The organism is Nocardioides sp. (assembly GCF_014360585.1).
Lineage (GTDB): Bacteria > Actinomycetota > Actinomycetes > Propionibacteriales > Nocardioidaceae > Nocardioides.
In genome coordinates this window covers 1-42,161 of sequence record NZ_JACIXG010000044.1, presented here as the reverse complement: position 1 = coordinate 42,161, position 42,161 = coordinate 1, and the positions used below count along the sequence as shown (strand labels likewise).

Sequence of the window (42,161 nt, the reverse complement as noted above, 5' to 3'; positions counted from 1 at the left end):
GCCAGCTGCTCAACTGGATCAACCCGCGCTGACCCGTCGAGTCGGCTCATCCTGACGGCGTCAGGATGAGCCGACCGACCTGTGCTCAGGAGTTGACGGTGATCGGCTCGCCATCGGAGACCAGGCGCCAGTCGACCGAGGCGAACGTCGCGGGATCGATGACCTGGTTGGCGGTGACCCAGTCGATGAGCAGCTGCCGGATCTCGACCTGCTGGTTGTAGACCACGGTGGCGTCGGTGACGTGCGGGAAACCACCGCCGCCGGACTGGCGGTAGTTGTTGACCGCGAGCACGAACTCCTGGGCGTCGGTGACGGCGACACCGTCGTAGGCGAGATCGGTGATCCGCGAGCCGACCGGCATCGAGATGTCGATGTCGTAGGTCAGCGCCGCGTCCAGCCCGGCGATCGTGTCGAAGTTGTAGTCGGGCGTGCCGTTGGGGGCGGTGTCGGTGGGCGCGTTGGTCACATCCGCGATCGGGAACGGGCCGGTGCCACTGACCCGCTTGAAGTAGCGCGCGGTGAACTCGAGATAGTCCTTGAGCTGAGCGCCCGTGATGCGCACCGCCATCAGGGTGTTGTCGTAGATGTAGAGACCGGCCACGTCGCGTACGGTCACCTCGCCGGCAGGGAAGGCCGCGGCGCGGCTGAACGGGGCTGCGATCGAGAGCACCGGCAGAGCCGCGTCGTCCCCGGTCAGCGCGGCCTTGACCGCGTCCGCCTGGACGAAGCTCACGAAGTCGATGATGGGTACGTCCTCGACGACCGCCCGGGCCGCCAGCATCTCCACGGCCGAGTTGCCGACGACGGAGTTGACGTAGGAGACCACGACGTCGTGCTGCTCCTGCACCGCGGCCGAGACGTCCGGGTCGGCGTCGACGGTGTTGGAGTTGAGCGTCTGCGACGTCGCCGACTGCAGGACCCAGCGCGGCCGGCCGCGGCCCTTCTCGCGGCGTACGACCAGGTCCATGACGGAGACACGCATGCCCCAGTAGAGCGGCTCGGTGAGCAGCACCTGCTTGCCGGTCTCGGCGTTGGAGACGAAGCGCTCGGTGATCTCCCGGTGGGCGTGGCCGACCAGGATCGCGTCGACGTCCGGCACCTGCTCGGCGACCAGGGTGGCTGCGTTCTCCGGGGGCAGCTCGTCGCCGTAGGAGCTGGAGGTGTCGGCGCCGGAGTGGGCGCTGATGATGACCAGGTCGCAGCCGGCCTTCTTGAGCTCCGGGACGTAGATCTTGGCCTGCTCGACCAGGCCCGGGAACTCCATCTTGCCCTCGACGATGGCCTTGTCCCAGATCGCGATGCCCGGGTTGGTCAGACCGAGCACACCGACCCGCAGGCGCCGGCCGCGGCCGAGGTCGTAGTCCTTGATGATGTAGGGCGGGAACACCGGCAGCTTGGTCGACGGGTCGACGGCGTTGGCGCCGAGCATCGGGAAGTTCACCTGCTCCTCGAACTTCCGGATCGTGTCGATGCCGTAGTTGAACTCGTGGTTTCCGAGCGCCGCGGCGTCGTAGCCGACCAGGTTCATCGCCCGCGCCATCGGGTGGACCGCGCCCTTGGTGATCGGGTCGATCCGCGCGTAGTAGTAGGCCAGCGGGGTGCCCTGGATGGTGTCGCCGGCGTCGATCGTCAGGATCGGCTCGCCGCGACGCTCCTCACGGACGGCGTCGATCAGCGTCTTGACCTTGGCGACGCCGATCTCGTCGCCGGCGCTGTTGGAGAACGCGGCGTTCTTGAAGTAGTCCCAGTTGAAGACGTTGCCGTGCAGGTCGGTGGTGCCGAGCACGGTCAGCCTGACGGTGTCGGACTTGCCCGCACCATGGGCAGGGGTGGCGGCATAGCCGGCGGCACTCAGCGCCGCGGCGCCTGTGACGGCACCGGACAGGACAGAGCGACGGGTGGCGAGAGGCATCGGTAACGTCCTTGCATGAGTAGGTAAACGGCTGCAAGGCAATTCCTACCACCTCGGGTGCTACTTGGCGGTGGCTTTTCCCGGTAAAGGGATTCAGCGGTCCCTAGGCCGCGAGATGCTTCTTCTTGACGGGCTTGCCGTCGAGGGTCACCAGGCGTCGCTTCTTGACCGTCATCCCCTCGGGCAGGGTGCCCTCCTGGAGCATGCGGATCGGGCACCGCTTGCAGCGCGGCTTCGACACGCAGCACTCCGTCTTGGGAGGCTTCCTCTTCTTGCCCACGCTCGAAGGGTAACAGCGTGTTAGGCGAGCCTTACTACCGGCGGACGTCGAGGCGCACCCCGGCTCGGCCGGCGTGCGCCTCAGCAGTCGGAGCGTACGAGCGGGGTTCTCACCGCTCCTCGGCGAGGCGACGAGCCAGCACCGGGATGACGATGACGGCCGCGACGACGTGCAGGAGCATCAGCACGATCGCGCTGGCGGCGTCGAAGCCGAAGGTGACGTCGGGGACGAGCGAGACGACGGTGAGCACGACGGTGGTGACCACGAACGTACGCCGCGGCCGGCGGGCCACGCGGGCCATCACCGCAGCCATCGCGACCCCGATGAGCGAGAAGAGGGCGGTCAGCTGGGCGTAGCCGGCGAGCGGAATCGTGCCGCTGGCAGTCTCGAAGCTCACCCCCGCCGCCGAGGAGGCCGCCGCGAGAACGGTGACGACTGCGCTCGCGGCAACCGTGGCACCGAGGCCATGGAGCCAGAGAGACTTGCGAGCGACGCGGACGGTGGGGGCGGTGACCTGCTGGGCGGTGGTGATGGTGGACATCTCGATCTCCCGTTACGTGGCGGGAGGCGCTGTTCGCCTCCCTCTGCCCATTCCACGAACGGGAGCGCGCCGGATCGACACGTCCCCCGAGAATTTTCGGGAGACGTGTCGATCCTCGGCTCAGGTGAGGTCGTTGGCCTTGCGGATGACCTCGACGATGTCGGCCATGATCTCGGTGAGGCTGAAGTCCTTGGGCGTGTAGACCGCCGCGACTCCCGAGCTGATCAGGGTGCGGGCGTCGGACTCGGGGACGATGCCGCCGACGATGACCGGGACGTCACCGAGGCCCGCATCGCGCAGACCCTCGACCACCGACGGCACCAGGGACATGTGCGACCCGGAGAGGATGGAGAGGCCGACCACGTGTACGTCCTCGGCGACCGCCGCGGCGACGATCTGCTCCGGGGTGAGCCGGATGCCCTGGTAGATGACCTCGAAGCCGGCATCGCGGGCGCGGACCGCGACCTGCTCGGCCCCGTTGGAGTGACCGTCCAGGCCGGGTTTGCCGACGAGCATGCGCAGCTTGACGCCCAGCTCGTCGCCGGTGGCCTTCACCCGGTCGCGTACGACCGAGAGCTCGGCGCCGGCCTCCGCAGCGCCGACCGCACCGGAGACACCGGTGGGGGCCCGGAACTCGCCGAACACCTCGCGCAGGGTGCCGGCCCACTCCCCCGTGGTCGCGCCAGCACGGGCGGCGGCCAAGGTGGCCTCCATCAGGTTGGCGTCGGTCTTCGCGGCGGCGGCCAGCGCAGCCAGCGCCTCGGTCACGGCAGTCTCGTCACGCTCGGCCTTCCACGCCTCGAGGGAGGCCTTGGCGGCCTCCTCTGCACGCGGGTCCGCGACCATGATCGCGGCGTCCAGATCGGCTGTCAGCGGGGACGGCTCGGTGGTGGTGAACTTGTTGACCCCGACGATGATCTCCTCGCCGGACTCGATGGCGCCTCGACGGCGCGCGTGCGAGGAGACCAGCTCGGACTTCATGTAGCCGGTGTCGACCGCGGCGATCGCGCCGCCCATGGCCTGGACCCGGTCGATCTCCTCCTTGGCCCCGGCGACGAGCTCGGCGACCTTGGCCTCGACGACCGGCGAGCCGTCGAAGAGGTCGCCGTACTCCAGCAGGTCGGACTCGTAGGCCAGCACCTGCTGCAGGCGCAGGGACCACTGCTGGTCCCACGGCCGCGGCAGACCGAGCGCCTCGTTCCAGGCCGGCAGCTGCACCGCGCGAGCCCGGGCGTTCTTGGACAGCGTCACGGCGAGCATCTCCAGCACGATGCGCTGGACGTTGTTCTCCGGCTGGGCCTCGGTCAGGCCGAGCGAGTTGACCTGGACGCCGTAGCGGAACCGACGCATCTTCGGGTCCTCGACGCCGTAGCGCTCCCGGGTGATGTCGTCCCACAGCTCGACGAAGGCGCGCATCTTGCACATCTCCTCGACGAACCGCACACCGGCGTTGACGAAGAACGAGATCCGGCCGACGACCTTGCCGAAGTCCTCCTCCGACACCTGCCCGGAGGCCTTGACCGAATCGAGCACCGAGATCGCGGTGCACATGGCGTAGGCGATCTCCTGCACCGGCGTCGCGCCGGCCTCCTGCAGGTGGTAGCTGCAGATGTTGATCGGGTTCCACTTCGGGATCTGGTGGACCGTGTAGGCGATCATGTCGCTGATCAGCCGCAGGGAGTGCTCCGGCGGAAAGACGTACGTCCCCCGGGAGAGATACTCCTTGATGATGTCGTTCTGGGTGGTGCCGGCCAGCTTGGCAGCGACCTCGGCAGGGTCCATCCCGGGGTTCTGCTCCTCGGCGGCGACCTGGTACATCGCGAGCAGCCACATGGCGGTCGCGTTGATCGTCATCGAGGTGTTCATCTCGGTGAGCGGGATCTGGTCGAAGAGCTTGCGCATCTCTCCCATGTGCATGATCGGCACGCCCACCTTGCCGACCTCGCCGCGAGCGAGGACGCTGTCGGGGTCGTAGCCGGTCTGCGTCGGCAGGTCGAAGGCCACCGAGAGGCCCGTCTGACCCTTGGCGAGATTGTTGCGATAGAGCTCGTTGGACGCCTCGGCGGTCGAGTGGCCGGCGTACGTGCGCATCAGCCAGGAGCGATCCTTCGCCGGGCGGCGCTGCTCGGAGGGCGTGGTGTCCGTCATAAGAGGCATGCTAGCCCTTCGGTTACCGATCAGTAACTGACTCCGGTGTGGAAGATGTCACTCACCGGCATTCCTTTACCCGCCTAGGCGATGAGCGGGGAGTTCTCCACCTCGAGGACGCGGTAGAGCCTGGAGAGATGGAGCATCCGCCGCACCGCGGGGGTGCAGCCGTGAAGAATGAGACGACGACCGTCGGCATGGGCCTGCCGGGTCGCGACGGCGAGCAGCTTCAGGGCCGTCACATCGGCACTCGTCACGCCGGAGACATCGAGCACGACGTCACCCTCCACCGCGTCGAGATGGTCGTAGATGACGCTGCGCGCCATCCAGGTGCTGCGTACGTCGAAATCTCCGCTCAACACCAGCGTCGGCCCGTCGATCACGATCTCCATGCCTGCCTCCATCCCCCGGGAAGTGGTTGCCCCTACACAGAAGCTCTACGCATCACACGGCGCTCCCTCTCGCCACTATGACGTCTGGCCGCAGCCGTTGGTTGCACCTCACCAGCCTCATTCGTCACTTCCGTACCTATTTTCTGTCAATTGACCTTGTTCGCCGAGATATGGCCCCTGCGAATAGGCTCAGCGCATGGTCAACCTGACGCGCATCTACACCCGCACCGGCGACGCCGGTGAGACCCGGCTCGGCGACATGAGCCTGACCGCCAAGACCGACCTGCGGCTGGAGGCGTACGCGACCACCGACGAGGCCGGAGCGGCGATCGGCGTCGCCCTCGCCCACGGCGGGATCGACGAGGACGTCGTGAAGGTGCTGACGACCATCCAGAACGATCTCTTCGACGTCGGCGCCGACCTCTCGACCCCGGTGGTGGCCGACCCCGAGTATCCCCCGCTCCGCGTCGAGCAGGCCTACGTCGACCGGCTCGAGGCCTGGTGCGACGAGTACAACGAGCCCCTCGAGAAGCTCCGCTCCTTCATCCTCTCCGGCGGCACCGTGGCCGCGGCCCACCTGCACGTGGCCCGCACCGTCGTACGCCGCGCGGAACGAGCCGCCTGGGCCGCGTACGAGGTCCACGGCGAGATCATGAACAAGCTCGCCCTCACCTACCTGAACCGGCTCAGCGACCTGCTCTTCATCCTCGCCCGGCACGCGAACCGCGAGCAGGGCGACGTCCTGTGGGTGCCGGGCGGCGAGCGCTAGGCGCGCTCACAGCCAGCCGCTCACAGCCAGCCGCTCACAGCCGGCCGGTCACAACCAGCCGCGGCGCCCCGCCTCGTAGCCGAGCTGGAGGCGGGTGTCGACGTGCGCCCGGTCCATCATCTGGCGAACCCGGCGCTGGACCGTACGCAGCGACAGCCCGAGCTGCGCACCGATCGAGGCATCCGTCAGGCCCGCGAGCAGCAGCGAGAGGACCTTGGTGTCAAGAGGCTCGAGTCGGTCGGCGGCCGTCTCGACCGTGCCCTCCGGCGTCGCGACCAGCTTCGGCGCGGAGGCCCAGATCAGGTCGAAGAGAGCGATGATCGCGTCGAGCAGGCCGCTGGGGTGAAGCAGCAGCGCGTCCTGGACCGTGTTGGGCCCGCCCGTCGCCGACTCACCCTGCATCAGCGGGATCAGCGCGATCTCCCGGTCGACGATGAAAGCGCGCAGCGGCACCGTCGGCACCACCCGCAGCTCGATCCCGATCTCGAGCCCGGAGTCGATCGTCTCGTAGATGCCGGGTGTGTCGAAGACGGAACGCTCGAGCACGATGTCGTGCCGGACGCCGCGTTCGATCGCGGCCCGCTCGGCCTCGTCGGCGTCCTCACGGGTGACGACGGCGGCCTGGGGCTTCTGGAGCGCCTGGATGCACTTTCTCGCCGAGTACTGCAGCTGGGCGAACCGCTGGGCGATCGCCTCGGTGCCGTGCACGACGTCGACGACATCCGCCACGTCCCGGCGAGCGACCGACCCGCGATAGAGACCGGCGAGCTCGGTCATCTCGACCTGGGCGCGGCGCAGCTCGTCCTGACGCTGGACGAGCAGCGCCCCGAGCGCCACCGCCGGCGGAGAGGCGACGTAGCGGTCCTGGCCCGCCGACGCCCTGGCCACCAGACCCTTCCCCTCGAGCGCGGCCAGCACCGCGGAGACCGCGTAGGCGTCCAGGTCGGCCGCCTCGGCCAGCTCCTCCAGATTGGCCGACGGCGCGCCGACCAGCTGGCGGTAGACCGTCTCCTCGAGATTGTCGAGACCGAGCGCATCGAGCATCCGGAATGCCTTTCCGTTGCGGAACGAACGACCGACATCATGGCAGATATACGACACGTCATATTCCCGCCAGGGCGCTTCGACTTGCATTCCTCGTCAACTTGGCCGAAAGTATTCATCGCCACCTCGGTCCGGATCCCCCCGCTCGGATCGAGGTGGCTTTACTTTTGCGTGGCGAAGTCGGCCCGATCGGTTCGGATCCAGTTGCCCGGCGTCCGGGACGCCCGCATAGCCAGTCACGCCGGTGAGTGGGTCGAAACGCCGTCGAGGCGCCCGACCGGTCTGGACCAGTGCCACCGCAGCGAGCGAGGCGCAGCTCACCACAAGCGTCCGCGAAGTCGCAGAACCGGCCTCATGCTGGAAGAATAGATCGGGTGCCCTTGCTCGAAGCTCTCACGAACGACCTACTCCGCGAGACCTTCGACCCGCAGACCATCGAGCGTGGCCAGGCCTACGCGACCGAGGGCCGGGTCGGTGAGCCCCGGATCACGGAGATCGGCAGCAGCGCGCTGCGCGCAGCGGCCGAGGTCAGAGGCGGCATCCCAGCCCCCTACCGCGTGACCCTCAATCTGGAGTCCGGCAACGGCGTCGCCAGGCTGACGACCCAGTGCAGCTGCCCCGTGCACAACAGCTGCAAGCACGGGGTCGCCCTGGCCATGGTCCTCGCCGACTCACCCAGGAAGGCGACCGCGCCGGGCCCGACGTGGGAGACGGAGCTGCGTACGCTGCTGGGCCAGCTCGCCGAGGACAACAAACCCGAGGACGACCTGCCCCCACTGGCGCTCGAGATCGACGTCCACAGCCCGCGGGCAGCCGTGGGGGGCTCCCCCAGCGTCGAGCTCCGGCCGATGCGCATGGGCAACCGCGACCGCTGGGCGAAGACCGGCGCCGACTGGTCCAGCATCCCCAACGCCCAGCCCGGCAAGGACTTCCCGCGCAACCAGCTGCTCCCCCTGCAGGAGCTGGCCCGCCAGCTACGGCCGGATCGGCTGCTCTACGCTCGCGGCTCCTCGCTGAGCCTCGCCGACTTCGGTGAGCACGCGATCTCGCTGCTGCGCGATGCGATCCGTGGCGGGGTGACCGTGCTGCCCGGCGAGAACGTACGCGGCGTGGTGATCTTCGACGAGCCGCTCTCGCTCGCCGGGGAGCTGCATCGCGAGGACGGCGAGGCCGTCCTCCGCTTCGGCCTGGCCCATGACGACCGCGTCTACGCCGGCCCCACGGTGCTCCCGATCGGTCGCCCGATCCGCTCGGTGGGCGTGCTCGATGCCGGAGTGCTCCACCTCGGCGAGCTGTCCGGACCGCTCTCGACGCACGCCCATCGGCTGGTGACGGCCCGGGAGCCGCTGACCGTCCCCGAGCGCGAGATCGGCACGCTGAGCGCCCTGTTGGGCCCGCTGGCCCGGCTGGTTCCGCTGCGCTCGTCCGACGACTCCCTCGACATCCCGGACCCGCCCGCGCCGCGGCTGAGCCTGACGGTCACCTGGCGCAGCTCGACCCATGCCACGCTCGGCTGGACGTGGGCCTACGGCGTACGCCACTACCCGGTGGACTCGCGCGAGGACCTCGGCCTGGTCCGCGACCCGGCCGAGGAGGCCTCGCTTCGCGGCCGCGTCTCCGCCGAGCTGCTCCGCAAGCAGGAGGTCCGGGACGGCGACGCGCTCGCGCTCGCCATCCACGACCTCCCGGCGCTGCGTGAGGTCGAGGGCGTCGAGGTCACCGAGGTGCAGCGGCCCGACTTCCGCGAGACCGACGAGGACCCGGAGATCTCCTTCGAGATCACCTCCCCCGACGGCGCCGCAGTGGGCGGCCAGGACTGGCTCGACCTTCAGGTGGTCATCCGCATCGGCAACGAGGCCGTCCCGCTGCCCGACGTGCTCGGGGCGCTGACCCGCGGCGACGACCACCTCATCCTCCCCAGCGGCACCTACCTCACCACGGACCGTCCAGAGCTCGACCGGCTCCGCAACGTCGTCGAGGCCGCCGGCCAGCTCCACGAGCGCTCCGGTGAGGGGATCGCCGTCGGCAAGCACGACCTCGGCGTCTGGGCCGAGCTCGCCGAGCTGGGTGTGGTCGACCAGCAGGCCGCCGAGTGGGTCCAGCGTGCCCAGGCCCTTCGCGACCTGCGCGAGATCCCGCGGCCGGAGCCCGTCGGCGTGGCGACCGAGCTTCGCCACTACCAGCTCGACGGCTTCCACTGGCTCGCGTTCCTCCACGAGCAGGGTCTCGGTGGGATCCTCGCCGACGACATGGGCCTCGGCAAGACGCTCCAGGTGCTGGCCACGATCTCCCACGCCGTGCACGCTCAGCCGGGCGAGCGCGCCCCCTACCTCGTGGTGGCGCCGACCAGCGTCGTACCGGCCTGGGTGCAGGAGGCCCGCCGCCACACCCCCGGCCTTCGGGTCAGCACGGTGAGCAGGCGGGTCGACTCCGTGGCCGAGGCGCGCGAGGATGCCGACGTCGTGGTCACGACCTACGCCATCCTCCGGCTCGAGCAGGACGCCTTCGCCGGCCGGCCGTGGTCCGGTCTCGTCCTCGACGAGGCGCAGCAGGTCAAGAACCACCAGTCCAAGACGTACGCAGCGGCCCGCCGCATCGACGCCCGCTGGCGTCTCGCGGTGACGGGCACGCCGTTCGAGAACCGGCTGATGGAGCTGTGGGCATTGCTCTCGATCACCGCGTCGGGCCTCTACCCCAGCCCGCGGATGTTCCGCGACACGGTGGTCTCTCCCGTGGAGAAGTCGGGCGACGACGACGCGCTGCGTCGGTTCCGGACCCGGCTGCGCCCGTTCCTGCTGCGGCGTACGAAGGAGCTCGTCGCCGACGACCTGCCGCCCAAGCAGGAGCAGGTGCTCGGCGTCGACCTCAACCCGGCCCACCGCAAGATCTACGACGCCCACCTGGCCAAGGAGCGGCAGCGGATCCTGCATCTGCTCGACGACTTCAACGACAACCGGGTCGCGATCCTCAGCGCGCTGACCAGGCTGCGGCAGCTCTCGCTCGACCCCGGCCTGGTCGACCCCGAGGACAACGACGTCGGCTCGGCCAAGCTCGAGACGCTCGTCGACCACATCGAGGAGCTCGCCGCCGAGGGCCACAAGGCGCTCGTCTTCAGCCAGTTCACCTCGTTCCTCGGCCGGGCCCGCACCCGGCTCGCCGAGGCCGGCATCGACACCGCCTACCTCGACGGCTCGACGCGCGACCGCGGGGCGGTGATCGAGAGCTTCCGCGAGGGTGACGCCCCGGTCTTCCTCATCTCTCTCAAGGCGGGTGGCGTCGGTCTGACCCTGACCGAGGCCGACTACGTCTTCGTGCTCGACCCCTGGTGGAACCCCGCTGCCGAGGCTCAGGCCGTCGACCGCGCCCACCGCATCGGCCAGACCCAGCACGTCATGGTCTACCGGCTGGTCTCGACGGGCACGATCGAGGAGAAGGTCATGGAGCTCAAGGAGCGCAAGGCCGAGCTCTTCGCCAAGGTCGTCGACGGCGAGGGCGCGATGGGCTCCACCATCGGCGCCGACGACATCCGCGCGCTCTTCGACTAAGGACGTAGTCAACTCTGATCGCGCCTGTCTGACGCGCGATCTGGCTGCGCCCAAAGACGGCGCAGCCAGATCGTCTACGTCACTTGGCAGCGGCTACGTGAACGCCGGCCAGCGGACCCTAGGACTTGCCCTCGTGCGACTTCTTCACGGCGTAGGCGACCCACGCGAACAGACCGACGCCGGCTATCGCATAGCCAACAGCTCCAGCCCCTGGATATGAGGCATACGCGGCGGAAAGAACACCCGCAGACACAACAATCGCGAAACCAATGTGAAGCATCGAGTCCTCACTTCCTCTCAGGAGGTCGCCCTCTGGATGCACAACCCGATCACCGAACCATAGCCGGTGATAGCTGCGCCGATGCAGGCGGCGCAAGCGGCGCCAAAGGTCCCCACACAGATCACCGAGCAAGCGATGGTGATTCCCGTGATCACCCATCCGGGGACGCTCTGACTCTCCAGGCAGTCGATGAACTCACCCCACCCCTTAGCAGACATCTCGGGCTCTGCGGGTTCTTCCACGATCCGGTCAAGAACCTTGTCCCCGCCTACCCAGTACTCGACGCTCCCAGAGGTCGCGTTGATCTGTCGCATGAGAATCTCGAACACCCGCGACTCCCCGTTCTCAGAGATCGCGACGTTCAACGCGCTGCTGACGAGTTCGCCACCCCCAAGGGGGAAGTTCACGAAGACAGTGCCATCCTCGAACCGCATCACGCGCTCGTTGGCGAAGCCGACAGACTCCCCCTCGGCACCGTTCACGTGTGTGCCAACAGCCGTTACCTCGCGCAGGGCCTGCTGGACGTACGCTTCCGCCTCGTCGCCCTCGACGAGTTGCGCTTTCCCGATCGCCTCGTAGGTCGTCGCCAGCTTTGACACCGTCGTGTCGTCGCTGGCAGTTGGGCTCGCCGATGCCGCCGTTGCGGGTGCCGAGCAGTACATGGTCGAGGCCAACGCAGCGATCGCTGCAACGGTCTTCAGCCAGCCGAACTTCATGAATCCACCATCTTTCCGAGGTTAGGTGGCGGTCCGCCTATGCGGTCCGCCTGCCAACAAGCGTTCCCCGGTGCTAGGCGTCGAACAACCTCACGGCTCCGTCAGATCTCCGTCAGTCGGACGACCGCAGTGCCCACGACGTCAAGGTCACGTTTCTGTGTCAAAGCGTCTCCATGCCACCCATTCACGGTGCCGCCCCGGGTATAAACGTAAAGTAAAGACCGCGGGGCTCAGCAGTATAGGAATGATCGATGAACTCCAACTCGGGCACTGGATTGAAGGACGGGCTACTGATCCACATCAGCGACAACGCGGATGTCGCCGAAGATCACCGCTCCGGCAAGATTGTTGAGTTCCCAGACATACCCGCAGCGATTAGATGGCTCGTAGATCATCTCGCGGCTGCCCCGACCAGACCGCTCAGGCATGCGCTTGCTCTCGTCTCGAAGAACGCCCATGGCAGCGAGCTCATCCTCGACCAGAGGGGGCGGCGTGCAGTTCTTGCCGGCACTGACATCAACCTGTCGCCACAGGAGTTCGACCTCTTGACGGCGCTGACTTCACGGCCCGGTCACGCCTGGACGTACGAGCACCTGTTTCACCACGTTTGGGATCAGACCTATCTTGGTGATCCTGACCCCATACATTCCGCAGTCGGACGACTTCGTGCCAAGCTTCGCCATGCGGACAGCATTACGATCACCACTCTGCGAGGCGTTGGGTACCGCCTTGACTTTGCAGCCTGATCAACCTCCCGTCGGCCATCAGGTTCGAATACGCCACGATCGACCTGCGGTCGCAAGCATCGCTCCGGTGTAACACGTCGTTCGGAGGACTACTCGCCCTGTTGAACGACCGGATAGTCCTACGAACAGCGTGTTACACCGACCGCCGCCGTGCCACCGTCGCCGCCAGCGCCGCCGCGGGGAGCATCAGGACGGCGACGACCAGGAGGGACCTCAGGGTGCCGATCTGGTCTCCTACCGCGCCCAGGATCGGCGGGAAGCCCAGGAAGGCTCCGTACGCCAGCGTGGAGACGACCGAGACGCGAGCCGCGGCTCGGGTCTCGTCGTCGGCGGCGATGCTGATCCCGAGCGGGAAGCCGAGGGCCGCGCCGAAGCCCCACAGGACGATGCCGACCAGAGCGATCCCGAAGGAACCGGAGAAGACCGTCAGCACGATCCCGGCGCCCGCGAGAGCCGCCGAGGTGATCAGCACCGGCTGTCGGCCGACCCGATCGATCACCTTCGCACCGGCGAAACGGGCGAGGCTCATGCAGAGGACGAACGCCGCGTAGCACGCCACCCCGACCCGGTGGCTGACGTCGTAGCCGTCGATCATCGCCAGCGCGACCCAGTCGTTCGCGCTCCCCTCCGCGGCGGCGAAGGCGAGCACCATCAGGCCGAGCAGCAGAGTGTGCGGCGAGCGCCAGGCGGCGAGCAGCTCGCGCCGTGGAGAGTGTCCCTCGGGCGGAACCTCGGCCGGGAGGAACCCGGCGGTCCCCCACCAGCAGGCCGCCAGTGCGACGCCGGCGACCCCGGCGATGTGCCACACGGTCGGCAACGTACCCACCAGGGCGATGCCCAGCACCCCACCGACCACGGTGCCGACGCTCCACATCGCGTGCAGTTGCGGCATCAGCGTCTTGCCGCCCAGCCGCTCGACCGCGGCCCCCTCGACGTTCATGGCGACGTCCCAGACCCCATAGCCGACCCCGTACGCCACGAGGAACAGCGCCACCAGCCAAGCCTGTCCGAGCCAGCTGCCGGAGACCGCCACCAGGCACAGGGCGACGACGCAGAGGGCCGCGCAGCGGCGTACGAGCCGGGCGGCGCCCCAGCGCATCACCAGCCCGCCGGCGAACGGCAGCGCAGCGACCGATCCGATGCCCATCGCCAGCAGCATCAGGCCGACGGCCGAGTTGCTCAGACCGAGACTCTCGCGCAGCGCCGGGATCCGGGAGATGAAGGTCGCGGACAGCAGCCCGTTGGTGGCGAACGCCACCACCGAACCGGCTTGGGCACGGGAAAGGGGCGTCACGAGCAAAGGCTAGTGGCGCCCCCGGACGCCTCCAGATGCTGGGTCAGTCGCGCTTCTCGTACGGGCCGCCGCGACCGAAGATCGGCAGCACCCAGGGCTGGCGCAGCGGGGCGCCGGCGAGCGCGACCACGGCGAAGGCGGTCGCCAGGACCCAGGCGATCCCGTAGAGCGCGCCACCGAGCCCGAACGTCACTATCGTGACGGCGAGCAGGGTCAGCTGCAGGTTGAGAGCGCCGGCGGCGTGGTGCTTGACGAACTCGGAGCGCTTGCCGACGGTGTAGTACATGATCGCCGGGCCGACGACGATCGGCACCAAGGTGGTGGCCTGGGCGAGGGCACCCAGGAGCTTCTCCTCCGTGGTCGGGGGCGGCAGCAGGTCTCGGACGGGCTTCGCGGGCGGCGGAGCGACAGCAGCGGGCTGCGCGACCAGGTCACGGGTGATCGGCTCGAGGGCGGCGTACGTCTTCGCCTTCATGGTCAGGTCGAACCGGACGTCGAACTCGGCCTGGTCGAGCCGGCCGTCGGCGTAGGCGGACTTCAGCACGTCGATGACGCGGTCGCGGTCGGCGTCGGTGCAGCGGAGCTCGTCGGACTGGGCGGTCAGGGTGGGCGCGGGAGGGATGGGAGCAGTTGAGGACATACCTCAACCATCCGCCCCAGACGGCTCCCGGACAATCAGGGAAGCCCCCGAAAACCGAACGACCGACCCCGGCGTCGTGCCGGAGTCGGTCGTATCGACAAGCTCAGAAGACGGTCCAGTTGGACCGGATCGGGCGCGATTCGAGCCACGCCTGGAACCCGATGAGGGTCTGCTGGTCCATCGAGAGGTCGATCAGCTCGTCCTTGACCTCACAGGTCACGATCAGGCTCTCGGGGTAGAGAACCAGCTCCTCGATCCCCTCAGGGGAGCGGCTGGAGACGTAGCTGATCTCGACCCGGCGCCAGACCCGTTTGGGTTTGGGCGAGAGCGAGAAGATCCGAAACCACTCCAGCTGCGCATCGCCGGAGTAGCGGCCGATACCGATGATCCAACCGCGCCCGGGCTTGGTGTCCCGGACGCGGTGGCTCAGTTCGAAGACGCCGCCGTTGCGTTCGAGCAGACGGCGGCGTACGGCGATCCCGATGCCATAGGCAAGGACAAGCAGAAGCAAACAGGCCACAACGGCCAAGAGCAGCTCCCACCATGCCATTCGGGTCCGTCCCTCTCTACCTAGGAGGCCTTCTCGACAGCGCGGATGCGTGCCTCGGCACGACGGATGCGCTTCTCGGCGTCGTTGCTGGTGCCGAGCAGGCGACGAGCTTCCTCGAGCTCGACCTCGGCCTTGCCGAGGTCGATCTCATGGGACAGCAGCACATGCTCGGACAGGATCGAGACGCGGTCGTTGGCCACCGAGAGGAAGCCACCGTCAACGGTCGCGATGACCTCGGTGCCCTCCTCAGGAGTGATCTCCACGACCGCGTCGGTGAGTGCCGACAGCACCGGCGCGTGACCGCGCAGGACGCCGACATCACCGTCGACCGTTCGGGCGATGACCATGGTGGCCCCGCCGCTCCAGACCACGCGGTCTGCAGCGACGAGCTCCACCTGAAGTGCGTCCGTCATCAGAGGCTCTTCTGGATCTCGGCCCACTTCGCCTCGACGTCGTCGAGGCCACCGCACATGAAGAACGCCTGCTCGGCGACGTGGTCGTACTCACCCTCGGCGATCTTGTTGAACGCCTCGATGGTGTCCTTGACCGGAACCGTCGAACCCTCGATGCCGGTGAACTGCTTGGCGACGTAGGTGTTCTGCGACAGGAACCGCTGGATCCGGCGAGCGCGGGAGACGATGATCTTGTCTTCCTCGGAGAGCTCGTCGACACCCAGGATCGCGATGATGTCCTGCAGCTCCTTGTTGCGCTGGAGGATCTGCTTGACGCGGACGGCGCAGTCGTAGTGGTCCTGACCGATGTACTGCGGGTCCAGGATTCGCGACGTCGAGGTCAGCGGGTCCACGGCCGGGTAGATACCGAGCGACGCGATCTCACGGGAGAGCTCGGTCGTGGCGTCCAGGTGCGCGAACGTGGTCGCCGGCGCCGGGTCGGTGTAGTCGTCGGCCGGCACGTAGATCGCCTGCATCGAGGTGATCGAGTGACCACGCGTCGAGGTGATCCGCTCCTGGAGCTGACCCATCTCGTCGGCGAGGTTGGGCTGGTAGCCCACGGCCGAAGGCATCCGGCCCAGCAGGGTCGAGACCTCGGAGCCCGCCTGGGTGAAGCGGAAGATGTTGTCGATGAACAGCAGCACGTCCTGGCCCTGGACGTCGCGGAAGTACTCCGCCATCGTCAGTGCCGAGAGGGCCACGCGAAGACGCGTGCCCGGCGGCTCGTCCATCTGGCCGAAGGTCAGGGCGACCTTGTCGTAGACGCCGGCCTCCTGCATCTCGTGGATGAGGTCGTTGCCCTCACGGGTGCGCTCGCCGACACCGGCGAACACGGAGACACCGCCGTGGTTCTTGGCGACTCGGGCGATCATCTCCTGGATGAGGACGGTCTTGCCGACGCCCGCACCACCGAAGAGGCCGATCTTTCCACCGGTAACGTACGGGGTGAGGAGGTCGATGACCTTGATGCCCGTCTCGAACATCTGGGTCTTGGACTCGAGCTGGTCGAAGGCCGGAGCCTTGCGGTGGATGCCCCAGCGCTCCTTGACCTCGACCGTGGACGGGTCGACGTCGAGGATGTCACCGGTGGCGTTGAACACGTGGCCGAGGGTGACGTCACCCACGGGAACCGTGATCGGGCCGCCGGTGTCGCGCACCGCGGAGCCGCGTACGACGCCGTCGGTCGGCTTCAGCGAGATCGCGCGGACCATGCCGTCACCGATGTGCTGGGCAACCTCGAGCGGCAGGGTCGTCGTCTCACCGCTGATGGTGACATCGACCTCGAGCTTGTTGTAGATATCCGGCATGGCGTCGACGGGGAACTCCACGTCGACGACCGGGCCGATCACGCGGGCGATACGGCCCGTCGTGGTCTTCTCGTCAACCTGTGCGGTCATTTTCTAGTCAGTCCTTCTGTGGGTTCTCAGTCGTTCGCAGCCTGGGCATCGGCGAGCGCATTCACGCCGCCGACGATCTCGCTGATCTCCTGGGTGATGCCTGCCTGGCGAGCCTGGTTGGCGACCCGGGTGAACTTCTTGATGAGCTCGTCGGCGTTGTCGGTAGCCGACTTCATCGCCTTCTGACGCTGGGCCAGCTCGGAGGCGGCGGCCTGCAGCAGCGCGAACCAGATCCGGCTCACGACGTACTGCGGGAGCAGCGAGTCGAGCACGGCCTCGGCCGACGGCTCGAACTCGTAGAGCGGCAGGACATCGCCCTCGGCCGGAGCCTCGGTGCCCTCCACTACCTCCAGAGGCAGGAGACGTACGGCGGTGGGCTTCTGCGTCATCATGGTGATGAACCGCGTGTAGACCACGTGGACCTCGTCGACGCCGGGAGCCACTGCGGCCTCAGCCTCGGCACCCTCGACGAAGACCTCGATCAGCTTCTCACCGATCTCCTTGGCCGCGTCGAACTCCGGGCGGTCCGAGAAGCCGGTCCAGGCCTGCACCACGGGACGGCCGCGGAACTTGTAGAAGGCCTCCGCCTTACGTCCGGTGACGTAGAGGTCGACCTCCTTGCCCTCGGCCTTGAGCTTCTCGACCAGCCCCTCGGCCTCCTTGAGCACGCTCGAGGAGTAGGAGCCGGCCAGACCACGGTCGCTGGTGACCACCAGCACGGCGGCGCGGGTGGGCGTCTCCGGCTCGGTGGTCAGCGGGTGGTCCTGGTTGGAGTAGGTCGCCACCGCCGAGACGGCGCGGGTGAGCTCACGGGCGTACGGCGCGGCCGCATTGGCCCGCTGCTGCGCCTTGATGATCCGGGACGCAGCGATGAGCTCCATGGCACGCGTGATCTTCTTCATCGACTCCGTCGACTTGATCCGCGCGCGGAGTTCACGCACTGACACGGCCATGGGTCAGCCCCGCTTCTGCTTGACGATCTGCTCCTGCTCGACGTCCTCGTCAGCCAGGGCCTCTTCCTTGGCGGAACCCGGCTTGATCGAGTGGCCCTCCGAGGTCTCGAACTGGTCGAGGAAGGAGTCGTAAGCCTTCTTCAGCTCGGACTCGGTGGAGTCCTCGAACTTCAGCGACTCACGGATGCCGGCGAGGATGCCGTCGTGGGCGCGACGCAGGTAGTCGATGAACTCGCGCTCGAACTTGAGCACGTCCGCGACCGGGACGATGTCCAGGCTGCCGGAGGTGCCGAGCCACAGCGAGACGGTCATCTCGTCGATCGGGTAGGGCGAGTAGGCCGGCTGCTTGAGCAGCGCCATCAGCCGCTGACCGCGGGCCAGCTGCTGCTTCGAGGCCGCGTCCAGGTCGGAGGCGAACATCGCGAAGGCCTCCATCGCGCGGTACTGCGCGAGCTCGACCTTGAGCGAGCCGGTGACGGCCTTGAGGGCCTTGGTCATCGCGGCGCTACCGACGCGGGAGACCGAGACACCGACGTCGATCGCCGGGCGCTGGTTGGCCGCGAACAGGTCGGACTGCAGGAAGATCTGACCGTCGGTGATGGAGATGACGTTGGTCGGGATGAACGCCGAGACGTCGTTGGCCTTGGTCTCGATGATCGGCAGACCGGTCATCGAGCCCTTGCCCATCTCGTCGGAGAGCTTCGCGCAGCGCTCCAGCAGCCGGGAGTGCAGGTAGAAGACGTCACCCGGGTAGGCCTCACGGCCCGGCGGGCGGCGCAGCAGCAGCGACACGGCGCGGTATGCCTCGGCCTGCTTGGTCAGGTCGTCGAAGACGATCAGGACGTGCTTGCCCTCGTACATCCAGTGCTGGCCGATGGCCGAGCCGGTGTAGGGGGCGAGGTACTTGAAGCCGGCGGAGTCGGAGGCCGGAGCCGCGACGATCGTCGTGTACTCGAGCGCGCCGGACTCCTCGAGGGCGCCACGCACGGAGGCGATGGTCGAGCCCTTCTGGCCGATGGCTACGTAGATGCAGCGGACCTGCTTGTCGGGGTCGCCCGACTCCCAGTTCTGCTTCTGGTTGATGATCGTGTCGATCGCGACCGTGGTCTTACCGGTCGAGCGGTCACCGATGATCAGCTGACGCTGGCCACGGCCGATCGGGGTCATCGCGTCGATCGCCTTGATGCCGGTGGCGAGCGGCTCGTGCACCGACTTGCGGGCCATCACGCCGGGAGCCTGGAGCTCCAGGGCACGACGGCCGACCGTCTCGATGTCGCCGAGGCCGTCGATCGCGTTGCCGAGCGGGTCCACGACGCGGCCGAGGTAGCCGTCACCGACGGGGACCGAGAGAACCTCGCCCGTACGTCGGACCGCCTGGCCCTCCTCGATCTTGTCGAAGTCACCCAGGACGACGACACCGATCTCGCGGGTGTCCAGGTTCAGGGCGAGACCAAGGGTGCCGTCCTCGAACTCGAGGAGCTCGTTGGTCATGGCCGAGGGCAGACCCGACACGCGGGCGATGCCGTCCGCGGTCGAAGCGACGGTGCCGACCTCCTCGGTCTTCGCCGCCTCCGGCTTGTAGTCCGCGACGTACTTTGCCAGTGCGTCCCGGATCTCGTCGGGACGGATGGAGAGCTCCGTCATCTGTGCCTTCTCTCTCAGTTCTTACAAGTCAGTCTGTGTCACACAGGGGTCGTACGGCCAGTTGAGGTCGGCCGCGGTGCCGGATCAGCCGGCCAGGGCTCGCTGCGCCCCTTCGAGGCGACTCGAGACGGTGCCGTCGATGACGTCGTCACCGATCGATACCTTGATGCCACCGACGACAGCCGGGTCGACGACCACGTTGAGGTGGACCTCGCGGCCGTACTTCCTCGCCAGTGCTGTCGCCAGACGGGTGGTCTCGGCCTCCGAGAGCGGAGCCGCAACGCGGACGACCGCGGTGCCCTCGCCTGCGACGGATGCCGCGACCTTCTGGTATTCACCGAGAGCGGCCGATGCGGTGCGGTAGGTGCCCGCCAGCGCATGCTTCGTCAGGGTCACGGTCGCCGGAAGCGCCTTGCCCGCGAGCAGCGTGTCGACCAGCGCGGCCTTGTCCTCGGTCGCACGGGCCGGGTCGGAGAGCGCGTCGCGCAGCTCCGGCGTCTCCTGCACGGACCGCTGGACCGCGAAGAGCTCGTCAGCGAGGCGGTTGGCCTCGCTGCCGGCGCTGCGGACCGCCGCGATCTCGCTCAGTCGCTCGACCGCGTTGCTCAGGTCGCCGGCGCGCGTCCAGCGGTGCTTGACCGCCGACTCGAGCACGCCGAGGGCCGTCGCGTCGACCTTCCCGCCGAACAGCTCACCGATGAGGCCGGTCTTGGCCTCCTTTGGCACCGACGCGTCGGTGACGTAGCGGCGCAGAGCTGCTTCGGCGCGGAAGGTCTGGGAGACCTCGAAGAGGGTGTCGGCCGCCTTGGCCGCCGCCTCAGGAGAGGCGGAGACAGCGGTCTTCAGCTCCTCGGTCAGGGCGGCAACTGCGTCGGCCGACGCTCCACGGAAGTCCATCAGTGAACCCCCGCCTCGAGGTCGGCGAGGAACCGCTCGACCACACGGCTGGAACGCGCGTCGTCGTCGAGGGACTCGCCCACGATACGACCGGCGAGACCGGTGGCCAGCGAACCGACCTCGGTACGCAGCGAGGTGACCGCCGCCTGGCGCTCGGCCTCGATCTGCGCCTTGCCGTGCTCGACGATGCGAGTCGACTCGGCCTGAGCCTGCTGACGCATCTCGGCCACGATCGCCGCGCCCTGCTCGCGAGCTTCCTCACGGATGCGGGACGCCTCGTGGCGGGCCTGCGAGAGCTGCTCCTCGAGCTGGGCGAGCTTGGCATCTGCCTCGGCCTGCTTGGCCTCGGCGTTCTGGATGCCGCCTTCGATCGCTGCGGTTCGATCGGCGTACGCCTTCTCGAAGTTCGGAACGATGAACTTGGAGATCCCGATGTAGAGGATGGCGATGACGATGAAGCCGAGAATGATCTCCGGAACGTGCGGAACGAGAGGGCCGGGCCCTTCCTCCGCTGCCATTACCTGGGTAAGGATCATGTCGAAACCTCAGTAGCTCCCCGGTATCAGGGCTGGAGGACGAAGGCGAGGGCGAGGGAGATGATGAAGAACTGCTCACACAGAACGAAGCCGAAGATGGCGATCGTCTGCAGGCGGCTCTGAGCCTCCGGCTGGCGGGCAACGCCGGCGACGTACGCCGCGAAGATCAGGCCGACGCCGATGGCCGGGCCGATCGCAGCGAGGCCGAGGCCGACCATGTTGAGGGTGCCCAGGGCGATCTCCATGGGTTTTCCTTTCGGGTTGTTGACGCCTGATGCGTCAGTTGTTGTGCGTCGTGGGTTTGGTAAAGGTGCTTCGGAGCTCAGTGCTCGTCAGCGATTGCCTGGCCGATGTACATGGCCGAGAGCAGGGTGAAGACGTAGGCCTGCAGGAACATGATCAGCATGTCGAGGAAGCTCACCGCGATGCCGATGATGAACGACAGCACACCGGCGGAGACACCGATGACGGCCGGCGAGTAGTGCAGGATCAGGTAGGCGCCACCGATGGAGAACAGCGCGAGCAGCAGGTGGCCGGCGAACATGGTCGCGAAGAGACGCAGCGCGAGCGTGAACGGCCGGACGATGATGTTGGAGAAGAACTCCAGCGGCACCAGGATGATCAGGATCGGACCGCTGATTCCGGACGGCACCGTCTGGTGCTTCAGGTAGCCGAAGAAACCGTGCTTGGCGATCCCCACGACGTTGTAGATCAGCCAGGTGAGCAGCGCGAGCGCCGTCGGGTAGCCGATGTGGGACATCGTCGGGAACTGGACGAACGGGATGATCCCGTAGAAGTTGTTCACCAGGATGAAGAGGAAGATGGTGAACAGGTAGGGCACGAACTTCATGAAGTCGTGCGAGCCGATGTTGTCGCGGGCGATGCTGTTGCGCACGAAGCCGTAGGCGTACTCACCGACGAACTGCAGGCGCCCCGGAACGACGGCCGCCTTGCGCGACATGGCGTAGAACAGGGCGAAGGCGATCACGGCCGACAGGACGACAAGGATCGTGACCTTGGTGATTGCCCAGTCGCCGGACCCTACGATCGGCGGCAGGTTGAAGTCCGCGGGCCCCGGGATGTGGGGCTCCGGTGCGGACGCCAAGACACTGGCGGCAAGCGACTTCACGCTGTCTCCTGTTTCTTCGAAACTTACGATTCTGGGGGGCGAGCCCTACGGCTCAGGTATCATCCCGGCGGCCACCCCCGACGGCCCGGACGATATCAGGCGTTACTGGCGAGTCATGAGTCTGCCCCCGGCAGGTCGAAGAGCGGGATCCGCTCCCGTCGCACCAAGAAGGCGAAGGACGTCGTCCAAGCGATGGTGACCACGACGACCAGGAGCGCAGCCGAGCGAACGACAACACTCTCAGTCTGGGTCGAGAGCACCAGCAGGAAGGCGAACAACAACAGCCCCTGAAGGGTGAACACAGCGAACGATCCCGGAAGTGACATTGCCGGCGACTTGCCGGCGATCCAGAACATCGCCCAGGTGCCGGAGCCGAGGATGACCAGAGCAGCGACCGCGCCGATCGCGGCGCCGGCCAGACCGGAGGTCCCGGCAACGAAGAAAGCCACCACGAGTGCCGCGAGCGCAGCGGCACCAGAGACTGCGGCAGAACCTCGCAGCACCATGGTCTTGCTGGTTGCGGTCGTCATCGTCGGCGGCCGTTCTCTCTGGGGGCATTTCACGCGTTCAGGAGCGTATCCTCAACGCTCGTGAAAACTATCACAAGCGGGTTTGGGTGCCCTAATTGATCGATCAAGATCGACTGATCGACTCGTCCTCCCACTGCTTCCAGACTTGAGCTCCGACCTCGGCCAGGTCGATCCCGCGCTGACGGTGCTTGTCCGCCACCTCGTCGTACCACTGCTGCATGGCCTCGCTGAAGCCAGCGTCCCGCATCAGGTCGAACCGACTCAAGCGGCCTGCCAGGTACTTCTGGATCTGACCCACGAGATGGGCGTCCCGGGTGCGCTCGAGGAGTGCTCTGGCAGTCTCGTCGAACAGTTCCCGTCCCATCACGCTGCCCCGTTCACGTCTGGCGCGGTCCAGCTCGGCACCTCGGGAAACCGGATGTCTTGATTGAAGCGCGCAAGCTGCGCGAATCCGGCAACAAGCTGCTGCGCTGCAGCGAATGCGAAGTCGAACGCGGCCTTGTACACCATGACGTTCGTGAGCAGTTTGGACAGCGCCGCCGGCGTCACCGTGTTCAGTGCTGTCGTCAGCACATTCGCCAGGCTCGTCGGCTGGGGGATGGTGTCCACCAGCAGCTCAAACGCATCGTTCATCGCCTCGACGGCAGCCTTGTAAGCCAGTGACTCCGCTATCAGTCGCTCCTGATACGCACTGAACCCGACGCCGCTCTCGTACACGACGCCTCGTACCTTCTTGAAGTACTCGCGCGCGGCGTTAGAAGCGTTGCCCTCCCACTTGCCATCGAGGCCCTCGATGATTCCGTCGATATCCCAAACAATGTCGGTCATCGTCTGGGTCGCCATCTCCAGCGCGCCCAACGCATCGCCCACCTTGGTCCAGTCGCCGCTCAGCTCGAACTTCAGCTTCTTGATGGGATCCTGGATACCCAGCTTCTCCAAGGCGCTGCCAACCCATTTGAACTCAAGCATGTAGTTGATGCTCTTGCTGATGCTGACGAACTGGTCGTACTGGTCCAAGCTTCCCGTCGGCCCCTCCTTGAACTTCGAGGCGTACTCATCTTCGTCGATCCCGGGGCTGGCGAATGAGCCGGTCCCGGGCCGGGCGATCTCCTTCATCAGGCCATCAGCCCGGCGGGCGACATCGATGTCGGTGTTCTCGTAGTCTCGGGCGATCGCACGCAGCGTGTCGACGACTCCCTCCATCATTCGGCGGTATTCGCCTGTTGCCCCGTACGAGTCGAGGAGCGCTTCACGAATCCCTTCGACTTCAGAGGCAATCTCACTCAGCACAGTGGAATCGTGAGGCACATGCATCCAGCTGGACGCGGCGTTGCGAATGTAGTCCGCCTTGTCCGACAAGCTCTCGAAATCCCAGGCGGCCGCCCGAATGGCCGCCGGCTGCACAACAAAGCCGTCCACCTGAAACCCCACTCAGTCCGAGATATCGGTCAATTGACTGACCGAGCGCGACCCAGTCTGCATCGACCTCTCGACCGTGACAAGGGCAATGAGTCCGCGCGAGTCAGCGGGGTTGGTTCTCCAACGGGGTGAGCTCCTCGGGGACCTCGAGGAGCTTGTCGGTGCGCTCGCCGCGGATCTTGGGGAGGACGAAGGTGAGCAGCACGATGAGGGCGGTGGCGACGATGACGCCGCCGATGACGACCGGGCCGCGGTAGAGGGTCACGAAGACCGATCCGAATGACATCAGGCCAGCCCAGAGCCACATGATCAGCACGGCACGACGCTGGGAGTGGCCGATCTCCAGGAGGCGGTGGTGGAGGTGCTTCTTGTCCGCGGCGAAGGGGGAGCGTCCGGCGCGGGTGCGGCGTACGACGGCCAGCACCAGGTCGACGAGTGGCACCACCAGGATCGTCAGTGGGAGCAGCAATGGCAGGAAGGTCACCAGGAGCGCGGTGGAGGCGTCGAAGGCGTTCACGTTCAGACCGCCAGCGCTGTAGGAGCCCGAGAGGGTGACCGCGCTGGCGGCGAGGATCAGACCGATCAGCATCGAGCCGCTGTCGCCCATGAACAGCCGGGCGGGATGCCAGTTGTGGATGAGGAAGCCGGCGCAGGCTCCGGCGAGCGCGACGGTCAGCAGCGCCGCAGTCGAGGCGCGGCCGATGTCGTTGATCCGGGTGAACTGGTAGCAGAACAGGAACAGCGCCAGCGCGCCGATACCGACGACTCCCGCGGCCAGACCATCGAGACCGTCGATGAAGTTGACCGCGTTGACAACGGTGATCACCACGAGCCCGGTGAGCAGAGCACCCTGGGCGGGGTCGATCGAGAACTGGGTGCCGTCGGGGAACGTGATCAGGTTGTACTGCAGGTTGAAGCCCACCAGGATCGCGGTGGCCAGCACCTGCCCGCCCAGCTTGGTGAGGGCGTCGAGCTCGAAGATGTCATCGACGACACCGACCACGCAGATCAGCGCGCCGGCGAGGATCACCACGCCGGTGTCCTCGAGCACGAAGTCCGCTGCATCGGCCAGGAACGGCAGCTCGCGGGCGACCAGGTAGGCCGCCACCAGGCCGCCCAGCATCGCGACGCCGCCCATGTAGGGGATCGGAACGGCGTGTACGTCGCGGTCGCGGACCTTCGCGACGGCCCCCGTGCGCATCGCGATCTCGCGGGCGACAACGGTGAGCAGGTAGGTCACCACGGCGGCGACCAGGAAGAGGAGGACGTAGGCGCGCATCAGGCCTCTGTGTCGGCGTCCGTGGCGGGGGTGTCGGTCTCGGTCTCCGCAGCGGGATCCGGGTCGCCCGGCCGACGGATGGCGACATCGTGCTCGGCGAGGATCTCGTTGATCCGGTCGATGCTGATCGCGCCCTCGCGGAGGATCTTAGGCTCGTCACCGGTGGCGGAGACGATCGTGGACGCCTCCCCGACAGGCGACTCGCCGCCGTCGAGGATGGCCTTGACCATCTTGCCCAGCATCTCCTCGGCCTGGTCGGCGTTGGTGGCTGCCGGCTTCGTGGTGCGGTTGGCCGAGCTGGTCGCCAGCGGCCCGACCCGGTCGATGATCTGCCGCAGGATGTCGGAGTCGGGGATGCGTACCGCCACGGTCTGGCGGGCCTCGCCCAGGTCCCACTGCAGCGACGGCTGCTGGTGGAGCACGATCGTCAGCGCCCCGGGCCACAGCTCCTCGGCGAGGCTGCGCGCCCAGTCGGGGATCCTCGTCGCGAGGGCGTCGAGGGTCGCTACGTTGGAGATCAGCACGGGCGGCGGCATCGCGCGGCCTCGGCCCTTGGCGGCGAGCAGGCCAGCCACCGCGCCCTTGTCGAACGCGTCGGCGGCGATGCCGTAGACCGTGTCGGTCGGCACGATCACGAGCTCGCCTGCCTGAAGGGCGGTCACAGCAGCATCGATCGCCTCGGTCTGCTCGTCCTCGGTCGCGATCGGGTAGCGCTCAGTCACAGTGCTCATGTTGCCAGTTGCGCGGTCGTGAAGCGCGGACGCCCTGCCAGATCGCGATGATCGCGCACGTCGTGCCATCTTCCCGTGCTGCTGAAGACGGCCGGGGCGCCGCCGTCGGCGCCCTCCGGACCCTGCTCGTCGGCGTGCTCGAACCCGACCACGCCCCCGGGCTTGAGCAGCTCGGCGGCCCGTCGTTCCAGCACGCGGATCGCGTCGAGGCCGTCCTGCCCGGAGAAGAGGGCGAGGTCGGGGTCGTGGTCGCGCGCCTCCGTGGCGACGGACTCCCAGGCCTCGAGAGGGATGTACGGCGGGTTGCAGACGAGCACGTCGACGGTGCCGTCCAGCTCGCTGAACGCGTCGGCCATGTCGCCCTGCCGCAGGTCCACGCCGGTGCCGGTCAGGTTGCGTACGGCCCAGGGGTAGGCATCCTCGGAGAGCTCGACCGCGTGCACCTCGGCACCCGGGACCTCGTCGGCGATGCTCTTCGCGATCGCTCCCGACCCGGTGCAGAGGTCGACGACGACAGGCCTGTCGATGGCCGTGGCTCGGTCGATCGCCCAGCCGGCGAGCAGCTCCGTCTCCGGCCGGGGCACGAAGACGCCGGGCCCGACGGCGAGCTCGACGTGTCTGAAGTACGCCACCCCGGTCAGGTGCTGCAGCGGCTCGCGTTCCGCACGGCGGGCGAGCAGGCTCGCGTAGGCCTTCTCCTGATGCTCCGCGACGTCGTCGACGAGGAAGAGACGGTTGCGGTCGGTGTCGAGGACGTGGGCCAGCAGGATGGCCGCATCGGCATCCGGGCTGTCGACGCCGGCCTCTTCGAGCTGCTTTCGGGCACTTGCCAGAAGGGTGCGCGGGGCGGTCATGGGCAACTGCTCCTGAAATGTGTTAGTCATGCTCTACCCGGCTGAGGGTAACGTTCGGGCGCTTCAACAGTTCTTCGGGTCATGACGGGGGACGCGGGAATGGCCGCACCCTCGTCGGGCACTGTGCTGCCCCACCACCGCACCCGAGATCCCCCCTGGAAGGAAACACCACCCCATGAAGTGGCCATTGCTGCTTGCACTCATCCTCGTCCTCGCCTCCCTGATCTGGTTCTTCTTCGGACGACCGATCCGCAAGGACGCCAAGACCGCAGATCCAGCCGAGAAGGCCGCGGATGCTCCCGCTGCTGAGACTCCGGCCGCCGAGGTCGCTGACAGCAAGACCGCCGACGAGACCACCGAGTCCGCCGCGGACACCGAGGCCGACACCGCTGCGGTCGTTGCGGAGGCCGAGAGCGTCGTCGCTGCCGCCGCCGACACCGAGGAGCCCGTGGCCGAGGAGGCGGCGGCTGCTCCCGTCGACATCGAGCCGGAGGTCGTCCCGGTCGCCGAGAAGCCCGCCGCGACCGACGGCGCTCCCTACGCCGGCGCGGTGCTGCCTGCTGCGGACGGAACCAGCTCGGATGCCGCGTACGACATCAAGGGCAGCAGCGGGAAGAAGTACCACACGACGGCGAGCCCCTACTACAGCCGTACGAAGGCGGCCGTCTACTTCGACACCGAGGAGTCGGCCGAGGCCGCCGGCTTCATCGCAGGCTTCAAGAAGAAGGTCGACGCCTGATCGTCTCGGCCCAAGAGCTCGAAGGTCGCAGCCAGCAACGGCTGCGACCTTCGACTTTTCCCGCAGGGAGTCAGGACTCCAGGCTGGCCAGACGGGCAGCCAGATCGGCGTCCACCGCGCTGGCGATCACCGGCTCCAGGTCGCCGTCCAGGACCTGGTCCAGGTTGTAGGACTTGTAGCCGGTGCGGTGGTCGGAGATGCGGTTCTCGGGGTAGTTGTAGGTGCGGATGCGCTCGGAGCGGTCGACGGTGCGCACCTGGGAACGGCGGACGTCGGAGGCTTCCGCGTCGGCGGCGTCCTGGGCGGCCTGGAGCAGGCGCGAGCGCAGCACGCGCATCGCCTGCTCCTTGTTCTGCAGCTGCGACTTCTCGTTCTGCATCGAGACGACGATGCCGGTGGGGACGTGGGTGATCCGGACCGCGGAGTCGGTGGTGTTGACCGACTGGCCGCCTGGGCCCGAGGAGCGGTAGACGTCGATGCGGAGGTCGTTGTCGTTGATCTCGACATCGATGGGCTCGGCCTCGGGAACCACGAGGACACCGGCGGCCGAGGTGTGCACCCGGCCCTGCGACTCGGTGACCGGGACCCGCTGGACACGGTGCACGCCACCCTCGAACTTGAGCAGCGCGTAAGGGGCGCGGCCGGGCTCGGTGCTGCCCTTCGCCTTCACCGCGACGGTGACCGACTTGTAGCCGCCGAGGTCGGACTCGTTGGCATCGAGGAATTCGAGCTTCCAGCCCTGGTGCTCGGCATAGCGGGAGTACATCCGCAGCAGGTCGCCGGCGAACAGCGCCGACTCCTCGCCGCCCTCCCCCGACTTCACCTCGAGGATGGCGTCCTTGTCGTCGGTCGGGTCGCGGGGCACGAGCAGCCGACGCAGCCGCTCCTCGGCGACCTCCCGCTGGGGCACCAGCGCCTCGGCCTCCTCGGCGAACGAGGCGTCCTCCCCCGCCAGCTCACGGGCGGCCTCGAGGTCGTCACCGAGCTGCTGCCAGGAGTGGTAGGCGTCGATGATCGAGCTCAGCTCGGCGTACCTCTGGTTGAGCTTCTTCGCCAGGCGCGCGTCGGCGTGGGTCTCGGGCTCGGCGAGCCGCTTCTCCAGCCCTACGTGCTCTTCGATGAGCCCTTCGACCGCATCAAACTGCATTGTCTTGCGCCTCCGCTTCGCTCCGGCGGGACATCTCCGCCCGGGAGTGGGTGTTCAAACCGTGTGGTCGCTGAAATACGCCAACGCCGGCCCCCGCGGATGCAGGGGCCGGCGCTGGGAAGCAGCTACTTGCTGCGCTTGCCGAAGCGAGCCTCGAAGCGAGCCACGCGACCGCCGGTGTCGAGGATCTTCTGCTTGCCGGTGTAGAACGGGTGGCAGTTGGAGCACACGTCGGCGCGGATAGCGCCCTCGTTCACGGTGCTGCGGGTGGTGAACGAGTTGCCACAGGTGCAGGTGACCTGGGTGTCGACGTAAGTCGGGTGGATCTCGGGCTTCATGAGGTTCCTCTCAAGACATTGGGCCCCGGGTCGCCGCCGCAGGTTGCGGGACGTGAACCGGCACCGAGGATTCAGTGTATGTGAACGTCTGGGGCCGCCAATAATTCCCACCGCCTGCGGAACCGCGAGGCACGAGCGGCTCCGCACGAAGGCGGGATCGAGCGAGCCTCACCCCGGCGAGCTTGCTCGCCGGGGTGACAGGCGGGTCGAGATCCACGCCTCAGCTCTTGGCGACGCCGTTGAGCAGCACCATGTTGGTGGCCGACCCGGCGACCTTGTCGACCAGAACCGATGCGGCCTTAGCGCCCTCGAGCGTGGCCAGGGAGGCGCGCAGCTTGCGCACCGCGTCGCCCTCGCCGCCGGTGAAGAGCAGGTCGTCGCGACGGGTGCCGGAGGCGTTGACGTCGACGGCGGGGAAGATCCCGGCCTCCGCGTACGCCTCGCTCAGTCGCAGCTCGGAGTTGGCGGTGTCCTTGAACGCCTCGAAGATGATCTCGTCGGTCTTCGAACCGGTCTCGACCGCGGCCGTGGCGAGGATGGTCAGCGAGCCGCCGTCCTCGACGTTGCGGGCCGCACCGAAGAACCGCTTGGTCGGGTAGAGCGCCGCGGAGTCGACGCCGCCACCGAGGATCCGGCCCGACGCCGGGACCGAGAGGTTGTACGCCTTGCCCAGGCGGGTCAGCCCGTCGAGCAGGACGACCACGTCGTGGCCGAGCTCGACCAGGCGCTTGGCCCGCTCGATGGCCAGCTCGGCCACCACGGTGTGGTCGGCCGGCTGCCGGTCGAAGGTGGAGGCGATGACCTCGCCCTTGACGCTCCGCTCGAAGTCGGTGACCTCTTCGGGGCGCTCGTCGACGAGCACGACCATCAGGTGGCACTCGGGGTTGTTGGCGGTGATCGCGCCGGCGATCGCCTGCAGGACGGTGGTCTTGCCGGCCTTCGACGGAGCGGAGATCAGACCGCGCTGGCCCTTGCCGATCGGGGAGACCAGGTCGATGATCCGGCCGGTGACCGGGTCGGTGCCGCCCTCGAGGCGCAGCCGCTGGTCGGGGTGGACCGGAGCGAGCTTGTCGAACTCGACGCGGTGCTTGGCGACCTCGGGGTCGGCACCGTTGACCGAGTCGATGCGCACCATCGGGTTGTACTTCTCCTTGCGCTCGCCCTCGCGGGGCTGGCGCACCTGACCGACGATCGCGTCACCACGGCGCAGGCCGAGACGCTTGACCAGCGACAGGGAGAGGTAGACGTCGTCGGGTCCGGGGAGGTATCCGGAGGTGCGGACGAAGGCGTAGTTGTCGAGTACGTCCAGGATGCCTGCGGCGGGCACCAGCACGTCGTCCTCGAGGACGGTCGTGTCCGGCTCGCCACGGCCGGGGCGGTTGCGGTCGCGGTCACGACCACGGCGGCGGCGGTTGCGGCGGCTGCCGCCCTCGCCGTCGTCATCGCCGGAGTCGTCGGCCTGCTCGGCCGGCTTCTCCTTCTGGGCTTCCTCGTTCTTCCGCTCGGCGGCAGGCTGGCCGGACTTGGCCGGTCCCTTGCCCTGACCGCCGGCGGGCTGGCCGCCCTGACCGCCCTGGCCCCCGGTCTTGTTCTGGCTCTGGTTGCGCTGGCGGCGTGGGCGCTGGCCGCCCTCGTTGCCGGCGTCGGCAGCCTCGGCGGACTTCTCCGCGGGCTTCTCGGCCTTCTCGGCCGGTTTCTCTGCAGGCTGCTTCTCAGCGGTCTTCGCCGCCGGCTTCTCAGCGGCAGGCTTCTCGACGACCGGCTTCTCGACAGGCTTCTGGGCCTTCTCGGTCGCGGGCTTCTCGACGGCGGGCTTCTCGACTGCAGGCTTCTCGACGGCAGGCTTCTCGGCCTTCTGCGCCGGCGCCGACTGCGCACGGTTGCCCTGGGCGGCCTTGATCGCGTCGATCAGCTGGGCCTTCTTCATCGAGTTCGCCCCGGCGATGCCCATCCCGTTGGCCATCGCCTTGAGATCGGCGAGGAGCATTCCGCCAAGGCCACCACGCTTCTTCGGGGCGTTCGGCTCCGGAGCGGTGGATTCCATGGTCTCAGTCACGTGAGTCCTTTCCCACGTATCGCCGATCGGCGTACGACACCGACGGCTCGTTTGTCAGAACCCCTGACGGGCCGACGCGCGCCAAACGAAGTGGCACGGCACGAAAGGGGGATCACATCCTGAATGCCTGAACGGCCAGATGTGGATCCAGGCTAACACGCACAGCACCCATGACAGCAGGGGCCCGGACGGCAGTTCAGAGGATGCGTACGCCGTCCATGTCGACGCTCAGCGCATGGCAGCTCCAACCCGCCGGACAGCGGGCGGTGAGCTTGGTCGTCTCCGCCGACTCCACGCCGCTGCTGAAGGCCAGGACCGTCGGTCCGGCACCGGAGACGATGGCCGCGACGCCGTCGGCGCGCAGCTCGTCGACCAGGGCGAGCGACTCCGGCATCGCGGGTCGGCGGTATTCCTGATGGAGGAAGTCTCGGGTGGCACGGTGCAGGTGCTCCGGCGCGTCGCTCAGGGCCGCGACCAGAAGGGCCGTACGACCCGCGTCGGCCGCCGCGTCCGAGTGCGGGACCGTCTCGGGCAGCAGCCCACGGGCGGTCTTGGTCTCGACACCGGTCGCGGGGACGAAGACGACGACGCTGACCCTCGGGTCCACTGCGGTGCGCACCGCAAAACTGTGCCCCTTTGAGCCTGTCGGCGGGGCCTCGTCCTCACCCGCGATCGTGAAGCCGCCGTAGAAGGCAGGCGCGACGTTGTCGGGGTGGCCCTCGATCTCGGCAGCCGTCTGGAAGAGCGTCTCGTCGTCGAGGATCAGCTCTCCCCCGGCGACCAGGGCCCGAGCCAGCACCAGGCCGCCGACGATCGCCGCCGAGGACGACCCCATCCCGCGGGCATGCGGGATCTGGTTGCGGCAGTGCAGCCTCAGCCCGGCCGGCTGCTTGCCGATGATCTCGAAGGCGGCTCGCATGGAGCGTACGACGAGGTGGGACTCATCGAGCGGGACCGTGCCCTCGCCCGCACCCTCGACGGTGACCTCCAGGCTCCCGGCGGCCCGGTCTGTCGAGAACACCTCGCCGGTGAGCTCGTCACGCAGGTCGAGCGCCAGCCCGAGCGAGTCGTAGCCGGGGCCGAGGTTGGCGGAGGTGGCCGGGACGGTGACGGTCACCGGGCCTTCTACGAAGGTCATCGTTGCTACTACGCGAGCCCGGCTGCGGCCGCCGCGGCCTCGAGGTCGGCGTCGATGACGATCTCGGTCAGCTCACCGAAGAACTCCAGCGCGGTGGCGGTGTCCTTGAGGCCGTGACCGGTGACGGTGATGACGGTGGTCGCTCCGGCGTAGGGCTCCCCCGCCTGGAGGTCGGCGAGCAGGCCCGCGACACCCGCCGCCGAGGCGGGCTCGACGAAGACGCCGTCGTTGCGGGCGAGCTGGGACTGGGCGGAGAGGATCTGCTCGTCGGTGAGCGCGCGGAACCGGCCACCGGACTTGGCGGCCGCGGCCTCGGCGAGCTGCCACGAGGCCGGGTTGCCGATACGGATCGCGGTCGCCTTGGTCTCGGGATGCTCGACCGGGTGGCCGAGCACGAGCGGCGCCGCACCCTCGGCCTGGAAGGCGCGCATGACCGGGGTCTTGGTGGCGTGGCCGGCCGCTGCGTACTGCTCGTAGCCGAGCCAGTAGGCGGACAGGTTGCCGGCGTTGCCGATCGGCATCAGGTGGTAGTCGGGAGCGTCGCCGAGGCGGTCGACCACCTCGAAGGCAGCCGTCTTCTGGCCCTCGAGCCGGATCGGGTTGACGGAGTTGACCAGCGCGACCGGGTAGTTGTCGGCGAGCGCGCGGGAGAGCTTGAGGCAGTCGTCGAAGTTGCCGCGTACCTTCACCACCTCGGCGCCGTGGACCAGCGCCTGGGCCATCTTGGCGGCGCTGATCTTGCCGTTTGGGACGAGTACGACCGGGGTGATCCCGGCCTTGGCGGCATAGGCGGCCATCGAGGCACTGGTGTTGCCGGTCGAGGCGCACACGACGGCCTTCGCGCCCTCGTGGACGGCGACGGAGATGGCCGCGGTCATGCCGCGGTCCTTGAACGAGCCGGTCGGATTCTGGCCCTCGACCTTCAGCCACACCTCACCCTTGGTGGCGCTGGAGAGCCACTCGGAGTGGACCAGCGGGGTGCCGCCCTCGCCCAGCGTGACCGCCGGGGTGTCCTGGGGGATGTCGAGGAGGGTGCGATACTCCTCGATCACGCCGCGCCATTGGCTGGTTGTCATCAAACTGCTCCTTCTACGCGCATCACCGAGGCGACGTCGCGGACGTACTCCATCTCGCGCAGGTGCTGCACGGTCGCCGCGAGCGCGGCGTCGGGGGCTTCGTGGGAGACGACGACGAGCTGGGCGTCCTCGCCACGTCCTTCTTGGCGGACGGCCTTGATCGAGACGCCGTGCTCGGAGAAGGCGGTCGCGACGGCGGCGAGCACGCCGGCCTTGTCGGCGACGTCGAGGCTGACGTGGTAGCGGGTGACGGTCTCCCCCATCGGGCGCACCGCGCGGGCGGCGTAGGAGGACTCGCCGAAGCTGCGGGTGCCGAGGACCTTGTTGCGCGCGATCGTGACCAGGTCACCGAGGACGGCGCTCGCGGTGGGTTCCCCGCCCGCGCCCTGGCCGTAGAACATCAGGTCACCGGCCGAGGCTGACTCGACGAAGACGGCGTTGTAGGCGCCGCGTACGGTCGCCAGCGCGTGGCTGCGCGGGATCATCACCGGGTGGACGCGGACCGAGACGTCGTCGTCATCGAGCTCGGCGATCGCGAGCAGCTTGACGACGCTCCCCATGGCCTTGGCGGAGGCGACGTCACCGGCGGTCACCTCGGTGATGCCCTCGCGGTAGACGTCGCTGGCGGTCACCCGGGTGTGGAACGCGAGCGAGGCCAGGATGGCGGCCTTGGCGGCGGCGTCGAACCCCTCGACGTCGGCGGTCGGGTCGGCCTCGGCGTAGCCAAGCTCCTGGGCTTCGACGAGAGCCTCCTCGAAGCCGGCGCCGTAGGTGTCCATCTTGTCGAGGATGTAGTTGGTGGTGCCGTTGACGATGCCCATCACCTTGGTGACGTGGTCGCCGACGAGCGAGTCACGCAGGGGACGGAGGATCGGGATCGCACCGGCGACCGCGGCCTCGTAGTAGAGGTCGGTGCCGGCCTTCTCGGCGGCCTCGTAGAGCGTCGGGCCGTCCTCGGCGAGGAGCGCCTTGTTGGCGGTGACGACGCTGGCGCCGCTCTCCAGGGCCTCGAGGATGAGGCCGCGCGCCGGCTCGATGCCGCCGATCACCTCGACCACGAGGTCGACGTCGTCGCGGGCGACCAGGCCGTGCGCGTCGGTGGTGAGCAGCTCCGCAGGCACCTCGACGTCGCGGGGTGCGTCGAGGCGGCGTACGGCCACGCCTCTGATCTCCAGGGGGGCACCCACTCTGGCGGCGAGATCCGCATCGCCCTCGAGCAGGAGCCGGACCACCTGGGACCCCACCACACCGCAGCCGAGGACGGCGACGCCCAGGGGCTCGACGGCGTGCGTGGTCGTCTTGTTGCTGCTCACGCGCCAAGGGTATCCGGGACAGGCTCCCGGGTCCGACTTCCGCTCTAGGCGCGGACACGTCCGGAGGGTTGTGAAGCTGAGAGTGGCCTATAGGCCACTCTCAGCTTCACAACTAGCTGGGCCGAGTCACCAGGACGACCTTTCCCGTCGTCTCGCGGTTCTCGAGAGCGGCGTGGGCCGCCGAGGCCTCGGCGAGAGGGAACGTCGATCCGACATAAGGCCTCCGCGTGCCGTCCGCGGCGGCCTCGAGCGAGGCCCGTTCGAACTCCTTGATCCGGCCCAGGACCCGGGGTCCGAGGATGTCGATGATCGTCGCGCCGCCCTCGTAGCCGTCCTGGTCGGCGGAGAACCGGACCATCCGGCCCTCGGCCTGCAGGTGGGCATAGACCTGCCTGGGTACGTCACCCCCGAGCCCATCGAGGAGGACCGTGATCCGCGGCTCCTCGGCGCGAAGCCGCTCCAGCCAACCGTCTTTGCGGTAGTCGACGACCGTCTGCGCACCGAACCCGCGGGCGATCTCGAGCTTGGCGTCCGAGCCCGCGAGCCCGACCGCACGAGCGCCCGCGTTGCGGATGCCCTGGAGCAGGATCGCACCCATGCCACCGGCTGCCGAGGTGACCACGACGACGTCGTCGGGCGTGATCTGGGCGTCCTCGAGCACAGCGGCCGAGGTGCGTCCGGTGCCGATCGCGGCCACGGCGTCGGCCGGCTCCAGGCCGTCGGGGCGGAGGTAGAGCTGCTTCTCGTCGGCGACGGCGAGCTCGGCATAGCCGCCGCTGCTCCCCACACCGAGATGGGCGACGACCTTCGCGCCCCGCCAGACCTCGTCGACGCCATCGCCGATCTCGTCGACCACCCCGGCAACCTCACGACCAGGAGTCATCGGAAGCTCCGGGCGCGGCATCGTCGGCGGCAGGTTGCCCGCTCTGATCGAGGTGTCGAGACGGTGGACACCGGCGGCCTCCACCTTGATGCGTACCTGGCCCGGCCCTGGTGTCGGATCCGGCACCTTCTCGATGCGCAGGACCTCCGGGCCGCCGAACTCGTGCTGTCTGATCGCTCTCATACGGCGAGTCAACATGCTCAAGCTGACTTGAGGTCAAGGTTTTTCGGGAAGACCTCAGGCGAGCTCCGGGATCGGCCGGAGAACAGCGGCGACATCACGCGCGAGGCGTACGCGCCGGAGCAGCTCCTCCGCGTCCGGCTCCACGTCGGTGGTGACCGTGATGGCGTCGTTGCGGGCCACCACCCACAGACGCTCGTCGACGACATGGCTGGCGAACCGGGACAGCGACCGGGCGTGCTCCTCGTCCGCCGCGATCACGGCCCCGTCGGGAGTGGTCACGCTGGTCTTGGCACGGAACTCCGGCGGGAAGAAGACCGGCGTCGGCACCCGGCCCGTGCCGGTGTTGCCGGAGCCCGGCGAGAGCCCGATCATCGCGGCCGTCTTGGGCAGGTGGGCGGGGACCCGCACCACCACCCAGCGCGCCGGACGCCAGGAGCCTTTCCCCGGGGACGCCTTGCCGTGCCAGTACTCGACCAGGATCCCGTCGCAGGAGCCGTCGACGACGAGGTCGCAGCGCTCGGCGCGTACGTCGGTGCCCAGCACCTCCCACCGAACCGGCCGCTGCGCCGCGGCCTTGCCCGTCACCACCGACCAGCCGAACGTCTGCGCGGCGCGGGTCACGCTGTCGCGCCGCTCCTTCGTCATGCGGGCGACAGAGGTCCGCGGCGCCTGCGACGGCGCCGCGGCTCCATCTGAGTAGGCGCCCCTCGGCATGCGCTCCATCGTAAGCGCCCGCACCACCGGATTTCGGGAAGGCGAAACCGAATTTCTTGATTACGAGGTTTGATGGGTGGGTGCTGTTCCCCAACGCCGACCTCGAACGCATCCGCGCCGGTGAGATCGACCTGGCCTTCCGCCGCTGGAAGCGTCCGATGCATGTCGCCGGCGGGCGCCAGCGCACGGGGATCGGTGTGGTCGAGTTCGTCGCCGTGTCCCCGACGACCTGTGATGCGCTCACCGACGAGGACGCCCGCCGGGCAGGTACGACGCTCCCCGACCTGCTGACGTTCCTCGCCCGCAAGGACGGGGAGGTCTACCGGATCGAGGTGCGTTACGCCGGCGACGACGAGCGGATCGCGCTACGCGCCAAGCGCCCGGGCAAGAAGGAGACCGCCGCACTGGTCTCGAAGCTGGCCGACATGGACCGGCGCAGTCGCCGGGGTCCGTGGACGCGGGAGCACCTCGAGCTCATCGAGGCCCGCCCCGGCGAGCTCGCCGAGACCATCGCGGCCTCGATCGGGCGTGAGAAGAAGCCGTTCAAGGCCGACATCCGCCGCCTCAAGGAGCTCGGTCTCACCGAGTCCCTCCCGGTTGGCTATCGCCTCTCGCCGCGCGGGCGGGCGGTGCTCCGGGCGCTTCGATCGGGCTGAGCCGTCACCCCCGGCGGCCGAAGCGTCACTCCGGTCGGCCGAATGGGCATCGACGCGACCATTCGGCCGACGCAACTGACGTCTCGGCCGACGTGATCGACGTCTCGGCTGGGCCTAGCCCAGGTCGGTGGCGAACAGGTCGGCCTCGGTCTCGCGCCGGACGATGACGCGGGACTCCCCGTCGCGGACCGCGACGACCGGGGGCCGCAGCGCGTGGTTGTAGTTGGAGGCCATCGAGCGCCCGTAGGCACCCGTGCCCGGCACGGCGATCAGGTCGCCGGGAGCGATGTCGCCGGGAAGGAACTCGTGCTTGACCACGATGTCGCCGGCCTCGCAGTGCTTGCCGACGACGCGACCCAGGACGGGCCCGGCGGCCGAGGTCCGGCCGGCGAGGGTGGCGGAGTAGTCGGCGTCGTAGAGGGCCGTGCGGATGTTGTCGCTCATCCCGCCGTCGACGCTGACATAGGTCCGGGTCACGCCGCCGTCGAGGGCGACCTCCTTGACCGTGCCGACCGTGTAGACGGTGCACATCGAGGGCCCGACGATGGCCCGGCCCGGCTCGATCGAGAGGTGGGGCACCGCCAGACCGAAGCCACGGCACTCGTGCTCGACGATCGCGGTCAGCTCCTCGGCGAGCGCCTTGGGCGTCGAGGGGTCGTCCTGGGTGGTGTAGGCGATGCCGAAGCCACCACCGAGGTCCATCTCGGGCAACTCGGTGCCGAGCTCGTCGCGGATCCGCGCCTGCAGCGCCAGCACGCGCCGGGCAGCGACCTCGAAGCCGGAGGAGTCGAAGATCTGGGAGCCGATGTGGGAGTGCAGCCCACGCAGCTCGACGTTCGGGGCGTCCAGGAGGCGGCGTACGGCCTCGAAGGCATCGCCGGAGGAGATCGAGAAGCCGAACTTCTGGTCCTCGTGGGCGGTGGCGATGTATTCGTGGGTGTGGGCCTCGACCCCGGCGGTCACTCGCACCATCACGCGGGCGGTGACGCCGGTCTCGGCGGCGATCGCGGCGACCCGCTCGACCTCGGCGAAGGAGTCGACGATGATCCGCCCGACGCCGGCGACGATCGCCCGGCGCAGCTCCATCGGCGCCTTGTTGTTGCCGTGGTAGCCGATCTTCGCCGGGTCCACCTCGGCACGCAGCGCGACCGAGAGCTCACCGTCGGAGCACACGTCGAGGCAGAGCCCCTCCTGCGCCACCCAGCGCGCCACCTCGGTGCAGAGGAACGCCTTGCCGGCGTAGTAGACGTCGTAGCCGGAGAAGGCGTCACGGAACGCGCGGGCACGCTCGCGGAAGTCGGCCTCGTCCAGGACGTACGCAGGGGTGTTGACGTTCGCGACGAGGTCGGGGATGGCTACGCCGCCGACGGCGAGGGCACCGGTCGCGTCCTTGGACGCAGTCGATGACCACAGCGCAGGCACCAACGCGTTGACGTCTTCAGGCTCCCGCAGCCACACCGGCGACGTACCGGTGAATCCACCGGGCGATACATGCGAGCTCATCCCCGCTCCTCTCCACGCCGAGTCGGCGCAAGTTCACGAATCGATCCGCCGAGTCGGCGCGTCCTGACACAGATCCCTGCCGAGTCGGCGCGTTATGACGAGCCGACTCGGCGCAAGAACTCGTCAGGATGAGCCGACTCGACGATTGTCACATCCGCTCCGGGGCGGAGACGCCGAGCAGCCCTAGGCCGTTGGCGAAGACGGTGCGGGCAGCGGAGACGAGCGCCAGCCGAGCCAGGTTGACGGGGGCGACCGGCTCGTCGCCCTTGGGCAGCATCCGGCATTCGTCATCGTCGTACCAGCGGTGGAAGATCCCGGCGGTGTCCTCCAGGTAGCGGGCGACCCGGTGGGGCTCACGCAGCTCGGCGGCGGTGGCGACCACGCGCGGCAGCTCGGCGAGCGCGCGCAGCAGCTCGCCCTCCCGCTCGTGGGTGAGCAGCGAGGGGTCGAAGGTGTCGAGGTCGATCTGCATACCGAGGTCGGCGGCGTTGGCCATCATCCGGCAGGTGCGCGCGTGGACGTACTGCACGTAGTAGACCGGGTTGGCGCTGTCGGCCTTCGCCCACAGGTCCAGGTCGATGTCGATGTTGGAGTCGCTGGAGTAACGGGCCAGCGCGTAGCGGGCCGCATCCACGCCGATCGCCTCGACGATGTCGTCGATGGTGACCACGGTGCCGGCGCGCTTCGACATCCGCATCGGCTGGCCGTCCTTGAGGAGGTTGACCATCTGGCCGATCAGGATCTCGAGGTTCTCGTGGGGGGTGTCGCCGAAGGCGGCGCACATCGCCATCATCCGGCCGACGTAGCCGTGGTGGTCGGCGCCGAGCATGATGAAGCACCGGTCGAAGCCGCGCTCGCGCTTGTCGAGGTAGTAGGCGAGGTCTCCGGAGAAGTAGGCGCCGTTGCCGTCGGCCTTGATCACGACGCGGTCCTTGTCGTCACCGAACTTCTCGGTCGCGAGCCAGATCGCGCCGTCCTTCTCGTAGACGTTGCCGAGCTCCTTGAGCTTCGCGATGGCGCGGTCCACGGCACCGGACTTGTGCAGGTTGTCCTCGTGGAAGTAGACGTCGAAGTCGACGTTGAAGTCGTGCAGGCTCTGCTTGATCTCGGTGAACATCAGGTCCACGCCGATCGCACGGAAGACCTCCTGCGGGTCATCGCTCTCGACCGCGCCCGGCTCCTTGGCGATGACCTGCTTGGCGATCTCCTCGATGTACGCCCCGCCGTAGCCGTCCTCCGGGACCGGCTTGCCTTGGGCCCAGGCCAGGAGCGAGCGTGCGAAGCGGTCGATCTGGCCGCCGTGGTCGTTGAAGTAGTACTCCCGGGTGACCTCGGCACCGCTCGCCTCGAGCACGCGGCCCAGCGCGTCGCCGACCGCGGCCCAGCGGACACCACCGAGGTGCAGCGGGCCGGTCGGGTTGGCGGAGACGAACTCGAGGTTGATGTTGTGTCCCGCGAAGGCCTCGTTGTTGCCGTAGGCGGCGCCGGCAGCGACGATCTCGCCCGCCACCTTGCCCTGGGCACCGGCCTCCACGGAGATGTTCAGGAAGCCCGGCCCGGCGATCTCGACGTCGGCGATCCCGTCGGTGGCCTTCAGCTTCTCGGCGACCTGTTCCCCCATCGCGCGCGGGTTCATGCCGGCCTTCTTGGCCAGCTGCAGCGCCACGTTGGTGGCGTAGTCGCCGTGCCCCTTCTGCCGGGGTCGCTCCACCGTGACAGTGCTCGGAACGCCGTCAGGAAGGGTGATCGCACCCTCATCGACGAGCGCGGTGAGGACATCGACGACCGCGGTGGAAAGCTGCTCAGGAGTCACGAGGTCCAGCGTATAAGCGCCAGTCGGTTTCACCGTTATCCGTCCCAGCCTGTAGGGTTCCATCTGCATCGCTCAGGCGGTGCACTGCCTCCGTAGCTCAGGGGATAGAGCGCCGGTTTCCGGTACCGTAGGCCGCAGGTTCGATTCCTGCCGGGGGCACAGACGAGACCGCTGGGTGACCAGCGGTCTCTCTCATTTCCCGCGCTTGTCGAGGATCGGCTCGACGGCGAGCACCGCGATCACGGCGAGGGTTGCAGCGACGGCCACACTCACCTCGCCGGCGCGGACGATCACGACGACGGCGGCTGCCGCGACGACGTACGGACGCAGGAACGTGCACGGTCCGAGGATGATCGCGGAGGCGAGGTATCTCAGCTCCCAGCGCAGGATGCCGTACGCCGCCAGCGCGACCAGCACGATGACAGCGAATGGCGCGATGATCAGCAGGAACAGGTCAGCGGACGATCCGTACGCCTGGAGGTCCTGCCCGAGGAACAGGTCGATCGCGAGGAAGGCGAGGGCCGGCAAGGACAGCCACGGGAACAGGCGGACCCCACGGAGCATGCCCGCGCGGTCCCCGTGAGCGTGGTCGATCAGCCCGCTGCGGCCCTGCGCGGAACGGAACCCGCTGAAGGCGGCGTCGAGGAGGCCGAGCAGCACGAGGACGATCAGGCTCATCGGCGCACTCCCACGAGCGGACGGAGTACGTCGAGCGCCTTCGGACGCCAGCGCGACCCTTCGCGCACCTCGGCGGCGTAGTCGGGCGCACCACGGCCTGCGGCCGCCAGCAGCGTCTCGGCCGGATGGGCCCGGCGTGCCGACATCACACCGTCATGGCGTGAGACCGCCTCACGCATCCGCGCCTGATGGAAGAGCCAGGCACCCATCGTCGACCACAGGCAAGGTGCGATGTCCCAGTGCGCGAACGCCGCGACCTCCAGCCGCGCCTGCGCAGCGAAGAACCCGTCCAGGTCCTCCGGCGCGAGATGGTGCATCAGCCCGCTGGACACGACCACGGTCCGCGTGCCGTCTTCGACCACGAGACCCGGCTCGAAGGCGTCGCCCGCGACGAACCGACACCTCAGCCCCTCTACCGCACTCAGCCGTGCCGCCTCATCGGCGAGCACCGGGTTGAGGTCGACACCGACCAGCTCGACATGCTCAGGGAGGTCCCCACGCACCGCGATCGCGCGCAGCACGTGCCCGAGCCCACAGCCGACGTCGACCACCCGCACCGGTTCGCTACCGGCAGGGAGCAACGTACGCACCACCGACGCCACCCGCCGGCCCAGCTGCAGCTCCTCCCCCAGCCGCTGCAGCTCGCGATGGATCCGCAGCCCGAGCGCGTCCGTCGCCTCTGCGTCGAGGACACCGTCCCGAGCAGGCAGCAGTGAGACGATCCGAGCCGCCTGCGGCTGCCCACGAGACCGCAGCAGCGCGACCGCGTCCTCCCGCACCACCGGCTCGCCCGAGCCTGACCAGAGCAGGTCGGTGATCTCCAACGGTCCCTCACGCATGGGCGAAGTCAACCAGCAGGCGGCCTTCGCCGCCTGCCGACGGACCGGATCACAGACCCTCGGCGAGCGTGTGCGCGACGAGGGCGTTGGCGTGACCGTGGCCGAGGGCGTACTCGCCCTTCAGGTGGGCCACGAGCTCCATGTGCTTGCTGCTCCCGTGGTCGCGGATGCTGAGCCACTTCTCCGGGGCTTCCACTCGGCGATCGGGCGGCCGTACTTCTTCTCGATGGACGGGAAGTAGGAGGCGGGGCCCTTCACCTGATCGGTCATCTCTGGTCTCCTTGTGCAAGCGTGGCGACCATCGCCACTCACCAAACGCGTCGAGGGAAGCATCACCATCTCGACACGGATCGACAACAGAATTCGGGAGACGTACGTGACCAGCTATCCCCCAGCCCCATGGCAAG

General features: G+C 68.2%; 43 protein-coding genes and 1 tRNA gene. 6 read left to right on the top strand and 38 right to left on the bottom strand.

Annotation, left to right across the window (positions count from 1 at the left end):
* Positions 1 to 85 precede the first annotated feature (85 nt).
* The 5 genes from H5T77_RS15505 to H5T77_RS15485 form a co-directional block, all read right to left on the bottom strand.
* The gene (locus tag H5T77_RS15505; protein WP_292650702.1) at positions 86 to 1,912 is read right to left on the bottom strand and encodes a bifunctional metallophosphatase/5'-nucleotidase; all 1,827 of its coding nucleotides are present in this window, start codon (positions 1,910 to 1,912) and stop codon (positions 86 to 88) included.
* Positions 1,913 to 2,015: 103 nt separating this feature from the next.
* The gene (locus H5T77_RS15500) at positions 2,016 to 2,192 is read right to left on the bottom strand and encodes a hypothetical protein (protein WP_292650700.1); all 177 of its coding nucleotides are present in this window, start codon (positions 2,190 to 2,192) and stop codon (positions 2,016 to 2,018) included.
* A gap of 109 nt (positions 2,193 to 2,301) precedes the next feature.
* Positions 2,302 to 2,733: a DUF6069 family protein gene (locus H5T77_RS15495; protein WP_292650698.1), complete on the bottom strand. Its 432-nt coding sequence runs from the start codon at positions 2,731 to 2,733 to the stop codon at positions 2,302 to 2,304.
* Between the two features lie 120 nt (positions 2,734 to 2,853).
* The gene (locus H5T77_RS15490) at positions 2,854 to 4,881 is read right to left on the bottom strand and encodes a protein meaA (protein ID WP_292650697.1); all 2,028 of its coding nucleotides are present in this window, start codon (positions 4,879 to 4,881) and stop codon (positions 2,854 to 2,856) included.
* Between the two features lie 83 nt (positions 4,882 to 4,964).
* Positions 4,965 to 5,273, bottom strand: coding sequence for an STAS domain-containing protein (locus H5T77_RS15485; protein WP_292650695.1), 309 nt, complete (start codon positions 5,271 to 5,273; stop codon positions 4,965 to 4,967).
* A gap of 196 nt (positions 5,274 to 5,469) precedes the next feature.
* Between H5T77_RS15485 and H5T77_RS15480 the strand changes: the two genes are divergently transcribed.
* Positions 5,470 to 6,042 (top strand): cob(I)yrinic acid a,c-diamide adenosyltransferase, encoded by a 573-nt coding sequence (locus H5T77_RS15480; RefSeq protein ID WP_292650693.1) that lies wholly within the window; start codon positions 5,470 to 5,472, stop codon positions 6,040 to 6,042.
* A 48-nt stretch (positions 6,043 to 6,090) separates the two neighbouring features.
* Here the strand turns inward: H5T77_RS15480 and H5T77_RS15475 are convergent, their stop codons facing one another.
* Entirely contained in the window at positions 6,091 to 7,086 is a 996-nt protein-coding gene (locus H5T77_RS15475) for a helix-turn-helix domain-containing protein (protein WP_292650692.1), read from the bottom strand.
* A 374-nt stretch (positions 7,087 to 7,460) separates the two neighbouring features.
* Between H5T77_RS15475 and H5T77_RS15470 the strand changes: the two genes are divergently transcribed.
* Complete coding sequence (locus tag H5T77_RS15470) at positions 7,461 to 10,631, top strand: DEAD/DEAH box helicase (RefSeq protein WP_292650691.1); 3,171 nt, start codon at positions 7,461 to 7,463, stop codon at positions 10,629 to 10,631.
* Between the two features lie 297 nt (positions 10,632 to 10,928).
* Here H5T77_RS15470 and H5T77_RS15465 read toward each other — a convergent pair whose 3' ends face one another.
* The gene (locus tag H5T77_RS15465) at positions 10,929 to 11,627 is read right to left on the bottom strand and encodes a hypothetical protein (RefSeq protein WP_292650689.1); all 699 of its coding nucleotides are present in this window, start codon (positions 11,625 to 11,627) and stop codon (positions 10,929 to 10,931) included.
* A gap of 251 nt (positions 11,628 to 11,878) precedes the next feature.
* Between H5T77_RS15465 and H5T77_RS15460 the strand changes: the two genes are divergently transcribed.
* Positions 11,879 to 12,373, top strand: coding sequence for a winged helix-turn-helix domain-containing protein (locus H5T77_RS15460; RefSeq protein ID WP_292650687.1), 495 nt, complete (start codon positions 11,879 to 11,881; stop codon positions 12,371 to 12,373).
* Between the two features lie 133 nt (positions 12,374 to 12,506).
* On the opposite strand, the gene H5T77_RS15455 is transcribed toward H5T77_RS15460, so the two are convergent.
* The 17 genes from H5T77_RS15455 to prmC form a co-directional block, all read right to left on the bottom strand.
* Positions 12,507 to 13,667 carry an MFS transporter gene (locus H5T77_RS15455; protein WP_292650685.1) on the bottom strand — a complete coding sequence of 387 codons (1,161 nt, stop codon included), beginning with the start codon at positions 13,665 to 13,667 and terminating at the stop codon, positions 12,507 to 12,509.
* A 43-nt stretch (positions 13,668 to 13,710) separates the two neighbouring features.
* A complete protein-coding gene (locus H5T77_RS15450; protein WP_292650683.1) occupies positions 13,711 to 14,307 on the bottom strand; it encodes a DUF1707 and DUF4870 domain-containing protein in 597 nt (198 codons plus the stop codon).
* A gap of 103 nt (positions 14,308 to 14,410) precedes the next feature.
* The gene (locus H5T77_RS15445) at positions 14,411 to 14,827 is read right to left on the bottom strand and encodes a DUF2550 domain-containing protein (RefSeq protein ID WP_292650706.1); all 417 of its coding nucleotides are present in this window, start codon (positions 14,825 to 14,827) and stop codon (positions 14,411 to 14,413) included.
* A 50-nt stretch (positions 14,828 to 14,877) separates the two neighbouring features.
* Entirely contained in the window at positions 14,878 to 15,270 is a 393-nt protein-coding gene (locus H5T77_RS15440) for a F0F1 ATP synthase subunit epsilon (RefSeq protein ID WP_292650681.1), read from the bottom strand.
* The gene (atpD, locus tag H5T77_RS15435; protein ID WP_292650679.1) at positions 15,270 to 16,706 is read right to left on the bottom strand and encodes a F0F1 ATP synthase subunit beta; all 1,437 of its coding nucleotides are present in this window, start codon (positions 16,704 to 16,706) and stop codon (positions 15,270 to 15,272) included. Before atpD ends, H5T77_RS15440 begins: the two co-directional genes overlap by 1 nt.
* A gap of 26 nt (positions 16,707 to 16,732) precedes the next feature.
* Entirely contained in the window at positions 16,733 to 17,659 is a 927-nt protein-coding gene (locus H5T77_RS15430; protein ID WP_292650677.1) for a F0F1 ATP synthase subunit gamma, read from the bottom strand.
* A gap of 3 nt (positions 17,660 to 17,662) precedes the next feature.
* Positions 17,663 to 19,303, bottom strand: a complete 1,641-nt coding sequence (gene atpA / locus H5T77_RS15425) for a F0F1 ATP synthase subunit alpha (RefSeq protein WP_292650675.1) — start codon at positions 19,301 to 19,303, stop codon at positions 17,663 to 17,665.
* A gap of 84 nt (positions 19,304 to 19,387) precedes the next feature.
* Complete coding sequence (locus H5T77_RS15420) at positions 19,388 to 20,200, bottom strand: F0F1 ATP synthase subunit delta (protein WP_292650673.1); 813 nt, start codon at positions 20,198 to 20,200, stop codon at positions 19,388 to 19,390.
* Complete coding sequence (locus H5T77_RS15415; RefSeq protein WP_292650672.1) at positions 20,200 to 20,736, bottom strand: F0F1 ATP synthase subunit B; 537 nt, start codon at positions 20,734 to 20,736, stop codon at positions 20,200 to 20,202. Before H5T77_RS15415 ends, H5T77_RS15420 begins: the two co-directional genes overlap by 1 nt.
* Positions 20,737 to 20,762: 26 nt before the next feature.
* Complete coding sequence (locus H5T77_RS15410; protein WP_292650670.1) at positions 20,763 to 20,981, bottom strand: ATP synthase F0 subunit C; 219 nt, start codon at positions 20,979 to 20,981, stop codon at positions 20,763 to 20,765.
* A 77-nt stretch (positions 20,982 to 21,058) separates the two neighbouring features.
* Positions 21,059 to 21,865, bottom strand: a complete 807-nt coding sequence (gene atpB, locus H5T77_RS15405; RefSeq protein WP_292650669.1) for a F0F1 ATP synthase subunit A — start codon at positions 21,863 to 21,865, stop codon at positions 21,059 to 21,061.
* Positions 21,866 to 21,978: 113 nt separating this feature from the next.
* On the bottom strand, positions 21,979 to 22,395 hold the full coding sequence (locus H5T77_RS15400) for a hypothetical protein (protein ID WP_292650668.1): 417 nt from the start codon (positions 22,393 to 22,395) through the stop codon (positions 21,979 to 21,981).
* A gap of 103 nt (positions 22,396 to 22,498) precedes the next feature.
* On the bottom strand, positions 22,499 to 22,759 hold the full coding sequence (locus H5T77_RS15395; RefSeq protein ID WP_292650666.1) for a hypothetical protein: 261 nt from the start codon (positions 22,757 to 22,759) through the stop codon (positions 22,499 to 22,501).
* Positions 22,759 to 23,826 carry a hypothetical protein gene (locus tag H5T77_RS15390; protein WP_292650664.1) on the bottom strand — a complete coding sequence of 356 codons (1,068 nt, stop codon included), beginning with the start codon at positions 23,824 to 23,826 and terminating at the stop codon, positions 22,759 to 22,761. The genes H5T77_RS15395 and H5T77_RS15390 overlap by 1 nt, the downstream gene beginning before the upstream one ends.
* A gap of 91 nt (positions 23,827 to 23,917) precedes the next feature.
* Complete coding sequence (locus H5T77_RS15385; protein WP_292650663.1) at positions 23,918 to 25,093, bottom strand: glycosyltransferase family 4 protein; 1,176 nt, start codon at positions 25,091 to 25,093, stop codon at positions 23,918 to 23,920.
* Positions 25,093 to 25,824 (bottom strand): L-threonylcarbamoyladenylate synthase, encoded by a 732-nt coding sequence (locus tag H5T77_RS15380; RefSeq protein ID WP_366816630.1) that lies wholly within the window; start codon positions 25,822 to 25,824, stop codon positions 25,093 to 25,095. Before H5T77_RS15380 ends, H5T77_RS15385 begins: the two co-directional genes overlap by 1 nt.
* Positions 25,821 to 26,678 (bottom strand): peptide chain release factor N(5)-glutamine methyltransferase, encoded by an 858-nt coding sequence (prmC, locus tag H5T77_RS15375; protein ID WP_292650662.1) that lies wholly within the window; start codon positions 26,676 to 26,678, stop codon positions 25,821 to 25,823. Before prmC ends, H5T77_RS15380 begins: the two co-directional genes overlap by 4 nt.
* Before the next feature lie 175 nt (positions 26,679 to 26,853).
* Here prmC and H5T77_RS15370 point away from each other — a divergent pair, with 175 nt between their 5' ends.
* Positions 26,854 to 27,417, top strand: coding sequence for a sunset domain-containing protein (locus H5T77_RS15370; RefSeq protein WP_292650660.1), 564 nt, complete (start codon positions 26,854 to 26,856; stop codon positions 27,415 to 27,417).
* A gap of 70 nt (positions 27,418 to 27,487) precedes the next feature.
* Here H5T77_RS15370 and prfA read toward each other — a convergent pair whose 3' ends face one another.
* The 8 genes from prfA to H5T77_RS15330 form a co-directional block, all read right to left on the bottom strand.
* A complete protein-coding gene (prfA, locus tag H5T77_RS15365; RefSeq protein WP_292650658.1) occupies positions 27,488 to 28,564 on the bottom strand; it encodes a peptide chain release factor 1 in 1,077 nt (358 codons plus the stop codon).
* Positions 28,565 to 28,689: 125 nt separating this feature from the next.
* A complete protein-coding gene (gene rpmE, locus H5T77_RS15360) occupies positions 28,690 to 28,902 on the bottom strand; it encodes a 50S ribosomal protein L31 (protein WP_292650656.1) in 213 nt (70 codons plus the stop codon).
* A gap of 220 nt (positions 28,903 to 29,122) precedes the next feature.
* Positions 29,123 to 30,958: a transcription termination factor Rho gene (rho, locus tag H5T77_RS15355; RefSeq protein WP_292650655.1), complete on the bottom strand. Its 1,836-nt coding sequence runs from the start codon at positions 30,956 to 30,958 to the stop codon at positions 29,123 to 29,125.
* Positions 30,959 to 31,154: 196 nt separating this feature from the next.
* The gene (thrB, locus tag H5T77_RS15350; RefSeq protein WP_292650654.1) at positions 31,155 to 32,096 is read right to left on the bottom strand and encodes a homoserine kinase; all 942 of its coding nucleotides are present in this window, start codon (positions 32,094 to 32,096) and stop codon (positions 31,155 to 31,157) included.
* 8 nt (positions 32,097 to 32,104) lie between these two features.
* Positions 32,105 to 33,172 (bottom strand): threonine synthase, encoded by a 1,068-nt coding sequence (gene thrC, locus H5T77_RS15345; RefSeq protein WP_292650652.1) that lies wholly within the window; start codon positions 33,170 to 33,172, stop codon positions 32,105 to 32,107.
* Positions 33,172 to 34,485 (bottom strand): homoserine dehydrogenase, encoded by a 1,314-nt coding sequence (locus H5T77_RS15340; protein WP_292650649.1) that lies wholly within the window; start codon positions 34,483 to 34,485, stop codon positions 33,172 to 33,174. The genes thrC and H5T77_RS15340 overlap by 1 nt, the downstream gene beginning before the upstream one ends.
* Positions 34,486 to 34,597: 112 nt before the next feature.
* Positions 34,598 to 35,551, bottom strand: coding sequence for an alcohol dehydrogenase catalytic domain-containing protein (locus H5T77_RS15335; protein ID WP_292650647.1), 954 nt, complete (start codon positions 35,549 to 35,551; stop codon positions 34,598 to 34,600).
* Between the two features lie 54 nt (positions 35,552 to 35,605).
* Positions 35,606 to 36,265, bottom strand: a complete 660-nt coding sequence (locus H5T77_RS15330) for a hypothetical protein (protein ID WP_292650645.1) — start codon at positions 36,263 to 36,265, stop codon at positions 35,606 to 35,608.
* An 80-nt stretch (positions 36,266 to 36,345) separates the two neighbouring features.
* On the opposite strand from H5T77_RS15330, the gene H5T77_RS15325 reads away from it, so the two are divergent.
* Positions 36,346 to 36,921: an ASCH domain-containing protein gene (locus tag H5T77_RS15325; protein WP_292650643.1), complete on the top strand. Its 576-nt coding sequence runs from the start codon at positions 36,346 to 36,348 to the stop codon at positions 36,919 to 36,921.
* A 114-nt stretch (positions 36,922 to 37,035) separates the two neighbouring features.
* Here the strand turns inward: H5T77_RS15325 and lysA are convergent, their stop codons facing one another.
* Together lysA and argS are read right to left on the bottom strand one after the other, a co-directional pair.
* Positions 37,036 to 38,424, bottom strand: a complete 1,389-nt coding sequence (gene lysA, locus H5T77_RS15320) for a diaminopimelate decarboxylase (protein ID WP_292650642.1) — start codon at positions 38,422 to 38,424, stop codon at positions 37,036 to 37,038.
* A gap of 148 nt (positions 38,425 to 38,572) precedes the next feature.
* Positions 38,573 to 40,237 carry an arginine--tRNA ligase gene (argS, locus tag H5T77_RS15315; RefSeq protein WP_292650640.1) on the bottom strand — a complete coding sequence of 555 codons (1,665 nt, stop codon included), beginning with the start codon at positions 40,235 to 40,237 and terminating at the stop codon, positions 38,573 to 38,575.
* An 86-nt stretch (positions 40,238 to 40,323) separates the two neighbouring features.
* Here argS and H5T77_RS15310 point away from each other — a divergent pair.
* Positions 40,324 to 40,396, top strand: a tRNA-Arg gene (locus H5T77_RS15310).
* 33 nt (positions 40,397 to 40,429) lie between these two features.
* Here the strand turns inward: H5T77_RS15310 and H5T77_RS15305 are convergent.
* The 4 genes from H5T77_RS15305 to H5T77_RS15290 are packed head-to-tail and all read right to left on the bottom strand — an operon-like array spanning position 40,430 to position 42,024.
* Positions 40,430 to 40,915: a hypothetical protein gene (locus H5T77_RS15305; protein WP_292650639.1), complete on the bottom strand. Its 486-nt coding sequence runs from the start codon at positions 40,913 to 40,915 to the stop codon at positions 40,430 to 40,432.
* Positions 40,912 to 41,754, bottom strand: a complete 843-nt coding sequence (locus H5T77_RS15300) for a class I SAM-dependent methyltransferase (protein ID WP_292650638.1) — start codon at positions 41,752 to 41,754, stop codon at positions 40,912 to 40,914. Before H5T77_RS15300 ends, H5T77_RS15305 begins: the two co-directional genes overlap by 4 nt.
* Before the next feature lie 49 nt (positions 41,755 to 41,803).
* On the bottom strand, positions 41,804 to 41,896 hold the full coding sequence (locus tag H5T77_RS15295; protein ID WP_292650637.1) for a DUF4287 domain-containing protein: 93 nt from the start codon (positions 41,894 to 41,896) through the stop codon (positions 41,804 to 41,806).
* Positions 41,875 to 42,024, bottom strand: coding sequence for a DUF4287 domain-containing protein (locus tag H5T77_RS15290; RefSeq protein WP_292650635.1), 150 nt, complete (start codon positions 42,022 to 42,024; stop codon positions 41,875 to 41,877). Before H5T77_RS15290 ends, H5T77_RS15295 begins: the two co-directional genes overlap by 22 nt.
* Between the last annotated feature and the right edge of the window lie 137 nt (positions 42,025 to 42,161).

Bases quoted from the DNA above. Each gene is read 5' to 3' on its own strand.
- H5T77_RS15415 (WP_292650672.1), bottom strand. From the start codon at position 20,736: ATGATCCTTACCCAGGTAATGGCAGCGGAGGAAGGGCCCGGCCCTCTC.
- H5T77_RS15465 (WP_292650689.1), bottom strand. From the start codon at position 11,627: ATGAAGTTCGGCTGGCTGAAGACCGTTGCAGCGATCGCTGCGTTGGCC.
- H5T77_RS15330 (WP_292650645.1), bottom strand. From the start codon at position 36,265: ATGCCGAGGGGCGCCTACTCAGATGGAGCCGCGGCGCCGTCGCAGGCG.
- thrB (WP_292650654.1), bottom strand. From the start codon at position 32,096: ATGACCTTCGTAGAAGGCCCGGTGACCGTCACCGTCCCGGCCACCTCC.
- H5T77_RS15370 (WP_292650660.1), top strand. From the start codon at position 26,854: ATGAAGTGGCCATTGCTGCTTGCACTCATCCTCGTCCTCGCCTCCCTG.
- rpmE (WP_292650656.1), bottom strand. From the start codon at position 28,902: ATGAAGCCCGAGATCCACCCGACTTACGTCGACACCCAGGTCACCTGC.
- H5T77_RS15335 (WP_292650647.1), bottom strand. From the start codon at position 35,551: ATGAGAGCGATCAGACAGCACGAGTTCGGCGGCCCGGAGGTCCTGCGC.
- H5T77_RS15305 (WP_292650639.1), bottom strand. From the start codon at position 40,915: ATGAGCCTGATCGTCCTCGTGCTGCTCGGCCTCCTCGACGCCGCCTTC.
- thrC (WP_292650652.1), bottom strand. From the start codon at position 33,172: ATGACAACCAGCCAATGGCGCGGCGTGATCGAGGAGTATCGCACCCTC.
- prfA (WP_292650658.1), bottom strand. From the start codon at position 28,564: ATGCAGTTTGATGCGGTCGAAGGGCTCATCGAAGAGCACGTAGGGCTG.
- H5T77_RS15400 (WP_292650668.1), bottom strand. From the start codon at position 22,395: ATGACGACCGCAACCAGCAAGACCATGGTGCTGCGAGGTTCTGCCGCA.
- H5T77_RS15490 (WP_292650697.1), bottom strand. From the start codon at position 4,881: ATGACGGACACCACGCCCTCCGAGCAGCGCCGCCCGGCGAAGGATCGC.
- H5T77_RS15460 (WP_292650687.1), top strand. From the start codon at position 11,879: ATGAACTCCAACTCGGGCACTGGATTGAAGGACGGGCTACTGATCCAC.
- H5T77_RS15290 (WP_292650635.1), bottom strand. From the start codon at position 42,024: ATGACCGATCAGGTGAAGGGCCCCGCCTCCTACTTCCCGTCCATCGAG.
- H5T77_RS15505 (WP_292650702.1), bottom strand. From the start codon at position 1,912: ATGCCTCTCGCCACCCGTCGCTCTGTCCTGTCCGGTGCCGTCACAGGC.
- atpA (WP_292650675.1), bottom strand. From the start codon at position 19,303: ATGACGGAGCTCTCCATCCGTCCCGACGAGATCCGGGACGCACTGGCA.
- H5T77_RS15420 (WP_292650673.1), bottom strand. From the start codon at position 20,200: ATGGACTTCCGTGGAGCGTCGGCCGACGCAGTTGCCGCCCTGACCGAG.
- H5T77_RS15380 (WP_366816630.1), bottom strand. From the start codon at position 25,824: ATGAGCACTGTGACTGAGCGCTACCCGATCGCGACCGAGGACGAGCAG.
- H5T77_RS15295 (WP_292650637.1), bottom strand. From the start codon at position 41,896: ATGGAGCTCGTGGCCCACCTGAAGGGCGAGTACGCCCTCGGCCACGGT.
- H5T77_RS15385 (WP_292650663.1), bottom strand. From the start codon at position 25,093: ATGCGCGCCTACGTCCTCCTCTTCCTGGTCGCCGCCGTGGTGACCTAC.
- H5T77_RS15300 (WP_292650638.1), bottom strand. From the start codon at position 41,754: ATGCGTGAGGGACCGTTGGAGATCACCGACCTGCTCTGGTCAGGCTCG.
- H5T77_RS15495 (WP_292650698.1), bottom strand. From the start codon at position 2,733: ATGTCCACCATCACCACCGCCCAGCAGGTCACCGCCCCCACCGTCCGC.
- H5T77_RS15410 (WP_292650670.1), bottom strand. From the start codon at position 20,981: ATGGAGATCGCCCTGGGCACCCTCAACATGGTCGGCCTCGGCCTCGCT.
- H5T77_RS15475 (WP_292650692.1), bottom strand. From the start codon at position 7,086: ATGCTCGATGCGCTCGGTCTCGACAATCTCGAGGAGACGGTCTACCGC.
- lysA (WP_292650642.1), bottom strand. From the start codon at position 38,424: ATGAGCTCGCATGTATCGCCCGGTGGATTCACCGGTACGTCGCCGGTG.
- atpD (WP_292650679.1), bottom strand. From the start codon at position 16,706: ATGACCGCACAGGTTGACGAGAAGACCACGACGGGCCGTATCGCCCGC.
- H5T77_RS15395 (WP_292650666.1), bottom strand. From the start codon at position 22,759: ATGGGACGGGAACTGTTCGACGAGACTGCCAGAGCACTCCTCGAGCGC.
- H5T77_RS15485 (WP_292650695.1), bottom strand. From the start codon at position 5,273: ATGGAGATCGTGATCGACGGGCCGACGCTGGTGTTGAGCGGAGATTTC.
- H5T77_RS15450 (WP_292650683.1), bottom strand. From the start codon at position 14,307: ATGTCCTCAACTGCTCCCATCCCTCCCGCGCCCACCCTGACCGCCCAG.
- H5T77_RS15480 (WP_292650693.1), top strand. From the start codon at position 5,470: ATGGTCAACCTGACGCGCATCTACACCCGCACCGGCGACGCCGGTGAG.
- H5T77_RS15440 (WP_292650681.1), bottom strand. From the start codon at position 15,270: ATGACGGACGCACTTCAGGTGGAGCTCGTCGCTGCAGACCGCGTGGTC.
- prmC (WP_292650662.1), bottom strand. From the start codon at position 26,678: ATGACCGCCCCGCGCACCCTTCTGGCAAGTGCCCGAAAGCAGCTCGAA.
- H5T77_RS15430 (WP_292650677.1), bottom strand. From the start codon at position 17,659: ATGGCCGTGTCAGTGCGTGAACTCCGCGCGCGGATCAAGTCGACGGAG.